This window comes from Cupriavidus sp. GW822-FHT06G04 (assembly GCF_058799075.1).
The window spans coordinates 1-53,965 of the sequence record NZ_JBXALD010000020.1; the positions used below are offsets into that span (position 1 = coordinate 1).

Sequence of the window (53,965 nt, forward strand, 5' to 3'; positions counted from 1 at the left end):
AGCGTGATTCGCTAGATCTTCTGCTGTCAGGGACTTTCACCCTCTACTCCTTGCCGGTTAGCCGGCGCACACTGTATATATATACAGATATGAAGCCATCAACCCTCACCGGTCACCGAGAAAACGGACAACAAATGTCGCTGCTGGCTGAGCCTCTTCCCGTGGGGCAAGCGGCAACTCGGGCAGTTATTGGCGACGCACAGAGCCACGTGCCTGCTGCGCCGATGGGCGGTGGCTCCCAATTGGATCCAGCGTCGATTCATCCGTCTCTTTGGGGTCGCCTCAGAAAACGGAAAATAAAGCACGCTAAGCCGGTTGCAGCGGTCGTAGCGGCCTGAACTTGCCCGCGCCGATCTTGGCGCTGCTGCGCCAGAGGTAATCGCCGGTGAGGTTGATGTGCTCCCAACCGAGCGGCGACAGGTACTGCAACAGCGCGTCATCAACGGCATGGCCGTTGCCACGCAGCGCGTGCGCAGCCCGTTCCAGATAGACCGTGTTCCACAACACGACGGCAGCCGTTACCAGATTGAGGCCGCTAGCCCGGTAGCGCTGCTGCTCGAAACTGCGGTCGCGGATTTCACCCAGGCGGTTGAAAAACACTGCCCTGGCCAGCGCATTGCGCGCCTCGCCCTTGTTCAGGCCGGCATGCACGCGGCGGCGCAGTTCCACGCTTTGCAGCCAGTCCAGGATGAACAGCGTGCGCTCGATGCGGCCCAGCTCGCGGAGCGCCACGGCCAGGCCGTTCTGGCGTGGGTAGCTGCCGAGCTTTCGGAGCATCAGGGAGGCCGTCACCGTGCCCTGCTTGATCGAGGTGGCCAGCCGCAGGATTTCGTCCCAATGGGCGCGGACGTGCTTGATGTTGAGCGTGCCGCCGATCATGGGTTTCAGCGCGTCATAGGCGGCGTCGCCCTTCGGGATGTAGAGCTTGGTGTCGCCCAGGTCGCGGATGCGCGGCGCGAAGCGGAAGCCCAGGAGGTGCATCAGGGCGAAGACGTGATCGGTGAAGCCCGCCGTGTCGGTGTAATGCTCCTCGATCCGCAAGTCGGACTCGTGGTACAGCAGGCCGTCGAGCACGTAGGTCGAATCGCGCACGCCGACGTTCACGACCTTGGTGTGAAATGGCGCGTACTGGTCAGAAATGTGGGTGTAGAACGTCCGCCCTGGGCTGCTCCCGTATTTCGGGTTGATGTGGCCGGTGCTCTCGGCCTTGCTGCCGGTGCGGAAGTTCTGGCCGTCCGACGATGAGGTGGTGCCGTCGCCCCAGTGCTCGGCGAAGGGATGGCGGAACTGTGCGTTGACCAGATCGGCCAGCGCCGCCCCGTAGGTTTCGTCGCGGATGTGCCAGGCTTGCAGCCAAGCCAGCTTGGCGTAGGTCGTGCCGGGGCAAGACTCCGCCATCTTGGTCAGGCCCAGGTTGATCGCGTCGGCGAGGATCGTGGTCAGCAACAGGTTCTTGTCTTTGGCCGGGTCGCCCGATTTCAGATGCGCGAAATGCCGAGTGAAGCCCGTCCATTCGTCCACCTCCAGCAGCAGTTCGGTGATCTTGACGTGCGGCAGGATCATTGCCGTCTGGTCGATCAGCGCTTGGGCGGTGTCGGGTACCGCCGCGTCGAGCGGCGTGATCTTCAAGCCTGACTCGGTGATGATGGCGTCCGGCAGCTCGTTGGCCGTCGCCATACGGTTGACGGTGGCAAGCTGTGTTTCCAGCAGCGTCAGCCGGTCGTTCAGGTACCGGTTGCAGTCGGTGGCCACGGCCAGCGGCAATTCGCTGGCCTGCTTGAGGCTGGCGAATTTCGCGGGCGGCACCAGGTAGTCCTCGAAGTCCTTGAACTGGCGCGACCCCTGCACCCAGATGTCGCCGGAACGCAACGCGTTCTTCATCTCCGACAGCGCGCACAGTTCGTAGTAGCGCCGGTCGATGCCGGTGTCGGTCATGACCAGCTTCTGCCAGCGCGGCTTGATGAACTCGGTCGGCGCGTCGGCGGGCACCTTGCGGGCGTTGTCGCTGTTCATGCCGCGCAGCACCTCGATGGCGTCGAGCACGTCCTTCGCGGCGGGAGCGGCCCGCAGCTTGAGCACGGCAAGGAATTCCGGCGCGTAGCGGCGCAGCGTGGCGTAGCTTTCGCCGATGCGGTGCAGGAAATCGAAGTCCTCGGGCTGCGCAAGCTTCTGCGCTTCGGTGACGCTCTCGGCGAAGGCATCCCAGGACATGACGGCCTCGATGGCGGCGAACGGATCGCGGCCCGCCTGCTTGGCCTCGATCAGCGCCTGGCCGATGCGGCCGAACAGCCGCACCTTGGCGTTGATCGCCTTGCCGGACGCCTGGAATTGCTGCTGATGCTTGTTCTTGGCGGCGTTGAACAGCTTGCCCAGGATGCGGTCGTGCAGGTCGATGATTTCGTCGGTGACGGTGGCCATGCCCTCGATGGCAAGCGCCACCAGGGTGGCATAGCGTCGCTGCGCCTCGAACTTGGCCAGGTCGGCGGGCGTCATCTGGCCACCCTCACGGGCGATCTTGAGCAGGCGGTTCTGGTGCACCGACCGCTCGATGCCAGAAGGCAGGTCGAGCGCCTGCCACGCTTTGAGGCGTTCGATGTGTTCCAGCATGTGCCGCGAATTCGGTTTGACGGGCGATTGGCGCAGCCAGGCCAGCCAGGTCGTTTTGCCGTTGTCCCGACGCTTGAGCAGATCGTCGAGGCGGCGGCGATGCGCGTCCGACAGCGGTTCGGCCAAGGCATCGTAGATGCGCCGGTTGGCGCGGGTGATTGCTTCGGCGCTCGCCCGCTCGACGGCGTTGAGGGCAGGCAGAATGACCGACTGCTGCCGCAGGTGCTCGATCAAGGTGCTGGCCAGCACGATGCCCTTGTCGGTCTGCAAGGCCATCTCGGTCAGCAACTGGACGGCCTGCCGGTAGTGGCCCATGGTAAAGGGCTGGAAGCCGAACACCGTTTGCAGTTCGACCAGGTGCTCGCGCCGGGTCTGCTCCCGCTGCCCGTATTCGTCCCAGCTTTCGACGCTGACCTTGAGCTGGTCGGCGACCAGTTTCAACAAGGGCGGAAACGGCGGCTCATCGACGCCCAGGATGACACCAGGAAAGCGCAGGTAACAGAGCTGCACGGCGAAGCCCAGCCGGTTGGCCGGGCCGCGCCGCTGCCGGATGATGGAGAGGTCGGTTTCGCTGAACGTGTAGTGACGGATCAACTCATCCTTGGTGTCCGGCAACGCCAGCAGGCTTTCGCGCTCGGCGGCGGACAGGATTGAACGACGTGGCATATTTACTGATCCGTTCTCAAGTATTGATACAGGGTTTCGCGACTGATTCCGAATTCACGAGCCAGCTTGGTCTTTTGCTCGCCAGCCTCGACACGTTGGCGCAGTTCGGCAATACGCTCAGACGACAGGGATTTCTTCCTGCCACGGTAGGCCCCGCGCTGCTTGGCGAGCGCGATGCCCTCGCGCTGCCGCTCGCGGATCAAGGCGCGTTCGAACTCGGCGAACGCGCCCATTACCGACAGCATCAGGTTCGCCATCGGCGAGTCCTCGCCGGTGAAGGTCAAATGCTCCTTAAGGAACTCGATGCGTACGCCGCGCTGGGTGAGGCCCTGCACCAGGCGGCGCAGGTCGTCGAGGTTGCGCGCCAGACGATCCATGCTGTGCACCACGACCGTGTCGCCTTCGCGCACGAAGGCGAGCAGCCGTTCCAGTTCGGGCCGCCGTGTGTCCTTGCCCGACGCCTTGTCGGTGAACACTTTATCCACCTGGATCTGTTCGAGCTGCCGTTCTGGGTTCTGGTCGAAGCTGCTGACGCGGACGTAACCGATGCGCTTGCGCTTCGAAGCGTTGATAACACTCCAACCCGCAGAAGTGCTCGACGTATTCCGCGCCTTCCGGGGTGAAGGCGGCATCGAGCGGGATTTCCTTGCAGCACACGCAGCAACTGGTGGTGGTCGAGTCACTTGCATTCATGGTGGCACCCCTCCATTGACTGACGAAGACGGCGAATGCCGCCGCCGGCATTGGCTTCGCGAACAGGAAGCCTTGTCCTGTGTCGCAGTCCGCTTGTCGCAATAGATCAAGACTCGCCGATGTTTCCACGCCTTCAGCCACCACATCCATGCCCAGCCCGTGCGCAAGCTGAATCACGGTGTGCACGATGGTTTGGTCGCGGCGGTCGTTGGCGAGCCCGGCGACAAACGATTGGTCGATCTTGAGCGTGCTGATTGGGCAGCACTTCAGATGTTGCAGACAGGAATACCCCGTCCCGAAGTCATCGGCGGCGAAGCGCACACCGATCTGCCGCAAGGCGTCCAGGGCGGGGAAGATCGCCGGATCACCAAACGCGACCGATTCGGTCAGCTCGATTTCGAGATACTCGGCGGGCAACTCGGCATCAGCCAGCACGCCCTTTACCCACCCGTCGAAGTCCGGTCCCACTTGGCTCGCCGAAACATTGACGGCCAGCCGGAACGGTCGCCATGCCAGCATTCGCCAGTCACGCATCTGGCGGCAGGCTTCGCCCAGCACCCAAGCGCCGATTTCAGGCATCAGGCCGGACGATTCGACCACGGGCAGGAACTGGCCCGGTGGCAATAGTCCAAGCGTCGGATGACGCCAGCGCAACAGGGCTTCCGCGCCGACAATCCCACCACTGCGCAGATCGACGACGGGCTGGTAGTGCAGTTCAAGCTGCCCGCGCTCGACCGCTTGGGCCAGTTCCGGCGTCGTCCATCCATCCGGCCGGAAAGCGCTCATTCTCTTTCCCTGAATGCCCGCAACGCCCGCGACAGGGACAGAAGGAACAGGCCGGTCAAACCGAGCGCCGCGATGACCCAATGCTCGCCGAGGAAAGCACCGGCGGTTGTGCCGGCCAGCACGACAGCGAGGATGGGCAGGTGGCAGGGGCAAGTCAGCACAGCCAGTCCGCCCCACAGGTAGCCGGTGATCGGTTTGTGCGTCTCGGACGGCAAGCGCTCGGGGTTGTTCATGGCAGACTCTCCGCGTGCTGTGCCGGCTCGGTCGGCAGGGTGGCCAACTGCACTTCCAGATCGGCCAACGCTTCGCGCCGACGCTCGACGAACTGACGCAGCAGGGCAAGCTGCGCGGCCGCTTCGTCGCCGTCCGCCGCATCCAGCGCCCGGCACAGCCGCGCCAGCGCGTCGAGGCCGATGCCCGCCTCGAAGGCCGCCCGCACGAAGCACAGCCGTTGCAAGGCGGCGTCATCGAACAAGCCGTAGCCGCCTGGTGTGCACGCCACCGGGCGCAGCAATCCGCGCAGCAGGTAGTCGCGCACGATATGCACGCTCACCCCGGCATCAAGAGCCAGCCGGGACACCGTGTAGGCGTTCATTGAACACCTCCTTTTTCTCACCCGGCGCAGCAGGAAAGCTGCTTCACATCCTTGTTGAAGGTCTGCGCCGCGAGCTTCAACCCCTCGACCATCGTCAGGTAGGGGAACAACTGGTCGGCCAGTTCCTGCACCGTCATGCGGTTGCGAATGGCCAGAGCCGCCGTCTGGATCAGTTCACCCGCTTCCGGCGCGACCGCTTGTACGCCGATCAGCCGATGGCTGCCTTCCTCGATAACCAACTTGATGAAGCCGCGTGTGTCGAAGTTGGCGAGCGCACGCGGCACGTTGTCCAAGGTCAAGGTGCGGCTGTCGGTCTCGATCCCGTCGTGGTGGGCTTCCGCCTCGCTGTAGCCCACGGTCGCCACTTGCGGATCGGTGAACACCACGGCCGGCATTGCGGTCAGGTCGAGCGCCGCATCGCCGCCGGTCATGTTGATCGCGGCACGGGTGCCGGCCGCTGCCGCCACATAGACGAACTGCGGCTGGTCGGTGCAGTCGCCGGCCGCGTAGATGTTCGGGTTGCTCGTGCGCATGCCTTGGTCGATGACGATGGCACCTTGCGCATTGACAGTGACCCCCGCTGCGTCCAGCGCGAGGCTGCGCGTGTTCGGTGTCCGACCGGTGGCAACCAGCAGTTTGTCGGCGCGCAATTCACCGTGCGTGGTGGTCAGCACGAATTCACCGTCCATATGGGCGACCTGGCTGGCTTGCGTGTGCTCCAGCACCTCGATGCCCTCGGCACGGAAAGCGGCTGTCACCGCCTCGCCGATGGCCGGGTCTTCACGGAAGAACAAGGTATTGCGCGCCAGGACCGTGACCTTGCTGCCCAGCCGGGCAAAGGCTTGCGCCAGCTCCAGCGCCACCACCGACGAGCCGATTACGGCAAGGCGTTCGGGAATGGTGTCGCTCGCCAGGGCCTCGGTGGAAGTCCAGTAGGGTGACTCTTTCAAGCCCGGAATCGGCGGGACCGCCGGGCTGGCACCCGCGGCGACCAGGCAGCGGTCGAACATCACGACGCGCTCGCCACCCTCGTTCAAACGGACGGTAAGGCTCTGGTCGTCCTTGAAGCGCGCCTCACCGTGCACAACGGTGATGGCCGGATTACCGCCCAGGATGCCTTCGTACTTGGCGTGCCGCAGTTCGTCGACGCGGGCCTGCTGCTGGGCCAGCAGCTTACTGCGGTCAATCGTAGGCACAGTTGCCGCAATACCGCCATCGAACGGGCTTTCCCGGCGCAGATGGGCGATGTGGGCGGCGCGGATCATGATCTTGGACGGCACACAGCCGACATTGACGCAGGTGCCGCCGATGGTGCCGCGCTCGATCAGCGTGACCTGCGCGCCTTGCTCGACGGCCTTCAGCGCCGCCGCCATCGCGGCTCCACCGCTGCCAATGACCGCTACCTGCACCGGGGGCTCGTTGCCACTGTGCTTTTCGGCGGCGGCCATCCATCCCCGCACCTTGTCGAGCAGTCCGACGCGGTTGTCCGCCAGTGGCGCATCGGCTAGCGTTGCCTTGTAGCCCAGTCCGGCCACGGCGGCAGTCAGCGCGTCCGGCGATGTGCCCGGCACGATGGCGAGTTGCGCTGTGCCCTTCGGATAGGACACCAGCGCCGACTGCACGCCTGGCACTTTTTCCAGCGCTTCCTTGACGTGCGCCGCGCACGAGTCGCAAGTCATGCCGGTGATTTTTAGATGGGTCATGCAACAGATCCTTTATCGTTTGTGGCGCCAGACAATGACGTCCGTTGTGCTGCGGTGCCGTTTTCAGTGACTCACTGCTTGACGCTGGACGGATAGCCCGCGTCTGCGGTTGCCTTGGTCAGCTTCTGCACGCTGGTCTTGGCATCGTCGAAGGTGACGACCGCTTGGCGTGTCTCGAAAGTCACGTCAACTTTGCTGACGCCTTCGACCTTGGAAATCGCCTTCTTGACAGTGATCGGGCAGGCGGAGCAGGTCATGCCCGGTACGGACAGCGTGACGGTCTGGGTGGCGGCCCAGACGGGGGCAACAACGGCGGCGAGGGCGAGGGAGGCAAACAGTTTCTTCATGGTGAACTCCGATCAGTAGAAAAATGGCATGACGTAGGGAAATCCGAGCGCGACCAGAACCAGCGCGGCCACGATCCAGAAAATGAGCTTGTAAGTAGCTCGCACTTGGGGAATCGCGCAGACCTCACCCGGTTTGCAGGCCGCTGCCTGCCGGTAGATGCGCCGCCAGGCGAAGAACAACGCCACCAGCGCCACGCCGATAAAGATGGGGCGATAGGGATCCAACACCGCCAAGTTGCCGATCCAAGCGCCGCTGAACCCCAAGGCGATCAGAACCAACGGCCCGAGGCAGCAAGCCGAGGCGAGGATGGCGGCAAGCCCTCCAGTGAAGAGCGCGCCGCGCCCGGTTTTTGGTTCAGACATGCGCTTGTCCTTTCGAATTGAAATTGGATAGCGTAACCTTACTTCCGTACTCATGTACGGAGTCAAGCGATATGGAAAACAATTTGGAGAACCTGACCATTGGCGTTTTCGCCAAGGCGGCCGGGGTCAATGTGGAGACCATCCGTTTCTATCAGCGCAAGGGCTTGTTGCTGGAGCCTGACAAGCCCTATGGCAGCATCCGCCGCTATGGCGAGGCGGATGTAACGCGGGTGCGCTTCGTGAAATCAGCCCAGCGGCTGGGCTTCAGCCTGGATGAGATCGCCGAGCTGCTGCGGCTGGAGGATGGCACCCATTGCGAGGAAGCCAGCAGTCTGGCCGAGCACAAGCTCAAGGACGTGCGCGAGAAAATGGCTGACCTGGCGCGCATGGAGGCCGTGCTGTCTGAGTTGGTGTGCGCCTGCCATGCGCGAAGGGGGAACGTTTCCTGCCCGCTGATCGCGTCACTACAGGGTGGAGCAAGCTTGGCAGGTTCGGCTATGCCTTAGCGTGCTTTATTTTCCGTTTTCTGAGACGACCCCTAGAGGCAAAAGAGCAGCACCGGAAGCCAGTCAACCTGGACGGATGACTGGCTCCCCTCACACTTGTGCAAGTGTCAAACTGGCATGGGCGTCAACCTGTCAGAGCCCGTGAGCGCCGTCGGTGAAGACGTCTCGCGCCCCAATACGTGCTCCGTCGGTGAAAACGTCACGCTTGTCGATGCGCGCGCCGCCGGCGTACACGTCGCTGGCTGAGGCTCCGGCGCGTGCGCCGTCCGTGAAGGGATCGCGAGGGCGATGGACCTGCCCCTCGGCGGGAGCGGCCACGGCAGTGCCTGCGAGGATCGAGAGTGCGGCGGTAAGAATGGCAGTGTGAAGCTTCTTCATGGAAAGTTCTCCGGAGTCATGTTGGCGAGTCTGTCTCGCTCACCGTGTGCACAGTCTATCGGCCCGACACGATCAGTCGAATGACTCGAATATTACGAACCGGTCATCTGAGGGAAATGCGTCCAAAGCAGGCGAATTCTGTACGGCACAACGGTGTCAAGATCATTGCAACTTGGTCATTTGAAACGTTGATAAATTGATCGCTTATCCTCGCAATGACGCGGAGTGGGGTAGGCTAGTCTGCCCTCTTCCGAATGCGTTGGAGAGGCGAGATGGAAACCGCATTTATCCAGAATGCTGCGCGTAGCGCGGAAAACGCTCATGAACTGGCGCTCAGGCTGCGCACTCGCCGGCTGGAGTTTCTGGCAGCCAATATCGCCAACGCGGATACCCCGAACTACAAGGCGCGGGACATCGACTTTGGCGCCGAATTGGAACGGGCGATGGCAAGCGGCAATGCGTTTGTGGGCATGGCGACGACTTCGCGGCGGCATTTGGAGTCCCGTCCGTCAGCGGCGGAGGAGGCATTGCTCTACCGGGTGCCGATGCAGTCCGGCATCGATGGCAATACGGTCGAGATGGACGTCGAGCGCGTGGCATTTGCGGAGAATGCGGTGCGTATGCGGTTTTCCATTCAGAAGACGGCGGGTGAATACAAGGACATGCTCAAGCTCTACCAGGATATGCGTCCCTAGGCGGTATCCACGGATACTCACTAGTAGGAGTAGAAACTCAAAGCATGGCAACTCTTGCGGGCCCACGTTTGATGGGTAGTCGGTGGCAGGAATGTCTGGTACAAACGGCCCGCGAAGGATGTCGTGCTGCGCCGGATTTGCGTGCGGTGCTTCCTTGGCGCGTTCGATCTTGGATCGGAAAGGTTAGTGTCGGAATGGAGAAACGTCGTCAGAAGCGATTGCGCGCCCACATCAAGGAGTTTGTCCTTCCGCCAATTACCGATGGGCTCGTGCTAGGGCGCGCCTCGCCAATTGGACACGTTGCGGTCGGGCGAGCACTCAGTTTGCTGTCAACCACGGCCTTCGAGCATATAGAAATCGACGACGACGTGATTTCTGACATCCTCATTCGAAAGGCGATTCTCAGAAAGATCCCCGCCGCAGAGCTCAAGACGTTCATCCTGGATGAGATCAAACCGGCCATGGGAGCCGAGGAAATCCTTCACCTGGCGCTGGAAGTCGAGTTGTTCGTGGATCAAAAGCTGGGATAAGGCTTGCAGATGGACACATTGCTTGTTTCGGAGTGCCTCGACCTGACGGCACGCCGCGTTGCGCTCGACCAGCGATATCGGGATCTGGTCGGGGTCAATCAGACATCGACGAACGTCTTCTCGGTCTTCGATGACGACGGCACGTTTCTCGGTGTCGTGACGGACCGGCAGGCGACGCTTTTTCCAGCACGGATTTTCGCGGATCTGATCGCACGACGTCCACCCGAGCCCGTGCAGGGGCATGCCAGCGCGATCCAGTTGCTCAAGCGCATGCGTAAGGAAGCTTGTGAGCACCTACCCGTCTTCGATGCGCAAGGGCGATACATCGGCATTGTCTCCATGGCGTCCTTGCTGGCCGAGTTCGTTTGTCGCAGTGACATCAATCGTCGTGAACGCGAGGCGCTGGTTAGCCAATTGCGTACTGAGCTGGAAAACCGCAAGATATCGGCCAATGTGCTCGAGTCAACTAGTGACGCGGTGCTGGTAACGGACGCTCGCTTGCGCATCCAGTACATCAATCGTGCCTTCACAGCCGCGACGGGCTATCCCGGCGCGGATATTGTCGGGCGGCCGGCCGGATTCTTACGGTCTGGCCGGCATGGACGGGGCTTCTACGCGGAGATATTTGCAACCCTGCGCGATGGCGGACGCTGGGAAGGGGAGGTCTGGCTATTGCGGGCGGACGGCTCGATCGCGCCCGACTGGGTAACGATCAAGACGGTTCACGACGAGCATGGCGAAGTGTTCAGTTTCGTGGCGATGTTCGCGGACATCATGCAGCGCGAAAGCCTGCGCGCCCAGTACATGCACCTTGCCTACTACGACAGCCTGACCGGTCTGCCAAATCGACGCTTGTTCCAGGACCGGCTTGGCCATGCGATCGAACGTTCGGCGAACAAGGGTACGGAATTTTCCCTGCTTTTCCTTGACCTCAACCGGTTCAAGGACGTGAACGATACACTGGGCCACTCGTTTGGCGATCGGCTACTCGAGGTGGTCGGGGAGCGCTTCAAGCGACTGGTGAAGGAAGCGGATTTTGTCGGCCGTATCGGCGGCGATGAATTCACATTCATTCTGCACGACACCGCGGATCCTGCTCAGGTCGAGTCGATCGCGCGGCGGATCTTCGATGAACTGGCCAAGCCGATTGTCCTGAACGGTACGCAAAGCTACGTCTCCGCGAGCATTGGGGTCAGCCGATTTCCCGCCGATGGCACGACCGCAGAAGCGCTGATCATGAATGCCGATGCGGCGATGTACCGCGCCAAGGAGGATGGCATCGGCGCTTGTCATTTTTTTTCTCGCGGCCTGCATACGAAGGTGCTCAAGCGCCTCGACATCTCCAACGCGCTGCACCGCGCGCTCGAGGCCAACGAATTTTCGCTGGCCTGGCAACCCCAGGTGTCGCTCACCACGGGCAAGGTCATCGGTGCGGAAGTCTTGCTCCGCTGGATGCGAGATGGCAGCGTTCCCGTCTCGCCGGCCGAATTCATTCCGGTAGCCGAAGAGACCGGGGTAATCGGCGCGATCGGGGATTGGGTATTGCGCGAATCCTGTCGATACGTCGCGAAGCTCGAGGCACTGGCGATCGATCCGGAATTCAGGGTGGCGGTGAACTTCTCGCCCTTGCAACTGAGTTGGCACAGGCAGGAGCCTGTGCTGCAGACTATCGCGCAGTTTGGCGTTGATTGTCGGCGCTTCAAGATTGAGCTGACGGAGAACGCGTTGTTCGTGCACGAGGAAGGGCTGCTAGAATTTGTGCGGGAGCTGGGCGCCGCGGGCGTCGGAATTGCCATCGACGATTTCGGGACTGGATACAGCAATCTGTCCAGTCTGAAGCACTTACCGGTCACCGAACTCAAGATTGATCGCGCCTTTATCCATGACATGCAAGGCTCGCACAGCGACAGGCAAATCGTGCAGGCCATGATTAGCATGGCGCATATGCTTGGGCTGCGCGTCGTGGCCGAAGGGGTCGAGTACGTTTGGCAAGTGTCGGTGTTGCGGGAGTTTGGCTGCGAGGTGGGGCAAGGCTACCTGTTCAGCCGGCCGATCGACTTTGACGCGCTGGTCAAGCTACTCGATGCGCCCGCCGTCGACGTACAGGCGATGCTTGCCGACGGCTAGGCGATCTTTGGCGTCCCGACGGTCGGCACGACCGCGCGGATGGCTCGTGGCGGGGACTCCCGCACTGCGCTCGATCTCCGGGCGATGTGGCGAGATTTAGATGTGCCGTAATCTCGCCAGCATGACTGTGCCGGCCGCCATGGTGATGGTGGCGAATGCGAAGCCGAGGACAGGTGATAGCGCCGACCAGATGAGACCGACGCCGGCGCTCGAGATGAACTTCGCCGTGCCGTTCGTGGTGCCGAGCGCGCCGATGCTCATGGCCAAGGTGTCAGCCGACACCATCTCGGCGATCACCGTCGGCTCCAGGGCTTCCTGGACGGCCGTGTACAGGCCCGCAAGCAGGAAGACGGCCGCGAGCAGTGCGAGGGTGTTGACGTGGAGCCAGAACGTGATGGCCATGAGCAGGCCGGTCATCGCGCCTAGCGCATAGCCAAGCACGAGAATGCGCAGCGCACCGACGCGATCCGCCAGCATGCCGACTGGAAATGACGCCGCCGATTGCACGACGTTTCGCCAGACGTAGAGGCCACCGGCGATTTGCGCGGCCTGCACGATGCCGAGTGCGGGGGTCAGCAATTTCGTGGCGCCGAGGATCAACAGGCTGTGGGAGAAATCACCCATGCCAAACAACCCGACGGCGCCGAGATAGCGCTTGAATTTTGGCGGAAGGCCGCGCAAGGCCCGGAAAAATCGCAGCCCGGGATTTGGGGAAAATGCCGGATCCTTGACGAAGCCGAGGAAAGCCAGGACGGCCAGAACCCCCGGGATGACACTTAGCCATAGGACCAGACGGAACGGACCGATGGGGTCGTTCCACCCATGATGGCTTTGGGCCCAGCCAAGCAATGCGACACCAAGCAGCGGTCCGACTACTGCGCCAATCGTATCCATAGCCCGATGAAACCCGAAGGCACGGCCTCGCGCGCGCGGCGGGATTGCCTGGATGACAATCGCGTCGCGAAGCGGGCCGCGCAGCCCTTTTCCGAACCAGGAAATGATTCGCCCCACAAGTAGCATTGGCCACGCCGTGGCCAATGCGATTGCGATCTGACCCGCAGGCGTCAGGGCGTAGCCGACCAGCACCAGAAGCTTTCGATGTCCGAGCTTGTCGGCGACGTAACCCGAAATCATCTTGGTAAAGCTCGCCACCGCATCGGCCAGGCCTTCGATAAGTCCCAGAACCGCCGCCGGGATCCCGAGTATTGCCAGGAAGCCGGGCAGGATGACGGTGGTGGTCTCGTAGCAGAAATCGCCTAGTGCACTCGTGAGCCCGGCACCGACAACGGTGCGATTCAGCCATTCTCGCTGCAGCGGCACGGGGGCTGCCGGGGGCTTGTCATTCGACAGCGGTGCGGTGTCCTTTGAATCTGTCATGCTGTCTCGCGATCGGGCGCATTGCCCACGACGATCGAAACCAAAGTTGGCCAAGGCCGGGCTGACGAAAACGCTGAGCGCACTGGTCTGGCGCGGCGCTGTCCAGGAAATCCCTAAAGTCTGCAATCACAAGTCGCCACAGGCGCGGTGTGGATTGTCGGCGTCGAATCCATGACATCGTTCGCATCTGTTGGAAAAAGGCCGCGCCGCCGTGCATGTTGTCCGATGTTGCCGCAGATAGCAACGGGTGCGGCGCCTGGTAATTTCCCCGTCATGTTTGCGACAGGTCATCTCCATAAAATCGAATGTCAGCCTTCTGACCGCGCGCATGGATGTGTGAGTCGGATACGCGTCCAGACGACTTCGCCAGCACGCCGCCGCATCGCGCGTGGGCTCAACGCCAGCCTGGGTGAGTACGAGGATTCTGCAAAGCGATGGAGGGCCCCTTGCGGGAGGGCCTCCGATTTCAATCTGAGGCCGGCGATGCGATCGTGCGTGAGATGTGGCAATGCATTGTCCACGCAGGGGTGGCATTGCTGGTCCTGCGACTGGCAGCCGCCGTCGACATCAGGCATTGTGTGCCTCGCACCCGAACTGATCGGGGATCACGATGGGAATCAAGCGTCGCTGTTGCGGGAATTTGCGCACGTTGAAGACCGGAACTTCTGGTTTGCATATCGCCGCCGACTGATCATCGAGGCCTTGTCTCGGTGGTTCCCGCAGATTGAGTCATTCTTGGATCTGAGCTGCGGTGCGGGAAAATTCCTGGATGATTTCCGGACATGCTATCCGGCCGCCACGCTGGTCGCGGCCGACCGTTGCGTGGATGCACTACGCGAGGTGCGCCGGGAATATGGCTTTTCCTGTTTGCAGATGGATCCTATGCACCTGCCGTTCGCGGACGCCTTTGACGTCATCGGGGCGTTCGACGTCCTGCAGCATGCCGCGTCAGACGGGATAGTGCTTGACCAGTTGCGTAAGGCTTGTCGCCAGGGTGGCGGTATTGTCGTGACCGTACCGCATCAACGAACGCGACGACTGCGCGGCAATGCCCCGAGGGCGCCAGAAGCGCGCTACACGCTTCCCGCACTGATTCGCAAGGTCAATGCCGCAGGTTTCACTGTCGTACACAGCCAGACATTCTGCACGTTGGCATTGCCGCTTATGACGCTGAGCATGAGCAAGCAAAGGACGCGTCCGTTCCCCATGGCGGTTGGCGACCATCGACGCCGTGGTCCCATCCTGAATGACATGTTTGGCGGACTCTGCATGATCGAGAGGCAATTGGAGAAGGGCGGCGTGCGGTTCGCCAATGGCGATGGTGCGCTGATCGTCGCCGTGCGCCGATTCGCTTGAGGATGGCGTTCACTGAGTACGCACGAGAGGCGGCCTGCCACACAGGGCGATTGGAAACTTGAACCGATATTACGTCTTCGATTTGCCGCATGGCGTGCTGTCCTCGCTATTGCTGGTTGCCGTGCTCTGCATCATTGCGTTCCTGGCATTTGTCATCTATCTGAATCGCACCTATGGTCGCGGGCGCCCGCGGCTGCCGCGCCGGGGCCGGCCCCGAAAGAGCCCTCGCTCTGGCCGTCGGAAATAACGGCGGCCTACCCGCGTTCGTACAACTTGGCGTCGCCGCTGTTGGGCCGCAGCACTGTCCGCAAGGTCATTTGCGCAAGCGCCCTGGTTTGGGACTCTTGCTGCGGTGCTTGCGAGGCGGCGGTTGGCTGCGATGCAGGTGCCGGGCTAGCAGGACAATCAAGCTGAGGATGGTCACCAGCCCGACCAGAATTACCGCGACGACCGCGGGCGGCAGATGCAGGATGGGAGGCGGACGCATACGGGGATTTTCGGGCCTGGTGTGCTAGCTGTCCAGAAGGTGGGTCGCGGCGATTTGCCGACGGAGGGTGCCCTACGTGTTGCGGGAGCTCACCAGCGCGGTGTCTTGATATTGTGGCGGCACCTCGAGCAAACGCCCGGGAAGTGCCGTAGGGCGGGTGCCCTCTCATGGATGCGCGCCGCACTGGTGAACGTTCCCAATGCACTGAAGACTGGCCTGGCGGCCCCCGGGACTCGCCAGGCACAGTTGCTACACGGCCCGCTCCAGTTCTGCCTGCTTGGCGGTGGTGGAGGGCGAGGGCAACAAGCGCCGGCGCAGCAACAGATATACGGCGGGCACGACGAACATCGATAGCAGCGGCGCTGTCACCATGCCACCCACCATTGGCGCAGCAATCCGTTGCATGACCTCAGACCCTGTGCCATGTGACCACATGATCGGAATCAGGCCCGCCAGGATGACCGCCACCGTCATCGCCTTCGGCCGGACGCGCAATACCGCACCCTCCTGGATGGCGTCGAGCAACGCATCTAGCGTATCTTCACCGCGCGCCAACCGGTCGTGCCACGCGTGCTTGAGATACAGCAGCATGATGACGCCGAACTCTGCGGCCACACCCGCAAGCGCGATGAACCCAACTATCCCAGCCACAGAGAGGTTGTAGCGCAACAGATACAGCAGCCAGAAGCCGCCTATTAGGGCCAAGGGGAGCGTGCCCATGATCAGCATGGCTTCATCCAGCCGGCCGAAAACTAGATAGAGCAGTACGAAGATGATCAGCAAGGTAAAGGGGACGACGACCTTGAGTTTGGCCGTAGCACGCTCCAGATACTCGAACTGGCCTGACCAACTGAGGGCATACCCGGCGGGCATTGGTACGGCCTTCGCCACGGCGGCCTGCATGTCACGCACGGTGGACCGAAGATCTCTGCCGCGAATGTCAACATATACCCAACCGGAAAGACGTGCGTTCTCACTGCGCAACATCGGTGGGCCCTGCATGACAGTAATGCGGGCCACATCGGCCAGCGCAATCTGTAAGCCGCTGTCGGTCACAATTGGCAGGCGCCGCAGTGCATCGATGGAGTCCCGATCGTCGCGCGGATACCGAACGTTGATGGGGAATCGTGCGAGTCCATCGACCACCTCACCAACGGTTTCACCCCCGATGGCCGAGGAAACAATCGATTGGACGTCCTCGATGTTCAGACCGTAGCGGCCTGCTGCCGCGCGGTCGATGTCGACATCGATGTAGCGCCCGCCCGTGAGCCGTTCGGCCAGCGCAGATGTCACGCCGGGGACTGTCTTGACGGCCTCTTCAATACGTGTGGCGAGTCTGTCGATCTCCTTGAGGTCCGTGCCGGCGACCTTGATACCCACGGGACTCTTGATGCCGGTCGCGAGCATGTCAATGCGATTGCGGATCGGCGGTACCCAGATATTGGACAGGCCCGGTACCTTGACAATGCGGTCCAATTCTTCGACCAGCTTGTCGGTTGTCATGCCGGGACGCCACTGATCCTTCGGCTTAAAGCGAATGGTCGTCTCGAACATCTCAATCGGCGCGGGGTCCGTCGCACTGTCGGCGCGGCCGGCTTTGCCAAACACGGACGCCACTTCAGGGACCGTCTTGATCAGCCGGTCGGTCTGTTGCAGCAACTGCGACGCCTTGCCGGCCGCAAGCCCTGGCAGAGCGGAGGGCATGTAGAGCAGATCGCCTTCGTCCAGCGGTGGCATGAATTCCCCGCCAGTGCGCATGATGGGCCAGGCGGTCGCAACCAGGAGCACGCCCGCCAGCGCCACGGTGGTCTTGGGGTACCTGAGCACCTTGTTGAGCAGCGGGTGATAAGCGCGGATCAGCAGGCGGTTGAGAGGATTGGCTTGCTCGGAAGGGATCTTGCCACGAATCATATAGCCCATTAGCACGGGGATCAATGTGACGGAGAGACCCGCCGCCGCCGCCATGGAGTAGGTTTTGGTGAACGCCAATGGCGAGAACAACCTGCCCTCCTGTGCCTCCAGGGTAAAGACTGGAATGAACGACAGGGTGATGATCAGCAATGAGACGAACAGGGCAGGACCGACCTCTGCGGCCGACTCACCGATAAGGCGCCATCGCTCTTGCGCCTCAAGTTCTTGCTGTGGATGCTTGACGTGCCAGTGTTCCAGGTGCTTATGGGCGTTCTCGATCATGACGACCGCGGCGTCGACCATCGCGCCGACTGCGATTGCAATACCCCCCAGTGACATGATGTTGGCGTTCACGCCCTGATAGCGCATGACAAGGAATGCCGCCAGCACGCCAAGCGGCAACGAGATGATGGCGACCAGTGCCGAGCGCAAGTGAAAGAGAAAGAGCAGGCAGACCACTGCGACGACCGCAAACTCCTCCAGCAGCTTGGTGGTGAGGTTGTCGACTGCGCGACTGATCAGCGCCGACCGGTCGTAGACGGTGACGACCTCGACGCCGTCAGGCAGGCTTTTCTGCAAGGTCTGCAGTTTGGCCTTGACGGCGTTGATCGTCTCCAGCGCGTTCTTCCCCGATCGCAGGATAATGACCCCGCCCGCGACTTCGCCTTGGCCGTTGAGCTCCGCGATGCCGCGGCGCATCTCTGGGCCCAGTTGAATCACGGCGACATCGCCCAGTCTGACCGGAATACCGGCGTCGCTCGTCACGATCGGCACCTGCCGAAAGTCATCCAGCGTCTTCAGGTACCCGGTAGCGCGCACCATGTATTCGGCTTCACCCAGTTCCAATACTGAGCCCCCGGTTTCCTGATTGGCCCCCTTGAGTGCGGCCAGCACCTTCCCTTGTGACAGGTTGTAGGCGCGAAGCCGGTCGGGCAACAGCACAATTTGGAACTGCTTGACCATCCCGCCCAACGAGGCAACCTCTGCGACATTGGGCAAGGACTTGAGCTCAAATCGCAAGAACCAGTCCTGAAGGGCGCGCAGCTGTGACAGGTCATGCTGTCCGCTCTTGTCCACGAGCGCGTACTCATAGACCCAACCCACGCCGGTAGCGTCGGGACCAAGCGCAGGCTTGGCGGCGGCCGGCAGCCGGGACTGGACCTGGTTCAAGTACTCAAGAACGCGTGAACGGGCCCAGTACAGGTCGGTGCCGTCCTCGAACAATACGTAGACATAGGAGTCGCCGAAGAACGAGTATCCGCGCACGGTCTTCGCGCCGGGCACCGACAGCATCGTGGTGGTCAGCGGATAGGTGACCTGGTTCTCCACAATCTGGGGAGCCTGCCCAGGGAATGGGGTGCGAATGATGACCTGCACGTCGGAGAGGTCGGGCAGGGCATCCAGTGGCGTACTTCGCACGGCCCAAAGCCCCCACGCGGTCAGCATCACCGTGGCAAGAAGGACCAGGAAGCGGTTGCGGATGGACGCAAGGATCAGACTGGCGATCATGGCTTGGCTCCCGCGGTCTGGACTTGCGGCGCGACGGTGACGAGCGTCGCCATGCCGTGGGGATCCAACCGGAAGCTGAACGCGACGCGATCGCCCGCTTTCAGTCCCTGCGGAAGGCCGGCAGGTGGCGCGGCAAACTCCATTGTCATGGCGCCCCACTGGGCTGACGGGATGGCCTCGTGAGCGATGATCAGGCTGCGCTCGCCGATGGACTGGATGCGCCCTACTGCACGATGCTCGGGGCCAGCGGCCGACGCCTCGGAGGCGGCGCTGTCAACCGGGGGGCCGGAAGTAGTTTCCTGCATGCGTGCGACGGTCCCGCGCAGGCTCGCTTCTGAATCAATGAGGAACTGTCCGGAAACCACGACTTGCTGGCCCGCCTTCAGGCCCTCGAGGATCTCGCTCTGGCCACCGGCGGTTGCGCCCGCCTTGACTTCTACCGGATCAAATCCACCTTCGCCTTTGGCCACCATGGCAATGGTGCGCGCTCCGGTCCGGATTAGTGCCTCGCTGGGCACGAGCAGCCGTTCTGTTGCGCCCGCCGGCACCATGCGTACCGACACGAACATGCCCGGCAACAGTTTCCTGTCCTTGTTCTGCAGTTCGATCCGTACCTTGATCGTGCGCGTACCGGCGCTGACGTCCGGCAAGATCGTGTCCACCTTGCCGGGCAGCGCCAGATTCGGCAGCGCCGTGGTGCTTGCCATTACCGCCTGGCCAGGCCGCAGGGCAGCCGCCTGGCTTTCAGGCACTTCGGCGAGCACCCACACCGTTGCCAGGCTGGCGATGCGAAAGAGCGTCATGCCAGGGGGAACGGTCATGCCGTCCCGAGCGCCGACCTCAGTGACAATGCCGTCGACCGCGCTATTGACCGTGAGCCGCGGTTGGAGCTTGCCGCTTGCCTGCACTACGCGGATCTGGCCGTCTGTCATGCCTACCTGCCGCATGCGCGCCACCGCGGCGTCGCGCAGTTCGGGCTGCGGGTTACCCGGCATGCGCGCGACGGCCAGGTACTCTTCCTGCGCCGCCACCCAGTCTGGCGAATAGACCTGGGCGAGCGCCTGGCCTTTGCGGACCGTTTCCATGGTGGTCCGCACGTAAGTGTGTTCGACGAACCCGGTGGTTCGCGCCTGAATGACTTCGATGCCGCGCTCGTTGATGGCGACATTGCCGGGGACCTGCAGGGCCATCTCCAGCCGGCCGAGCTTTACTTCCGCGGTCCGGACGCCGAGGTTCTGCGTCACGCGGCCGTCGATGCGCACCGCGGCGCCGTCGGCATTTTCCTCTTCATACACCGGTATCAGCGGCATATCCATGTAAGGGGATTTGCCCGGCTTGTCAAAGCGCTGCCCCGGTACCATCGGGTCGCGCCAGTAGAGAATCCGTTTGCCGGTCTTGAGCTCGGCGCCCGCGGCCGGATCATGGCCGTCGTGGGGCCCATTGACCGTTGCGGATCCGGAAGCTTGCTGATGACGTTGCTGTTGTCCAAGGTAATATGCGCCACCCAGGCCCGCCGCAACGGCGAGACTCATCGCGACGCGCGCGATTGCGGTCGTTTTCATGGTTGATCCCCTTGCGTGGATGCCGGCATTGCTTCAGTCGCAAGCGGCATCAGGAAATTGAGCTCGGCCCACAGCCGGGCCGTCGCGGCCTCCAACTTCAGGCGTTCCAGCGAGAGATTGAGCGCTTTGCGGCTCGCGTCGGCGACTGCGGAGAGCGTGCCGGCACCGGCGCGATACGCCGTCAGTGCTGCTTCTGTCTGCGTTCTGGCCAGCGGCACCGTGACGTCGCGATAACGTTCCAGCCGCGACTGGTTCAGGCCGAGTTCGGCTCGCTTGCCGCGCAGTTGGCCCTGTAGCCCACGTCGAACCGCTTCGGCTTGGGCTCGCGCTGCATCGGCCTGTGAGAGCTTCGCGGCGAGCTCACGATCTTGCCGGTTCTTCCGATCCCAGGGCAAAGGCAGGGATAGGTTGACCGAAACCATGTTCGAGTACGCTGGGCCGCGCTGGCTGTACATCAACTCCACGCTGACGTCCGGAATCCTGTTTTCCCGCGCCACGCTGCCCTCGGCCTCCGCGACGCCGACCTGGGCCTCGGCGGTGGCCACATCGGGCAACTGGGACACGACGCTGCCATCGAGATTGGCGAGCCACGCGGGTATCGCAAGCGTCGGACTGTCACCCAGGGGGCGCACGGCGGCGTCACCGACCCAGCGCTGCAGCATTGCTCTGGCTGTCGACACAGCGGCGCGCGCCTCGTCCTCCCGGTCGCGCAATTGCTGCAACTCAAGTTCAGCGGTCAGGATATCGGTCCGGGGGCCGCGGTTGCCACGATAGGCAGCGCGGGCAGCGTCGATCATCAGCCCGATGGACTGCGCCTGTTCCGCCAGCACGACGGTTGCCCGCTCGGCATAGAGCCGATCGAGCCACGCCTGTGCCGCGCCACGCTGTACGGCGGCGAGCGCGGCCGTGCGTTGCGCCTGCGCCGACGAGGCCTCGGCCTCGAAGCGTCGTGCGCGCGCTTCACGCTTGGCTGATCGCGTCAGTTCCTGCATCACGCTGATCGAGCGCATCGTCATCGATTCCGTGCCGATTGAGAAGCGATCCCGTCCATCGGCGGGCACGTTGTTGACGCCAACCTTGAGAACCGGGTCCGGCAGTTGCCTGCCCGCAACCGCCATTTCCAAGGCGGATTGGATTGCTGCGCGCGACGTCTCAGCGTCCGAGGCATGCGCCGAGGCGAGCACCACGGCTTCCTGCAACGACAGGGGTGCGGCCGATTGCGCCCATCCGGGATGGGCGGCCGCGATGAGCGAGAGGGCGAGCGACCACCGCCGCCCGCGCGCTAGGGGAAAACGCAAAAACATAAAGCCTCCACAAAGCAACGACTCCCTTGGTCTTGACGACTCAGGGCACGATAGCGGACGTTGCTTCGCGGGCTAAATGCGGAAACAGCAATGGAGGATCGCGAGCGGGCGGGGAGGCGGTCGTGGGACGGGGTTGCCCGTGGCCAGCCGATACCCGCCAAGGATCGGTGTCAGGTCAGGTGTGGCTACCGGGCTAACCGAGGCCGCCTGGAATACGGGCAGTTGCGGGCTCGCATGATCGGCAGATTTGCTGTCCTGGTGGCAATGCGCCTGGCACAGGCCTGCATGCGAATGGCCCCGCTTGATTGCCATGTCCGGACAGGATTCCGCCATCCCGGTCATGCTCGCCGTCAGGCTCAGCGCATACCGGCTGCCCTCACAGGCGTAGGCGGCCGCTGCCAGTTGAACTGTCAGGAACGAAATCAACAGGAATGCGGCAATCCAGTGCCGGCGATAGGAGGCGTGCATGAGCCGGGAATCAAGTGGGCGAATCCTAGCAGCCTTGATTTTACTTCCGGCAATAAGTCTGCAGTGGGTTGTCCTGGATCAAAGACGCTCACGAAGTGCGGCACTTGACCATCGGTCGGAAAAGCCGACGATGGTCGTGCGCAAGGGATTCGGTCCGTCTGGGCGCCGTGCGCCCCGCCTGATTCTGGTGCATGGCGGCCCTGTCATGTGTGAGTCATTTTGCTGACAGGCCGGCTCTCTAGAATACGCTGAGACGAAATTCCGCCTTTCTGTGCCGTCGAATGAGACGCTTGCTGTCCCGCCTCCTGCTGTGGTTCATGATCCTCGCATTGCCGCTGCAGGCGATGGGAGCGCCCGTACACGGCGGTTGCCCAGCGCATGACCGGTTGCGCAATGATGCGGCAATGGGCCTCGAGATCGACGTGGAGGAAACAGTCACCAACCCGGACAAGCCGTGCCACCACAATACACAGCACAGCGCTTCGCGGGGAAAACTGGATCCTGATGCGGACGGTCACACGTGCGACGCTTGCATTGCCATGAGCCAGGCCCCCGGATGGTTCTCGGGCTTCTGGCTGCGGCAGCCGGAATCGTTCGAGGTGGCGGGCAGGACGGCCGCGCTCCTCGCCAGTTTCATTCCAGACGTGCTTCTTCGTCCACCCTCCACTCCTGTGTGAATTGGGGCTTCACCCCGATCGCAGTCCCGCCCTCATCGGATTGCGACGCCTTGCTGCCTAGTACCTAGGTATCTCAATTCACTTGCCACGTCATCGCGTTGACGCGTTGCCGTGGGACAACCTCGCCCGTGCGTCGGCAAGCCAACGCGTGGAGCAGGAACCTCGAACGGGAGACGACCATGCGCGCATGCATTCAGTGCAGAGCCCCTATCAAGCACGAAATCTGGAGTTGCGCCGCGTGCGGCTGGCAACCGATGAGTCAGGATGGATTGGTCTGCATGGCGCCGGCCATGCTGGCCGACCATGATGGCTATCACGAACCTCTCTTCGAGGAGTACGAAAAGCTCGAAGCCACACACTTTTGGTTCGTTCATCGGCGGCGGCTGATTCTTGACGTCCTGCAGAGCCATTTCCCGACACTCAGGTCCTTCATGGACATCGGGTGCGGGACCGCCGAGAACCTCAAGGCCATCGAGCAGCGCTTTCCGCATGCGCGCATTTGCGGTGGGGAGGCGTCGCTGCAGGCACTGGCCTCGGCCCGCAACAAGTCCAACGCCCAGTTCATCCAGATGGACGCCCGCGCGCTGCCCTTTACCGCTGCCTTTGATGTGATCGGGGCGTTCGATGTGATCGAACACGTCGACGACGATAAGCGTGTCTTGGCAGAGATGTACCGGGCTTGTCGCGCTGGCGGCGGCCTCATCCTTACCGTGCCCCAGCATCCTAGCCTGTGGAGCCATCTTGACGATGCGGCGAAGCACAAGCGACGCTACACATACAGTGAGTTGCTTGGCAAGGTGCGGGCCGCCGGATTCCAGCCCGTCTACGCCACCTCCTTCATGTCGCTGCTTCTGCCGGCGATGGCGCTCTCGAGATTGCAGCAAAGGCTCAAGCCGCCCAAGGACGCTGTGGACGACGGCTTCCGAATTGGCACGACGCTTAACCGCATTTTCGGCGGCATCTGTGCCGCCGAGCGACAGTTGATTCTTGCCGGTCTGAGGTTTTCGCTAGGCGGCTCCCTACTTGTCGCCGCGAGGAAGCCTTCGTGAAGTCTCGCGTTCTCTGGTTTTCGCTCATTGTCATTGCCATCTTGCTATGGTTCGCGACCCTTTCGATCCGGCCGCTCTACGAGCCGGATGAGGGGCGTTACGCCGAAGTTGCCCGGGAGATGTTCGTCTCGGGCGACTGGGCGACCCCTCGGCTGAACGGCGTCAAGTTCTTTGACAAGCCGCCACTTCAGTATTGGGCGACCGCGGCGGCGTTTGCGGTGTTTGGCGTCAGTGAATGGAGCGCGAGACTCTGGAGTTCGTTGATCGGGGCCAGTGCCATCCTGGTCGCCGGTTGGTCGGCGACGGCACTCTTCGGGCGGCGAGTGGGGCTCACCTCCACCCTGGTGCTGGCCGGCTCGCCGCTATGGATACTAGGCTCCAACCTGACCACGACAGATATCGGCGTCGCCGCACTGCTAGGCAACGCCATCCTTGTGTATGCGGTGGCGGCAAGGAATGCCGATAGACGCCTCTATCCGCTCGTCTGGGGCCTGTTGGGACTGGCCTTCCTTGCCAAAGGATTGATTGCGATCGTGCTGCCCGCCGCGACCATTGTGGTCTACGCCGTGCTCACCAGGCAGTTCGGACTGTTCAGACGTCGCGACTTCTGGATATGGGGGCTGTTCGCGTGCGTCCTCGCGCTCCCGTGGATCGTCACAGTGTCGGTTCGCAATCCGGAATTTCTCAATTATTTCTTCGTCCACGAACACCTTGCGCGCTTCACTTCCTCCGTTCATGCCCGTAACAAGCCTGCTTGGTTCTTCGCCGCGGTGCTGGTCGCGGGAATGCTGCCGTGGGCCGGCGTCATCCCCGCCACAGTCTGGCAGCGCTACCGACCTGCGAGGCGTTCGGGGACATTTGACCCGCGTTTATTCCTGTTGGTGTGGACGCTGATTGTGCTTGTCTTCTTCTCTGTCTCGCGATCGAAGCTGCCCCTGTATATCCTGCCGGCATTTCCGCCGCTCGCCGTGCTCGTTGGTGACGCCATCCTGCGCGTGCGCACGAGATGGGTAGTGGTCGGATGCTCGCTGATGGTCATACTCGGCATCCTGATCGCGGGACTGCAATGGATCCCCGAGCTATCGGACAAGGTGCTCAGGCGCGGGATCTCGGATCTTCGTCATTTCTCCTTCTGGAGCACGCTAACCATCGGCGCCCTGGTGGTTGGCGGGCTGGTTGCCGGTGCCCTTGCCCTGTCAGGTCGACGTGGCATTGCCGTTGCAGTGGCAGCTCTTGCATCGATTGGCAGCCTTCAGCTGGGGCTCGTGGCATCCATGGCCTTCGAATCCCTGTCGATCAAGCCGATTGGCCTAGCCGTCAAGGCATTGCGCCGCGCCGATACCGAACTGTTCAACGTCGGGCAGATCGATAGGGGCCTGGCGTTCTACTCCGGAATGCTTCCCCAGGTGGTGGTTGCCAGGGACGAGCTGGATCTTGGCTATTCTGTCGAGCCCCAGCGGTGGATCGATAGCTACGCGACATTCCTGCCGCGCTGGGGCGAGCCCGGACACAAGCTCGCCGTTATGCGCGAGGCAACCTATGCGCAACTGTCCCCAGACCTGGGGCCTGAGAGTCTGGTGGTGGCGCGTAGGGGCACGACGGTGCTCTTGGAGAAGCGATGACAGTGTCGTCCAAATTTCTCCGCTACCTGGTCACCGGCGCGACCGCGACCGGCGTGCATTACCTCGTGCTGATCCTGCTTGTTAGGCAGGGGGATATTGCATTGTTGGGTTCGATTGTCGGCAGCGTGGCGGGGCTCCTGACGAATTATTTCCTGAGCAGTCGGTGGGTGTTCGTGCGCGCGTCGGATGCTTCGTCGCGCTTTGCGAGATTCCTAGCAGTCTCGGTGCTCGCCTTCGGGCTTAACGCTGCGTTCATGTGGATCGGACTGCGGGCGGGGCTTCACTACCTTCTCGCACAGGTCCTGTCCACGTTTCTCCTCATGCTCATCAACTACACATTGCATGCCAATTGGACGTTCCTGAACAGGGAGTCACGATGAGTTCGGATAAGCGGTTGCAGGGAACAGTATCGGTGGTCGTTCCCATTTTCAATGAGGAGCAGGTCTTGCCCCTGTTCCATGCGCGTCTCGGCGCCGTCCTGGGAACCCTTCCCTATACGTCGGAAGTTATCTACGTGGACGATGGAAGCCGGGATCGGACCCTCGATGTGCTCAGGACAATACGGGGCGCCGATGAGAAAGTCGGCATCATCGAATTGAGCCGGAATTTCGGCAAGGAAGCCGCATTGACCGCGGGATTGGATGTCGCGTGCGGCGACGCCGTCGTCGTCATCGACGCCGATCTGCAGGATCCGCCGGAACTGATCCCCACCCTGATTAACAAGTGGGAGCAAGGTTTCGATGTCGTCTACGCGACCCGGCGGACCCGGGAGGGCGAATCCTTCCTGAAGAAAGCCACGGCCCACTGCTTCTATCGCCTGATGGGGAAGGTGAGTGACATCGACATCCCCGCCGACACCGGCGATTTTCGTCTGATGAGCCAGCGCGCGGTCGCGGCCATCGGCCAGCTCCGCGAACAGAACCGTTTCATGAAAGGTCTGTACGCGTGGATTGGGTACCGACAGACCTCTATCCTCTACGACCGGGATGCGCGCGCTTCGGGAAAAACGAAGTTCAACTACCGCCGCTTGTTGAAGCTCGCGATCGATGGCGTCACGGGATTCTCGACAATTCCTCTGCGGATCGCCACGTCGGTCGGCTTGATCGTCGCTGTCCCGGCGTTTTGGATGGCGCTCTATACCGTTGGCAAAACGCTGCTATTCGGCGATCCGGTGCGAGGCTATCCGTCCCTGATGACCGTCGTGTTGATGCTTGGCGGACTGCAACTCTTCTTCCTGGGCATCCTTGGCGAATATGTGGGCCGTCTGTTCAACGAAGCCAAGCGCCGGCCGCTCTATCTCGTTGCGGGCTATACCCCCGCTAGAGAGATGGATGAGGAGGGTATCCCATTCCGAAGGGTCTCGGATGCAACGAGGTCTATGGATGTTGTCGTCAGGGCTGTGCGGCGTGCGGATTCGGTGGAACATTCTCCCGCGCCCCTTGACATTGCATCGTCGGAAGTAAGAAAGAATTGGACGTGATGCGGAGATGATATAGGTACGCATCGGTATAGGAATTCAAAAAATACTGAGATCAAGGCATAGTGGTAAACGATAAATTTATAGATGGTCGTTGTCATTTAACAACCAAAAATGTTCAAGTAATCGCCCTGCAAGGTATGCGTAATATTCAATCTAATATTCTCCCGATCACTGCAGGGCCTACCTTTGAAGGAGAAATGTGAAATGAAGATTCGATGTGGAGTCGTGGCTGCGACAGCCAGTTTGATTGCGGGCACGGCGTTCGCGCAGTCCAACGTGACGCTTTACGGTGTCGCGGATGCGGGTATTGAGTACCTCAGCAACGCGCCTTCTGCTAGCAATGGATCGAACTTGGTCCGCATGAGTTCCGGCAATATGTCGACGTCGCGCTGGGGTCTACGCGGTAGCGAGGATCTCGGCGGCGGTCTCAAGGCTGTGTTCGAACTCGAAAGCGGCTTCTCGCTGGATACGGCTGTGCTGAGCAGCAGCCCTCGACTGTTTGACCGGGCCGCCCTGGTTGGCCTGGGCAGCAAGTATGGTCTGGTGACCCTGGGTCGCCAAACCACGCCGATCTACGACGTGGGCCTGCAACTCGACCCCATGGGCTTCGCACCGCGCTATTCGCTGTATCGCAGCGATGACATTATTGCCGGTCGCGCCGACAATGCGGTCAAGTATCGTGGAACGTTCGGTGGCCTGACCGCCACCGCCTTGTACAGCTTCAGCCGCACAGGTGGGGGCGAGATCCCCGGAAATTTCAAAGTCGATCGTAACATCGGCATCTCGCTGATGTACGAGACCGGCGGTCTCGCCGTTGGCGCGGTCTATGACGAGTTCCGCGGCTCGACTGTGGCAACGGACGAACGAAAGGACCGTCGCGCGTTGGTGGGTGCGAGTTATGCATTCGGTCCCGCGAAGGCCTTCCTGGGGTATCGCTGGTTCAATGGTAACGCCGGCACGCTGGCTGCCAGCGGGGCTAACCTGTACTGGGCCGGTCTGCGCTACAGCATGACGCCGGCGCTGAGCCTGACGGGCGCTGCCTACTACACGGATACGCGCAACTCCAGTGCCGATCCGCTCATGTTCGTGGCGTCGGCCGACTATGCCTTCTCGAAGCGCACGGACGTCTATATGAACGTGGCCTATGCGAGGAACAAGAATGGCTCGCAGCTCGGCCTGAACGGCTACAACTCGCTTTCGGGTGCACCTACCAGTGTCGCGCCGGGCAAGAACCAGGTTGGCGCGGTCATCGGCGTACGTCACAAGTTCTAATCGAATTCTTCAAGATCGACACTCCCTTGCTAACAACAAGAGAGCTTGAGGCCACCATATCGGTGGTCCTTTTTTTGTACACATTCATAGAGACATTGCCGTATTCCGGAAATTATTGACGGTATAGAATTTAAAAACGTCTTGACGAATATGTCATGCCATCGTGGCGGTCGGGATTCATAACCTTCTGAACTGCTACTACTATCCGCTCTACAGCCAACTGCTGGTAACGGCAACAACACGAGTTACCTTCCTGCGGCGGGCATCACGCTGAAGGCGATGTATCAGCACCGCTTGTGAATGCGCGGCAAGGTCTCCTTGCCTTGTCATCCGTCGGATCCACTATTGCGGGCCGGATAGCCGGGATGCCGCGGTGAGGCGGCTGGTCGCTGATGTGTCCGTAGCGCCGCAGGAGCACGAGGCAGTGTGGCTGGAGTCGCGAAGCATCTCAATGACAGACAGCCCGGATGTCAGGCTTGGCCGGTCACCTCTTGCCATCTCAGCTAGAGATGACATAACGAAGCACAGCCCCGGTGATTCGGTTACCACGGCGCGGCTACAGCGGGGCGCCATCAGAAGACGACAGGTATCTTCCCGCGTTCGCGCCATCGCTGCACGTCTTCACCGTGTGGGGCGCCACGTGGCTGCACGCCTCGGATCTGCTCGGCAGCACAGCCACGCTCAAGCTGTATGGTGAGGCCGGGGCGGCCTGCGCCATGGCATGCGAGGCCAACAAGGCCCCGGCAGCGGCCATTAGTATGCATCGTCGGATCATCATGGTTTTCTTTGCCGCGCTTATGCACGGCTTCTCCAGCCTGCGAACACTGTAGTTTCCCGTGCCTCACGCAAGCATGATGCGCGCGTTACGATCCTGTTAAGCTCAGGCGCGGCAATGTGCCCCTGGGCCTATCGGCTTGCAGCTCGATGCCGGTAGCGGCTTGGTGGCGAGCGCTAGGATGCGGCCAATCGCGGATTTCCTTTGACGTTGCTTCGCGGTGCAGGCGCGCTCAATTCAGGAAGATCACGCCATCCGCGAAAAGCGCAAGCTCAGCATGCTATCGGCGGATGGTCTGGGCGAGGCGGTCCGCTGTCCGATTGCTCGATAGTCCGAGGCGTCGCGTGATTTCGTCACGCCGCAGCCCCTGGAGGAGGGCGCGTCGGCAGTACGTGTTGCGTAGAATCCGCGGGCTCATATCCACCACGTCGAAGCCGATGGCATCGAAGGCCTCGCGTACGATCTTCCCAAGACTCATGTACGTGATGGGGGTGCCGGTGCGCTTTAGGGTGAACAGCAGGTCGCCATAGACGGGTGCCTTGCGGCGGATGGCCAGCCATGCTGACAACGGCGCGACGGAAAAGGACTCAAGGTCGATGGTGCGAGGCAATTTCTGGGATTTCGCCGGCACATGCAAATAGAGGGGCGCCGCGTCGGGGAGCAGGTCTTGCACGCGGGTCATTCTACCCTCGCCGGCAGTGACACCCGTGCCGAGAAAAAATGCAACGATCGCGCGGCATCGCAGTTGCGTGGGGTTGTCGCCGCTTAGTGGTTGTACGAATTCCTGCAGGCGTGCATCCACTTCCTCGGAGAGGTAGAGGCACTCGGGATCGTCCTGAAGCCATTGGTCGGCCAACATCAGCTCCGCAACAGGGTTGGCTGCACGCAGGTCAACGAGGACCAGGTGGCGGCACAACCTGTCCAACAGTTTGAGAAAGCGCAACCGGGCGGCCGTGTCGGCGGCCCCTGCCGGTCACAGCTCGTAGCTCGGCGTTCGTAGCGATACCTGTCGATAGGTCGATGCTGTGCCAGTCCCCAGTCCCCAGTCCCCAGTCGTCTGGAGGATCGTTTCGCAAAAAAAAGAGCGGTTGCCCAGATCGAAGCAACCGCTAAGGGTTCCACCGGGGGAACGGCAGATTTCAAGGATATCGGACCCAGCGATGCGAAGACGAGGGCCAGTGGAGGAGTGGGCCGATATCGTGTCCTGTGTTCGTACAAGTCAGACGCCGCGAGGCTGGCATCTTCGCTGCATTCCTGGATGGGCTATTTCGCGATGTCTTCTCCCACGCGATGCTCAATCGTTGCACCACCGCCGTACACATCGAAGTCCGCGGCTTTGGCGCCGTCCGTGTACGGATCCCTCGGTCGATGAATCTGTCCACGCTCAGCATTGCGCGCGGTTTCTGCAATGGCGCTGCCGATACCGATGATCGAGACCATGAGAGCGAACAGGGCCGCAGTGGTGCGTTTCATGAGTTGCCTCCTGTTGAGTTCTATTCAATATGATCCGGTCCCCCTTTGGACAAGGATCGTCTGCGCGTGTGCCGGAACGCAATGGGCACGACGGTCGGGGGCGCGATACGCCCTAGCAATTCGACAATGTCAGTCTAGTCCGGCCAACCGAACCTACAGATGACCCTCCCATTACAACTGCAGAAAGCTTTGGGGTGAACTAGGTCTCGTTGCGAGGAGCTGCAAATCGGCGGCGATCTTCAGCGATTACCCATTTCGCGAGCGCGGAGTCGGACAACTGTGTCGCACACAGGCCGTACCACTGGCGAATGGCATCCGCCCAGATTCTTCTCTCGGCGGCTAGCGACGCGAGGTAGAACTGGAGCTCCGCCGGCAATCGGGCAGGATGCCCGTCTTTGCTGCCGATCGTCAATTCATCCAGAGCTCGCTGCAGGCCTTCGCGTCTGTGCGCCCACCACGCGTCTTTGCCGCGCTCCGCCAGCAAACACTGCAAATGGGCTCGCAGGGCGACGACCTTGGACCAGGTGACGACAGGCAGTTCGTCGTTGCTGCTACGTAGCCAGCTCGACAGCGCGTCGACGTCAGGTTCTCCCGCACTTCCGAGGAGGCCTGGCATGTATGAAGCCATCGGCGAGACGGCGTCCTGGAGCAGTTCACGGCTAACGGCCGATGGCAGGGACCGCAGCCACTCGATAAGAGCGTAAGGCGGTGACAGGGAAATTGGGGTGGGGCAAGCCATAAGCATGTTGAAGCAGCAAAAAAAGGTTCTCGTCCTTCGGTCTGAGATGGGCATCGCATCGGTGCCACTAGCCCGTCGGAACAGGTCACGATGCATCGTGACGCGAGGCTTTGGCGTAAGCGTCTGGAAGGCTAACGCAACGCTGACAATCTCGGTTGCGCTATTCGCGGAGCTTTCCGAGTTGTAACGGGTGGGTAAGGTGTTCGTATGGGCTGGATGGCTAACATCGTTGGCAAGGGTTAGGCCCGAAACTTATAAGGAGAACATCATGACATCTCAAAAGCCCTCGATCGCGTCGTTCATGCTCGGCGTCGCCGCACTTCTCGCAACCTCCGTTGCATGGAGCGCTGACAAACTCGAATCCACCAACCCAGCCGGGTGGTCACAGCAGGCCCAGATTCAAGTGGCTGCACAGCATGATCATGGCGCCAGAGCCGGTCTCTCTTCGTTGTCCGCTATCAAGCCCGGTCCGGAGGCTTCCCTGTTCGGCAGCGAGGCGCCGGCGGGAAGCACCTCGCGCGTCGTCGACGTTGCGCCGGGCCTGAAGTATGTGAATGTCGATTCGGGCGAGACCGTAACGTTCAAGAGTGGGGCGAGCGAGATCACTTTCGCTTTTGCGCAGTTGGACCGTAACAAGGCCGTTGCCCTCAACGTGCTCTTCCCGGAATTGCCTGGTGGCCAGGGCGTCTGGGTGTACATCGAGCAGAGCGAACTCTACATCGGCGGTTGACCCGGCGACAGTGCCAACAGCGCACCTGTCTGTTTTGTCATGTTCCGGTCAGGCTGGGGTCGGCAACCGTCACGTAAGCTGTATATCAACGGTTCGCTGAACCCAACCTCTTGGAGATTGCGATGAAAACGCTGAAGAAGAGTGTCCTGCTGGTGCTGGCAGTCGCCACGCTTGGTGGAACGGCAGGAGTCGCGAACGCCGGGGTAACTTCCCCGCGCGATCCCTATACTGATGGCGGCCACTCGATGGGGGGGCGCGATCCGTTCACGGATGGTGCGCATTCGATGGGCACGCGTGACCCGTTCACCGACGGCGGACATTCCATCGGAACCCGCGATACGTTCTCTGACGGCGCTTGATCGTCAAGGTCCTGGCTGAGACGGCACGCGCCCATGGCGCACCGAATAAGGCTCGGTGTCGTCCATGGGCGTTGTGCATTCTGGAGCCCCGCCGGCCGTGAAGCGCGAACTACAAGGATTTGGCGATCGCCTCGATCGGCTTGATGCCCATGCCAAAGCGTGCGATGTTCTCCCGATGCTCGCGAAGGCTGGAGTATGGGACGTATCGCATGTTGAGTTCCGCGACACGGCTGAATGCCGGCCGGCTGAGTTGCGCACGGACTTCCGCTTCGCGGTTATCTGGCGCCACGAGGAATAGATGTTTGGTGGCGGATTGACTGGTGCCCAGGGCAAGATCCAGCAGCCGCACGATGCCGGAGTAGATCGATGTCGAATGCTCGACCTCGAACGCGGCGGCCACCTCAAGGGTTGCGGGATCCAGCCAGACCGCGTCGATCAGCGGGACCGTCTCACCGCCCGAGACGAGCAGCGTCGCCGGTAAGGCGGACAAACACCCAAGACTAAGGGGCTCGCCATTGTATTCGCGCCCCCGGTCGTTGGTCGCGATCCAAACCGCGTAGCCGAGCGACTTCCCGAGATCTCTTAGCCAGCCTTGGACTTCGGTATGCGTGGCATCTTCAAGTTTGTCTGCCTGGATCTGCTTGGCGAGTGCGGACGCCTGTTCCCTGACCTTGGCCAGATCGTCTTCCCACGCGCTGACCTCGCCGGGCAGATCGTTGCATGGCGGAGCGGGATAACGCCCTGTGCCGACGTCAAATAACAGGCCGGCCAGCGCGCCAAGATCATTGGAAAGGACATCACGATAGCGATGATTGAGCGCCAGGATGCGATCGCGCATCGCAAGGTAGTGATCCCACTTGCCCAGCTTGACTGCCGCACCGGTCAGGGCGTTGTAGCCGTTCACGATCGCTGTATTGAACGGTGGAAGCAGGGTGGGGTGGATAAAATAGAGCAGGTTGGCGACGGCGGGGCCGAGGCCTTTGATCCCCACGCCGCTCAGTCGCTGGATCGCGGTGAGCATCTCTGCTTCGGTATCGCAACAATTGCACGTGTGAAGCAACCTTGCGAACGCACGCTGGTTGTCGGCGTTCTCGTAAATATCGGGAATGCGCAGTTTCGGCTTCCAGAGAAACGCGTGATCGGCACCCTTGAAGATCTGCCGCTGTTCGGCAACCGAAGCGACAACGGTCTCCAGCGACGATCCTCGGTACGCATTGCCAAAGGTGCCTGCGTGAATTTCCTCGACGACGGCGCCGATCCCGCGCCGGATGGATCTGAAATTCTTGAGGCGTTTAGGCCAGAGGAACCAGGTTTGATAGGTGCCGCTTGGATCGGATTTCCAGCGTTCGATGAGGGTTCGGGTGGTGTCTGTCATGGCGTCACTTTTTTGCCGGGCAGTGTATCACCGCGGACCCGGAATACTGTGCGCCAAAACGATCGCAAGCGAACTTGACCTTCCCATGGCGGGAAGGATTATGGTGTATCGAGTTAGCGTTGTCGGGTCGTGGCTTGGCTAATTGTCTGAAAGGTGACGTCATGGATTCCCACGTAGTACAGGATGCTGGGTCGAAGACCGGGTTCAACCGGCGTGCGATTGCGGGGCTTGCTCTTGGGGCCGTGTCGATCGTCGCGCTCGCTTTCGCTGCCTCGGACTGGAAGCGGCTTGCATCGATGTTGCCTTTTGGGCTAGTGTTGCTGTGCCCGTTGATGCATTTCCATCACGCCGGGCGTCACCGGAATTCATCCTCGGCGAGAGGTAACGAGGCAAACGAACAGCGCGTCGGAATACAGGAGTCGCACAATGAATGACCGTAGCCCGCTCCCGCCACACGAGCACTCTGCGCACGGCGGAGCGTCGCCAGGCGATCATGACGCGCATCATGACCATTCGCATGCCGGGCATAGCTCGCAATGCGATGGCAATCGCGCGTCCGAGGCCGACTTGAAAGATCCGGTGTGTGGAATGGCCGTATCGACGGAGTCAAAATTCCGAGCCGAACACGATGGCAAGCAGTATTACTTTTGCAGCAACTCCTGCCATCAGAAGTTTCTGCAGGAGCCGGCGAAGTATGTGGGGGTGAAGACCTCTGATACCACGGAACCGGTTGCCGCGCCGGAAGGGACCATCTACACGTGCCCAATGCACCCGGAGATTCGTCGGGATCGTCCCGGGAACTGCCCGAAGTGCGGGATGGCGCTGGAGCCGCTGTTGCCGGATATCGAGGACGGCGAAAATCCAGAGCTGACGGATTTTCGACGCCGCTTCTGGTGGACGCTGCCGCTGACCGCAGTCGTCTTTGTACTCGCGATGTTCGGGTCTCGGCTGGGCTTGATGTCACCCGACATGCAAAGCTGGATGGAGTTTGTTCTGGCGACGCCGGTCGTCCTGTGGGCGGGCTGGCCATTTTTCGAACGCTGCCTGCAATCGTTCGTCAATCGCAGTCCGAACATGTGGACCCTGATTGGGCTGGGAACTGGTGCTGCCTATATCTATAGCGTGGTGGCGACGATTGCGCCGGGCGTTTTCCCGCCCGCGTTCGCCGCGCATGGGCGTATTGGCGTGTATTTTGAGGCCGCCGCGGTCATCATCTCGCTCACCCTGCTCGGGCAGCTTCTTGAGCTCAAGGCGCGCTCGCAGACCTCCGCCGCAATCAAATCTCTGCTCGGCCTGGCACCAAAAACTGCCCGCCGCATTGGCACCGACGGACAAGAGGAGGATGTGGCCCTGACCCACGTTCACGTGGGAGACCTGTTGCGGGTCCGGCCCGGCGAAAAAGTACCCGTGGACGGCGTCGTCACGGAAGGTAGCAGCTCCATCGACGAATCGATGATTACGGGCGAGCCGATGCCGGTTTCAAAGCGCGCGGGTGACCACGTCATTGGCGCGACGATCAACACTTCGGGCAGCCTGATCATTCGGTCGGAGAAGGTCGGTGCGCAGACCATGTTGTCCCAGATCGTCCAGATGGTTGCCCAGGCACAGCGGTCGAAGGCGCCGATGCAGCGCATGGCGGATCGCGTTGCTGGGGTATTCGTGCTCGCAGTCATTGGTGTGGCGGCGGCCACGTTTCTCGCGTGGGGACTCTTCGGCCCCGAGCCGAGTTGGGTATTTGGCCTGATCAACGCGGTCGCCGTGCTGATTATCGCGTGCCCATGCGCGCTTGGATTGGCCACGCCGATGTCCATCATGGTCGCAAGCGGTAAGGGTGCTGCGAACGGCGTGCTATTTCGGGATGCGGCGGCGATCGAAAACCTTCGCAAGGTTACCGCACTGATTGTGGACAAGACCGGTACATTGACCGAGGGCCGACCCGCCTTTGCGCGATCTGTGGGGATCAACGGCTATGGCGACGAAGAGGTGCTGTGGCTCGCCGCAAGTCTTGACCAAGGGAGCGAGCATCCGCTAGCCGCCGCGCTGGTTTCCGCCGCACGGGATGCAGGGTTGACCCTGGAGAAGGCAGAAAATTTTGAATCAAGCACAGGGATTGGCGTTCGAGGCAAAGTGGGGGGGGAAAGGCTGGCCATTGGCAACACGGCGCTCATGGAGGAGGAGCGTGTCCAGGTTGAGCCGTTGCGTGCGCAAGCCGAGGACCTGCGCGCACAGGGAGCGAGCGTCATGTATCTGTCCGTTGACGGCACGCTGGCTGGGCTACTTGCCGTGTCGGACCCTATCAAGCACTCGACACCAGAAGCGTTGCAGAGTCTGCGGGACGAGGGTATCCGCGTGATCATGGCCACCGGTGATGGCCTCGCCACAGCGAAAGCGGTGGCCACCAATCTGAACATTGACGAGTTCCGTGGGGAAGTGAAGCCCGCCGACAAGCTTGCGTTGGTGACGCAACTGCAGGACGCTGGCGACGTGGTGGCCATGGCGGGTGACGGGATCAATGACGCACCTGCACTGGCCAAGGCCGATGTGGGTATCGCCATGGGCACCGGGACCGATGTTGCAATGAACAGCGCCCAGGTTACCCTGGTCAAGGGCGATTTGCGCGGCATCGCCCGGGCCCGAAACCTCTCGGAAGCGACGATCCGTAACATGAAGCAAAACCTGGCATTTGCCTTTGTCTATAACGCGCTTGGCGTGCCCTTGGCCGCTGGCGTCCTGTACCCGTTTACCGGGTTGCTGCTGTCCCCCATGATTGCGGCGCTCGCGATGAGCCTGAGTTCCGCATCGGTGATTTCCAACGCGCTGAGGCTCAGGCGGACGGCTGTCTGACGCGAGCCGATCGTTGTTGCAAGTTCTGTACAAGGAATATTTTAATGAAATACCTGTTTGCCGCTGCCATCCTGGCAGGAAGTGCCGCGTCGTATGCCGCGGCGCCTGCCATGACGGTCTATAAGGATCCTAACTGCGGTTGTTGCGAAGAGTGGGTGAAGCACATCAATCAAGCCGGCTTCCCCCCCAAGGTGATCAACTCGACGGATGTGACCTCGGTAAAGACGCGGCTTGGGGTGCCGGCCTCATTCAGTTCCTGCCACACCGCCGTGCTGGAAACTAGCGGCCAGGTCATTGAGGGGCATGTGCCGGCCTCCGCTATCCAGAAACTGGTGGCCAATCGCGCAGTCAAGGGCGTCGCAGTGCCTGGCATGCCGACCAACGCACCGGGCATGGGCAAGCTGAACGGCGGCCTGGTCACGGTGGATTTCCAGGGCAAGCCCTTCTCCCAAGATTAAAGAAATCAGAGCTGGCGGCACCAATGCCGCCAGACAATGCTGCATGGAAGAATCCAACAAGCCGCGCTGGAGGATCATCGGCCTCCTGGGGTTAGGTACCGTCGCCGCGACGGTCATCGCGCTGCAGGCCAAACGCTATCTGGAGACACCGCAAATCCCCGATCGGGCACGGAGTGGGCGTGAATTGCGCATCGACACATCGGATTTACAGCGGGTGGAGCGAGGCAGGCAGCTATATGCGCAGGCATGTGCGGCGTGCCACGGTGCCAAACTGGAAGGGCAGCCGAACTGGCGCGATAGGCTGCCAAGTGGGCGGCTGCCGGCCCCACCACACGACGCGTCAGGCCATACCTGGCACCATGCGGACGCGATACTGTTCTCGCTCACGAAGAATGGATTGGTACCAGGCGTCTCTGCGCCGAGCAATTATGTCAGCGACATGCCGGCCTTCAAGTCGTCGATGTCAGACGAGGACATCGTTGCAGTACTGGCCTACATCAAAAGCACCTGGCCAGAGAAGATGCAGGCCGCCCAGCGCGAGGCGACCAACGAGTACATCGGTCGCTAGCCTGTCGAGAAACAAGAACGGCCTCCATGCCTGTCGTCATCACAGGTTGGAGGCCATCGGTCAGTTTGGCGGGAGTGGTTAGTCGCGTGCCGCGCTATTTTCTCACAACGACCTTGCCGACCATACCGGCTTCGAAGTGGCCGGGCACCAGGCAGGCGAAATCGACCGTTCCAGGCTTTTCAAACCGCCAGACGAGAGTTCCCTGTGCGCCCGGTGCGAGCGTGAGCTTGTTCGGGGCAGCGTGCTTTTCGCCGGCCATCTCCCGCATCATTTTTGCATGCTCTTTCAGTTCGGCCGTCGTGCCGATCACCATCTCGTGCTCGATCATCCCGGCATTGCGTACCTGAAACCGGATGGTGTCACCCGCTTTCACCGGGATCGCGTCGGGCGAGAATCGCATGGTGTCGTTCATCGTGACGTCCACCGTACGCGTGGCCTTGGCACTAACGCCAGGTTGTCCTGCGACCGATGCAGCCGGTTTGCGCGTGGCCGAGCTGTCATTGCTCGGGGCGGCTGTCGCCAGCGACGGTACAAAGGCCACAGCGATGAGAGAAAGCGCGAGTGTCTTCATGGCGAACCTCGGTGGTGGGATGTTAGGGATGGGCCGAGTCGGATCGACTCAGCCTCTGAATTGGACGGGTCTTACATTTGCATGGGGGAAAGAATGCCGAGCGATGCAACCAGAATCAGGATCAGCGTCGCGGCGCCGGTCTCGATCGTCAGGCTGCGTTGCAGCGTGCGTACGGCGACCACGTGATCCCCGGTGCGAACCGCATGTTCAAGCTGCGGGCTGAGATGGAAACGGTTGGCCGCTGCGAGCAGCAGCATGATGCCGAAGAGTGCTAGCTTGAATAGCAGCAGGCCACCGTACGACGCCAGGCTCAGTTCCGGCAGTTGCAACCCAATAATCATCCAGTAGTTGACGACGCCGGTGACCACCAGGGTGGCAACCACCATCGTGCCGACCTGGGCGAATCCATTGGACGTCCGGCTCAGTAGCGCCACCTTGTTGGGGGTTGCGGCCGTGCGGGACAACACAACGAAGGCAATCAGGGCACCGAACCATGCGCCGGCTGCGATCAGGTGTGCGATGTCTGATGCAAGGTGGATATAGCCCTTCACGCCGTCGTCCATCGCGCCGTGCCCTCCCCACGCCAAGGTTGCCAGCGCGAACGCGGCACCGCCTGTTATGGCGCTGAACTGGGACAGCGGCCGATTACGCAGGAAGAGCGCGGCGAGCAGACACAGGAACAGGGCAACCACACGAACAATCCAGGCCGTACCGAACGCGGTCCCGGTCACAATCATCTCGAAAACGTGGCCTTGAAGTTCCGTGTACGAAGCGGCGCCCGTCATGCCCTTCGCCATGACGGCGATGTTCACGAACGACAGGACGATACCGAGCGTTGCGGCCACCTTGCAAAGAGTTGCAAAGGAGGCACCGATCGGTGACCGCCGCTCCTCCTGGCGCAATGCATACAAGGCGAACAGCGGAAGGCCAAACAGCGCTGCGAGATCTAGATAGAGTGCGAAACGCACTGCGACAGTTGCCCAGTCCATTGCAGCTTACTTGACGGTGAAGGTGATATTGCCGTTGATCGGATGGGTGTCGGACGACACAGCGCGCCATTCCACACGATAGTTGCCGGGGCTGAGCGGCTGCGTAGGCGTGACCACCATGGTCTTGGGATCGTCGCCGCCGGCGACCTTTGCTGCGATCTTCATCGGCGAGTGGTCAGCCATGCCCGGCATGCCGGTCATCAGCAGATTTGCGCCTGAGAACTGCGTCGAAAGATTCTCCGAGAACTTCAGTTCGATCTTTTGGGGAGCGGCGACTTCCGCCTTGTCAGCGGGTGTCGATGTGAGCAGCTTCGGGTGCGCAAAGGCCACGGAGCTGACGAGCAATGCGGCAGCCGCGAGGGTCGCACGAATAGTGAGGCGTGATGCTTGCATGAAAAACTCCAATTGCTGGTGGGGTGAGAAAGGATAAAGACGATCAGAACCACATGCGAATACCCGCGACGAAGCGCGTCTCGCCGCTGCGACCGCCGGAGGCTCGGACCATGTTTGCGGTATTGCCAAAGCTTTGCGAGCGTTCGATACCGATGTACGGCGCAAACTGCCGGCTAAATTCATAGCGCAATCGCACTCCGACAGCGCCGCTGGAAAGGCCACTGCCGATACCGATTTCGGGGTCGTTCTTGCCGTACAGGCTGGCTTCCAACCTGGGCTGCAAGATCAGCCTCTGGGTCAGCAGCAAATCATACTCACCGGAAAGGCGCAGCGCGGTTCGTCCCTCGGTGCCGACATAGCCGGTTGCCTCGACTTCGAACCAGTAAGGCGCCAACCCTTGCACACCGAACGCAAGCCAGTTGCGTGCAGGGCGCCCATAGCCGGCGTCGTTCCGGACACCCAGTTGGGTGTCCCAATACGTGGCAATGGCGTGTCCCCACAACAGTTCGGTGCGGGCTTCGGGAACCTTGCCCTTTTCCACCTCGCCTTCTGCCTTGATCACGAACTTGTTGAACGCATTCCCAATCCACGCCTGCGCTTCGTAGGATGCCGCATTGCTTTCGTTGCCTTTGGTCCATTCAAGGCGATCAACGAGAACGGACGCGAAGATATGTTCGTCCGCCATATGCAGCGACCGGCTGGGGCCAATCGCGTATTGGCCGACGCCGAGCTTTGCGCCGTCGGAATAAGCATCTGGATCTCTGGCGTCCGGCGGAGCGCTTCCACCCTGCATCTGCATGGCGCCATGATCCATGCCCTGCATTGAGCCCTGGTCCATGCCTTGCATTTTGCTGTGGTCCATGCCCTGCATTGAGCCCTGGTCCATGCCTTGCATCTTGCTGTGGTCCATGCCCTGCATCGAGCCCTGGTCCATGCCCTGCATCGAGCCCTGGTCCATGCCCTGCATCTTGCTGTGGTCCATGCCCTGCATCGAGCCCTGGTCCATGCCTTGCATCTTGCTGTGGTCCATGCCCTGCATTGAGCCCTGGTCCATGCCTTGCATCTTGCTGTGGTCCATGCCCTGCATCGAGCCCTGGTCCATGCCCTGCATCTTGCTGTGGTCCATGCCCTGCATTGAGCCTTGTCCTGCGCTCGGCGTTGAGCCCTGCTTCTTCGCGGTTGGGGCTGTCGCCTTCTGGGGGCGTGAATCCGGCGTTGCTTCGTTTGCCGGCGCACCATCGTTGTTTGAACTGTTGGGCGAATGCGAGTGCTGTGCCCACGCGGCGCTCATTCCTGCAGTGAGCAGGGCGGCGACTGCAATTCGTGTGTACTTGTACATGGGATCTGGTAGTCGGTTGAAGAGAGTCGGATCAGGCCACAAGTACTTCGCGGAACATCCCGGCATCCATGTGCAACATAAGGTGGCAGTGCCATGCCCAGCGGCCCAATGCGTCGGCGGTTACCAGGAAGCTGATCCGCTGCGCAGGTTGGACCGGAATGGTATGTCGCCGGGCCTGGAACGAACCGTCAGGCGACTCGAGCTCACTCCACATGCCGTGCAGGTGCATCGGGTGAGTCATCATCGTGTCGTTGTGCAGAATCACGCGCAGTCGTTCACCGTACTTGAAACGGACCGGTGTGGATTTGCCGTACTCAACACCATCGATTGACCAGGAGTAGCGTTCCATGTTGCCGGTGAGGTGCAGTTCAACTTCCCGAGCAGGACCGCGCTTGTCGAGGGGGCCGCCAATGGTATGTTGATCGGCCAGCGTCAGAACGCGGCGGCCGTTGTTACGCAGACCGATGCCAGGGTCGTCGAGATTCGTTCTGGCCATGTCCACGCGCATGTCCGTGTTCGCGCCATATTCGGTCTTGGCGTGCCGAGCCTTCGTGCTGGGGACCTTGAGCGAAGCATCCATGGCCATGCCGCCCATCGCGTGCTGGCTATGGTCCATGGTCATGGCCCCATGGTTCATGCCAGCCATGCTGCCTTGGTTCATGCCGCCCATGTCCATCTTGCTGTGGTCCATGCCACCCATGCCACCCATGCCACCCATCATGTCGCTCATGGTGAGCCACTCGGGCTTGTCCACGGCCGGCACCTGGGCGTTGAGTCCTGCGCGCACCGCGAGTGTGCCGCGGGCGTAGCCAGTGCGATCCATGGATTGGGAGAAGATCGTATAGGCGTCGTCTCGCGGTTCCACCAGCACGTCGTAGGTCTCGCCGGGACCAAAGCGGAACTCGTCAACGCTTACGGGTTCCAGGTTCTGGCCGTCGACTTGAATGACCTTGAGCTTCAGGCCGGGAATACGTACGTCATAGAACGTATTCCCGGACCCATTGATGAACCGCAGGCGTACCTTCTCACCGGGCTTGAACAAGCCAGTCCAATTGCCAGCGGGGGTAACGCCATTGGTCAGATAGGTCAGTGTGGCACCGGAAAGATCCGCCAGGTCGGTCGGATTCATCCGCATCTCGTTCCACATCTTGCGCTTCTCGAAAGCGCTCTTCACACCGTCGTTTGAAACGTCGCGGAAAAAATCGAAGACGGTGGGCTTGATGTAGTTGTAGTAGTCGCTCTGAACCTTCAGTTTCGACAGGACTCGCATGGGGTCCTCGTCGGTCCAGTCCGAGAGCAGAATGGTGTAGTCCCTGTCGGCTCGCACACCGTCCACGCCGGTGGCCGGATCAATCACGATGCCGCCATACACACCGGTCATTTCCTGGAAGCCGGAATGCGAGTGATACCAGTAGCTGCCGGTTTGTTCGACCTTGAACTGGTAGGTAAATGTCTCGCCGGGGGCGATACCGGCAAAGCTGATTCCCGGTACGCCGTCCATCTGGAACGGCAGGATGATGCCGTGCCAGTGGATTGACGTGTGCTCGTGCAAGCGGTTCGTGACGCGGATCGTCACGGTGTCGCCTTGCCGCCAGCGCAACGTCGGACCGGGAAGCATCCCATTGATAGTTGTCGCCACCCGCGGCGTACCGGTAAAGTTGACAACCGATTCGGCGATGACAAGGTCAAACTCCGTCCCCGTCAATACCGGGGCGGTGCCGGATGAAGCGCTTTCGGGGAGTCCCGATGATTGTGCCCACGCAGTTCCGCCCAAAGCACTCAGCCCCGCCATTACCCCGCCGGCGGCCAAACCTTGTACGAAACGGCGGCGTGGCAGGTTGGGCAGCAAGATGCCAGACAGTCGATCACGTCGCATGAAAATAGTCCTTTTCGCTTGAATGGCCGCTTCGGTTTTTGCGGCAGGTCAAAGAGTAGCGAGATGCTGGCTACCGACGACTTACCTGAACATTACATTCCGGACAGGTTGGGGTCACCTCGGTGCGTACTGGGTAGACTACGCCGAAGATAAAAATTTGTATTAACAAAACCCGGCCGATCGCGTTGGGAGGAGGTTGGGTAATGAAACTGCTGGTAGTGGAAGATGAAGTCAAGACGGGGGAGTATCTCCGGCAGGGCCTGACCGAGGCGGGGTTCGTGGTCGACCTGGTCGCCAATGGACTCGATGGTCAACACTTTGCGGTCAATGAAACCTACGATCTCATCATCCTCGATGTCATGCTGCCCGACGTCGACGGATGGCATATTCTGCATGCCATCCGCGCGTCAGGGAACGCGGTCCCGGTCTTGTTTCTGACGGCGCGAGACAGTGTTGCCGATCGCGTGCGAGGCCTCGAGCTCGGCGCGGATGACTATCTGGTCAAGCCATTTGCCTTTTCGGAGCTGCTTGCCAGGGTCAGGACGCTGCTGCGTCGAGGCGCGGTGCAACTAGCGATGGACCGGATTCAAGTGGCCGATCTGATTCTGGATCTGAGCCGGCGGCGAGCGTCTCGCGGTGGGCGACGCATCACGCTGACCAGTAAGGAATTCGCCTTGCTCGAGTTGTTTGCGCGTCGAAGGGGGGAGGTGCTTCCCCGATCCCTCATTGCCTCCCAGGTGTGGGACATGAACTTCGATAGCGATAGTAACGTGATCGACGTGGCGATCCGGCGCCTGCGGGCAAAAATCGATGACGGCTTTGAAGTAAAGCTGATCCAGACTGTGCGCGGCATGGGATACGTCCTCGAGGCACCTGAGGATCCTCTATGAGGCACCGTCTGTCCCTGACTGTTCGGCTGACCATCCTGTTCTCGCTTTCCTCCGCAGTGGTCCTGCTCGGACTTGGCGTGCTTATCTGGCTGGCGATGGACCGGCACTTCGCCAACGAAGATTTTGTGGTGCTGGGGGACAACATCCGTCTGATTGAACGCGTCGCGGATGAAACTCCTGTGGAACGTCTGCCTGCGCGCCTGCAGGAGTTGGTGGAGCACCATCCCGGCTTTGTCGCACGGGTGCAGACCGCGCAAGGCAAGACGATTTTTGCCACGCGGGATTTCGATTTCAGGCCGGCGGAGAGCGCTACGAACGAGGGGCCGAACTCCGAAGGCACCTTCGTGTGGCAGCAGGAAACCAAGCACTACCGCGGCATGCGAGCGGAGGTGCCCGTTTTAGGCTCGGATGTGGGCGCCTTGAAAGTGGTCGTCGGAATGGACACGGAGATTCATGCACACTTTATGCATGCCTTCCGCCGGTCCTTGGCTTTCTATACAACGCTCGCTGCTTTCGCTAGCGGCTTGCTGGGCTGGTGGGCTGCGCGCCGCGGTCTGGCGCCACTGCGCATGATGGCATCGCGCGCTAAAGATGTGACGGCGAACCGATTGGATGCGCGCATGCCGGTGGCCGCGGTGCCAGTCGAGATGGCGGATCTCGCGGCGACATTGAACGCGATGCTCGAGCGTCTGCAGAACGATTTTCAACGGTTGTCGGAATTTTCGTCAGATCTGGCGCACGAGTTGCGCACCCCGATTACCAACCTCATGACGCAGACACATGTCGTTCTGTCCCAGCCGCGTGACGCCGCAAAGTATCGCGATGTGCTGACCTCAAACGCCGAGGAATTGCAGCGTCTTGGACGGATGGTCTCGGATATGCTGTATCTGGCAAAAATGGAGCACGGCATCACGCTGCCCAATGAGGAGTCGATCGATATTGCCGATGAAGTGCTGGCACTCTTCGACTTCTACGACGCGCTGGCCGAGGACAAGGGGGTCAACCTGCAACTGCAGGGGAACGCCAAATTAGCGGGCGACCGTCTGATGATGCGTCGGGCGCTCAGCAACCTCTTATCCAATGCGCTGCGTTACACCGCGGAGGGTCGTCAGATCCTGGTGTCTGTACGGGAGCACGGAACTGATGCCATGATCGTGGTGGAGAATGAGGGCGAGGAAATCCGGCCGGATCTGCTTCCTTACATTTTTGATCGGTTTTTTCGGGCAGATAAGTCCAGGACGCGACTGGATTCGGACAGTGTCGGACTGGGACTGTCGATCACCAAGGCGATCGTGGTTGCGCATGGCGGAAAAATTGCCGCGGACTGTTCCGGCGGAAAAACCCGTTTCACCATGACGTTCCCGCATGGTCGCCTCGGACTGACCTGAGGCCCGCGCAAGGGCCTCGCGCACAGCAGCGCTGCCTGGGGTGGGCTGCCGTGCTGGTCAGCTTGCGCCGCGAGGCGGAAGCAAGTGACCCGATGGGCTTTCAAATCTTACTGCAGTGGAGGCAAGCGTTGCGTCGAATTAGATATGGAATCGTTGGGCTGGCGAGCTTATCGGGGCTTGTCGCTCACGCACACATCATCCCCATCCCGGACGTGCAACCTGCCGCGGCCGCCTATCTGGCGCCGGGCGCGTCGGGAAAGACATGGCCGGCGACGGAGTGGGTCGTGGAGGTGGACCGTCTCGACGGCCAGCCTGCGAGCCGTGCCGTCCGGACCGGTGAGTCGGTTTCGCTCAGCTTGCGAAACCTGGGTGAAAAAAGCATCGACGTCGCTGTCGTGCTATCGCAGAGCGAAGCCATGACGCCAATGGCGAATAGTCAGCCCGTGACGATTCATTTGCTTGCGGGGGAACGGCAGGAATGGAGAATGCAGGCAACGAGGCCGTTGCGGATTTTCGTTTCTGCATCCCCCGAGTGGGCGAAGTAGGGCGCGCAACGCGCCCTGGCAGCATCAGCCCCCTTCGCTGTGGCCCTTCCTGAGGGCTTCGTCGAGCCTGAAAATCTCGTTGCCCTTCATGATGATTTTCGTGCCATCCCTGGTCTCCATGACCTTGCCTTCCGGCATGTTCATGGACTTGCCGAACTTGTTCTCCATGCCCATCTTGCCGTCCTTGAAAACGTGCACCTTCGAGCCGTCCTGCAAATCGTAGGTTTTAACGACATTGCTCATATCGACCGCCGCCGCACTCAGCGATACGGCAGCAATGAAGGCTCCGACCATCAGTTTTTGTTTCATCGTTTAGATCTCCAGGTTATGGTCCTGCACTAGGGCGCATTGGGTCCACCATGTTGTGGAACAACAGGTTCAGTGGACCTTGTCTTCTTGTCATCTTCGCAACCCGCCTGTTGACTGTCCGGTGCAGATGCCGGCGTCGATCGGTCCGGCGGCTGGCTCGTCGCCTTCGGCGGCGTAACATGCTTCATCGAGTGATGCCGGGGATTGGCCGCCAACACCAATAGCTGGACCTCATCCCCGTCGTCGCGGCGTTCGGCCTTGATGCCATCAATGCCCAGTCCAGTCGGTGTCTCGGCAACCCATGCCAGTTGTATTGCCCACACCTGTCCCGGCACAAGGCAGATGGCTGCGCCAACGGACAAGAGGAGTGGCATGCCTGCTTTCATTCGCATCCTGACATTACAAGTAGCGGATGGGGCGTTCGAGAACTGTCTTTTCAATTTAATTTTATTCCCGGACCCGAGCAGCGGGCCGTATAGAGCGAAAATGTAATCCTCCCGAAAGATTGATGTTAACGAGGTAACACTGGCGGGGAAGAAATTGAAGATACAGTTTCATACGGTAATGAATACAAATCTTTTCCTGCGTTGATCGCGCCAATGCAAAGGCAAACGTCTGGAGCTTGGATTGGATATTGAAAAATTTAAGAGCATTGCATCGCTTCTGATGCGGTAATACTTGAAGCCGCTCTGAAAGAACTATGTCATGTGGCGGTTAGATTCCCGTCATTTAACGATTGGATGCGCATTCTTCGTGGATGCGCGTGGGCATTGCGGCGTGGCAGCGGATTTCACCTGTGGATTCAACCGGTCAACGCAACAGCTTGATGGAGTCGTTCAGCCGGCGTACCGAAGTTTAGTGTCTTGCGCGGGCGTTCATTGAGACGCCTCGCTACAGCATCGAACTTGATATCGGGTGCGTGCAGGCCTGCGCATTCGCAGCGGCGATGGTGGCCTCAGAAAGCCCCAGCACGCAAGGGAGATCTGTGCGCTGTGTGCCACGATTTGCGAAAGGTGCGAGAAGGAATGCAGCAAGCACGGTGCGTCGCATTGACTTGTCAGTTTTGCGGCGTCTGCAATGCGAGGGACTCAGTACGAGGAGTTAACCGGAAACTGTCGGGGGGATTACATTGAGATCCGGCGCGATCCTTAGGCCTCACTTGACGGTAGGATCTCGCTTGGCCTAGCCGACGACGCCATCGTTGGACACTAATGCGTCGCAGGGTGGCGGGAACGAAGCGTTTGGCGTGGACGTGGTGGCGAATGCGAATTACACTCATTTCCGAATGAATATCCGGGGTGCCTCCATGTTTTGCCGAGTTCTGAGCCGTTGGCCGATTGCACTGCTGCTGACGATCAGCGCGTTGTTCACGAACTTTGTCCACGCCGCGGAGGCCTTCGACGCCAAAGCCCGGCAGATTTGGCAACTCCTGGACTACGTCGCGGTTGACTACGGCGGTGCGGTGGACGATGGCAAGGTGCTCAATGGATCCGAATATGCGGAGATGCAGGAGTTTGCGGCCACAGCGGAGCGCCAACTGGGAGAGTTGCCTCAGGGTCCCGCCACTCAATCGCTACGCGAGCAGGCAGCGTCATTGCGCGAGGCAGTCGCGAACAAGGCCACAGCGGTTGCCGTGGCGCAAATCGCCCACGAACTCGCGGCCGCTGTACAGCGCGCGTACCCTTTTCCAGTGGCGCCTGCCAAAGTACCCGATCTAAGTCGGGGCGCTCAGCTGTTCCAGGCGCAGTGCGCAAGTTGCCATGGCGCGCAGGGGCGTGGTGATGGGCCGCTGGCTGCGACGCTCGATCCGAAGCCAACCGATCTGACCGATCATCTGCGCGCGCAGGAGCGAAGCCTCTTCGCGCTGCATCAAGTGCTCAGCAACGGTGTTACCGGCACCGCCATGCCAAGTTTCGGCGCGCTGCCAGACGACGACAGGTGGGCCACTGCCTTCTTTGTCGGGTCGCTGTCGTACACCGGTGATTTCGCGTGCCGAACTCTACGTCAGCGAGCCGTTTGCCGATCCGACGCTCCCTGCGTTCTCAGCGCAGATGAGACAGGTCGGGCATGATTTGCAAGACTCGACCGTTCGGTATCTTGCGACCAGATTTTCGTGGCAGGCTTAAGGAAACGTCCCTATGAATCCGGATATCTACCGCGCGCGCGAGGCCGAGGCGCAGGCCGCGCTGGACGCTGCGGCCGACTACCAACTCACAGCACACGCGACCGCGCGCGGCGCCTTGCGGGCTATTGATCTGGACGGTGCACAGGCTCTAATGGGCCAGTCTGGCGGATGGATTGCACTGGGCAACGCAGCTGCTGTCGACCTCGCTGGTAATCAGGCTGCCGCGGAATTTGCCGAGGCGCTGGCGCAGCGCGATGCGCCCGACCCCAACGACGATCCCTACGGCCGGAATTTGGGTCTGGACCGCGACGCGTGGCTGCGGGAAATGCTGCACCAGGCCGGCGGCCTTGTGGGCGGCTACCTGTAGGTAAAGGGCGCCGATGGACATACGAGTCGCCGCCCGTGGCCGACAGGATGGCAGCAATGCAGAAAATCTTCGTTGACGCGCTCGCTGCACGCCCCTTCATGCAGCTTGGCAATCGTGAGAAAACGCCCCTGTGACCGGAAGCGCCACGCCCGAGCGTGAGAACACGGGCCGATCTGGCATAATCCACGGCAAGGTTGCTTAGGTCAGGGGCGGTTGCGGGCAGTTCGACCCTGCTGGGTGCCTCATACCTGGTCTTTTATTTTCTCCTGCTGGTGGTGCTTGACTTCGTCAAGCTGCGCGGTATGACAAATATTAACTCGACATCAACTGGTGTCGGAAAGGCCGAAGGTGAAGGTATGGGCAAAAACTCTCTGGATTTCGTGAAGCTGTCTGTGTTGTCTGTGTTGGAAACGATTCACGGGCTGGGTATGAGTGCACTTGTGGCTGTAGCGCTGCCCTAAGCAACTTTGGCAAAAGCCGCCTCCGGGCGGCTTTTTTTTACGCCACCGCCTCCATGCCGATGGAACAGCAACCGTCAGGTGCCAACTCCGGCCACTTCAAAGATCTCAGCGAAGTTCTTGCGATCCCTGTCCTTGTCCTGAGTCGTCTCTGAATTGGCTTGGACTTGCGATGTGCGTCACGGACCCCGACAAGGGCAACGAAGGCATCTCCGCGATCTTTATCGATCTGGACAGCCCGGGAGTGACACTCGATACCGCCTGCGTGCCCATCACCGGCCAGTACGTGGACGCCGACATCATCCTCGACAATGTCCGCGTGCCACGCTGCAACTGCATCGGCGGCGAAGGCAACGGTTTCCGGCTTGCGATGAACCGGATCAGCCTCAACCGCCTATTGCACTGCCCGACCATGATCGGCCTGGCCCGCCAGGCGCTGCGCTTGTCCATTGACTACGCGAACACGCGCCGCCAGTTCGGCGGCCCGATCATGCGATTCCAGGCCATCCAGCACATGCTGGCGGACATGGCGTCCAGCCTGTTTGCCTGCGAGAGCATGGTGCTGGCTGCCGCGCGCCGTGCCGATGCAGGCAGTGACGTCCGCATGGAGGCGTCGATGTGCAAGCTCTTCGTCTCGGAAGCCTGCTTCCAGATCGCGGACAAGGCCGTGCAGATTCATGGCAACGTGGGTGTCACGAAGAACCATCCGGTCGAGTTCATCTTCCGCAGGCTCCGGCTATACCGCATCGTCACGGGAACCAGCGAAATCCAGCGTAACACGATCGCCAAGGAAATCCTGCAGAGGCATGGGTCTTGAATGCGCACGTGCAATCCTGATCGCGACGTCCACGCCAGCATCAAGCGGGGTCAACAGGCTGTTCGCCGAGAACCGCTTCGGCTGCGACCTCTGGATGCATGTCAACATACCGTGCGGTCATCCCACCCGAGATGCATCGCGCCGCAGGTTGCCGGAACTGCGAAGCGACCCGCGTTGCGCGTCAATCCTGCGAATCACTGGCCTCGTGGCTTGACTTGTCCAGTGCTTTCTAATATTTGCTTGCAACGTGCGTAATTGGTGCGACGGGATGCGCGGAGGGTGGCGGATTCTGTTCGGCGTCTCCCCGACTTGGTTGGGATTCAGGTACAGAGGCGTCTACGTCCGGAATGAGGGGAGTTCGGTCACGAACGTCTACCAACCAAATGGCCCCTAATGGCCGACAAGCGACCGCCTGCCGGCCGATGTAAAGGTCAGACTTCGGTTTGCTCTGCAATCTCCAAAGCGTCATCAACCTCAATGCCCAAATACCTGACGGTGCTCTCGAGCTTGGTATGACCGAGGAGCAGTTGGACGGCTCTTAAGTTCTTGGTCCGTCGGTAGATCAAAGAGACCTTCGTTCGCCGGATTGAATGCGTCCCATAAGCGGAGGTGTCCAGGCCGATCGAGGCTACCCACCGATGGACCAATCGGGCATATTGTCGGGTCGATATATGGGGCGAAGAATGCAAACGACTGGGGAAGAGAAAGTCGCCGCAGCTCAATCCCCGTGCATGTATCCAGGCCTGGAGGCATTCGCGAGTCGGGCCAGTAATCTCAAACTGCACCGGTCGATGGGTCTTTTGCTGCATGACCGTCGCACGCATGCCAACTTGTCTTCCTACGCTGACATCCTGAACGCGGAGACGGATCAGATCGCAAGCGCGCAGTTTGCTGTCGATGGCGAGGTTGAACATCGCCAAGTCTCTCGTGTTTGCGGTGAGCTGAAGGCGCGTACGGATGGCCCAGATCTCGGATAGCTTCAACGGAGGTTTCTGCCCCGTCAGTCTTCCCTTGTTCCACGGGTCGTGGTGGGTGACAGATGTTTGGGAGGTAGTCATGACTAGCTCCTAGAGTTGATGGGAGTGTTGATGTGCACGCAAAACTGACCCACTGCCGTACGTAGTTTTCATCGAAATTTGACCCACGTGTTCCAATGCCTGCTCGATGCCGAGCAGGAGAACCGGAGTGATTACGGTGAACATGTTGGCCAAAATCAGGCGGATGCACTTCCGCGACGGCGTTCCGCTCAGAGACATCGCTAGGCGCACGGGACTATCTCGAAACACCATCCGCACATGGCTGCGCAAGGAAGGCAGCGGCGAGCCAAGCTACCCGAAGCGAGTGAGCCCAAGCGTTGTGGATGCCTGGGCAGAGCAAATCAAGTTATGGCTGAGGGCCGATTTGCATCGCCCCAAGCGCGACCGCCGTACAGCCCTGCAGATTTACGAAACTTTGAGGGCTAATGGCTATGACGGAAGCTATGGACGAATCAGCGCTTTCGTTCGGAACTGGCGCAAAGCGGAAAAAGATGCGCCGTCTCGCAGCGTGTTCGTGCCAATGGCATTCGAGTATGGCGAGGCATTCCAGTTCGACTGGAGCTGCGAGTATGCGTTTGTAGCGGGGCTTCGAAGACGACTGGAAGTCGCCCATACCAAACTGGCGGCAAGTCGAGCGTTCTGGCTTGTCGCCTACCCGACGCAAAGCCATGAGATGCTGTTCGATGCGCATGCGCGCGCCTTTGCTGCATTCGGCGGGGTGCCGCGTCGCGGCATTTACGACAACATGCGTACCGCTGTCGATAAGGTCGGGCCAGGCAAAGTTCGGTCCATCAACGCCCGCTTCCATGCGATGTGCGGACACTATCTCTTCGAGCCCGAGTTTTGCAATCGCGCCGCGGGTTGGGAAAAAGGGATAGTCGAAAAGAACGTACAGGACCGCAGGCGCCAAATCTGGCACGAAGCCGCCCTCATGCGCTGGGAATCTGTTGAGGTTCTCAACGTCTGGCTGAGCCAGAGATGTGAGTCAGCTTGGCGCGAACTCCGGCATCCTGAATGGCCGGAGTTGAGCATAGCCGATGCGTTGCAAGACGAGCGTCAGAAGCTCATGCGCAACCCGAAGCCGTTCGACGGATACATCGAACAACCGGTAAGGGTATCGAGTACCAGCCTGATTCACTTCCAGCGCAATCGCTACAGCGTCCCTACTGCGCACGCCAACCACGTAGTCAGCTTACGCATCTACCCGTCGTATCTTAGTGTCGTCGCCGAGGGCGCCGAGGTGGCAAGGCATCCACGTTGCTTCGAGCGATATCAAACCTTCTACGACTGGCGCCACTACATACCTTTGGTCGCACGCAAGCCAGGTGCGCTGCGCAATGGCGCACCGTTTGCGACGATGCCGGAACCAATGATTCGCCTTCAAAAGCACCTCTTGAGGCAAGAGGGTGGCGACAGGGTCATGGTACAGGTGCTCGCCGCAGTCCCTATCCACGGCGTCGAAGCCGTACAAGTGGCAGTCGAGATAGCTTTGGAATCTGGCCGTCCTAGCGGAGAGCACGTCCTCAATGTGTTGGCCCGCCTGAAGTCCATCAAGAGACCTACCGTAGACGGCGTGAAGACATCCCTCAAGCTTCAAGAGGAGCCTGCGGCAAACGTGAGCCGCTACGAGCGGCTGAGGTCAACGCAGCGGGAGGATGGACATGTCTAACGAGACCGTCGCTCAACTGAAGGCGCTCAAGCTACACGGTATGGCGCAGAGTTGGCCGGAATTATTGGTTCAGACCCGTCATTCTGGCTTTGAACCCGAGCGAATGATGGAGCTGTTGCTGCAGGCCGAGCTAGCGGATAGACAAGTCAGGTCGATTGCCTATCAGATGGCAGTCGCCCGATTCCCCGCGCACCGAGACCTCGCCGGCTTCGACTTCAGCCAATCCAATATCGACGAGGTGCTGGTACGAGAACTTCATACGCTGAAGTTCTGTGAGTCAGCGCAAAACGTCGTATTCATCGGTGGCCCTGGAACAGGCAAGACCCATCTGGCGAGCTCGATAGGGATTGAGGCCATCCAGCAGCACACGAAACGAGTGCGCTTCTTCTCCACGGTGGAGTTGGTCAATCTCCTGGAGGCGGAGAAAGCGGCAGGCAAGCCGGGGCAGCTCGCACATCGTCTCATGTATGTGGACGCGGTCATCCTGGACGAGCTGGGCTATCTACCCTTCACCCAAACTGGCGGCGCGCTGCTGTTCCACCTGTTCTCGAAACTGTATGAGCGTACTAGCATCATCATCACGACCAATCTCAGCTTCACAGAATGGGAAAGTGTGTTTGGTGACGCAAAGATGACCACTGCGCTGTTAGACCGATTGACGCATCACTGCCACATCGTCGAAACAGGGAACGATTCGTGGCGATTCAGGCATAGCAGTGCAGCAGAAAGGAAGAAGCCCCAGACCCGGAAAAACAGCCAGAAAACGACAACTGCAGTGCCAGAATCTACACCAGAGGAGCTGTGACCATGAAGCGAGGGTGGGTCAAATTTAGATGAAAACGGCGGGTCAGTATTCGATGGACATCAACAGGGCCGCTTGCCGATGATTGGAAAGGGAAATACCAGCACGTGACGAGGCCGCTAACAGCATGGGCCAGCGAGTTTTGCCAAGTACGCGGGCAGTCCGCGCACGGCCTCTCGCGCGAGGTGCGCCGCTTCGTCTGGCCGGTCCACACGCATCTCGCTTTCGCCTCCATGTTGTTTCCCTTGGCGTTCAAGAAAACACTCGCCGATGCCGGCCGTTTCGAAATATCAGAGGGAGACTTGCAGCGTATGCGGCAGATTGACGCCTATGTGTTACATGACCCATTTGCATTCGACTTCACGATGGAAACTGAAGACAACAAGCACCCGTGGTGCGAGCTCGATACCGAGCACACCTTGCGTGCCATGATCGAGCAAAGCATGCGGGAAGTGATGGTGGGCAAAAGCCCCGGCGCCGACACCGAGGCTTGAGGGGAGAAGTGTCCCGCGCACCGTTCATTGCCGCGCGTTGCCGTTTGAAAGGGGAGCGGCATGCGCGGGACGGCGTTGACCATAAGACAACCGGTCGGTCTACTATCGAGCGGCGCCCGCACTGGCAGGCAGAACTCGCCGGGGCGCCATCGGCAAGAGTTCGGCAGCTCGACGCCGTCAAGATCGAGACGCGGGCCAGTCCCTTACATGCTGGCGACCCCCGCGATAGAGATAAAGGCCAGCCGAGCGCCCGCGCCGCCTATGCGAACAGCAGCGCGGGGGGCTGGCTACGTTGTCCGAGGCCGATTCTTCCGGGGCGAAATCGAGGTTCGCGGGATAGAGGCTTCGGCAGGCGCGATGTAGGAGGGTGCATCGATTTCTTGATAAACCCCCTATGACCGAAAGCTAGACTTGGGTAGCTGTTCCAGGGCGGTTTCAAGTGCGAAGTGCAACACCCCTCAGTTATTGAACAGGAAGCCGGTCCGTGGGATTGGCCAGAACCTGA

General features: G+C 60.8%; 53 protein-coding genes and 1 pseudogene. 28 read left to right on the plus strand and 26 right to left on the minus strand.

Features of this window, described 5'->3' with window-relative positions:
* Positions 1 to 306 precede the first annotated feature (306 nt).
* From AC1RKI_RS28700 to merT, 8 genes are all read right to left on the minus strand, one after another.
* On the minus strand, positions 307 to 3,273 hold the full coding sequence (locus tag AC1RKI_RS28700; protein WP_001138070.1) for a Tn3 family transposase: 2,967 nt from the start codon (positions 3,271 to 3,273) through the stop codon (positions 307 to 309).
* A gap of 2 nt (positions 3,274 to 3,275) precedes the next feature.
* On the minus strand, positions 3,276 to 3,845 hold the full coding sequence (locus AC1RKI_RS28705) for a recombinase family protein (protein WP_027982055.1): 570 nt from the start codon (positions 3,843 to 3,845) through the stop codon (positions 3,276 to 3,278).
* Complete coding sequence (locus tag AC1RKI_RS28710; protein ID WP_008652068.1) at positions 3,751 to 4,752, minus strand: DUF3330 domain-containing protein; 1,002 nt, start codon at positions 4,750 to 4,752, stop codon at positions 3,751 to 3,753. The genes AC1RKI_RS28705 and AC1RKI_RS28710 overlap by 95 nt, the downstream gene beginning before the upstream one ends.
* Positions 4,749 to 4,985: a broad-spectrum mercury transporter MerE gene (gene merE / locus AC1RKI_RS28715; protein ID WP_003132004.1), complete on the minus strand. Its 237-nt coding sequence runs from the start codon at positions 4,983 to 4,985 to the stop codon at positions 4,749 to 4,751. The genes AC1RKI_RS28710 and merE overlap by 4 nt, the downstream gene beginning before the upstream one ends.
* A complete protein-coding gene (gene merD, locus AC1RKI_RS28720) occupies positions 4,982 to 5,347 on the minus strand; it encodes a mercury resistance co-regulator MerD (protein ID WP_000995360.1) in 366 nt (121 codons plus the stop codon). Before merD ends, merE begins: the two co-directional genes overlap by 4 nt.
* A gap of 17 nt (positions 5,348 to 5,364) precedes the next feature.
* Positions 5,365 to 7,050, minus strand: a complete 1,686-nt coding sequence (gene merA / locus AC1RKI_RS28725; protein WP_011514825.1) for a mercury(II) reductase — start codon at positions 7,048 to 7,050, stop codon at positions 5,365 to 5,367.
* A gap of 71 nt (positions 7,051 to 7,121) precedes the next feature.
* Positions 7,122 to 7,397, minus strand: coding sequence for a mercury resistance system periplasmic binding protein MerP (gene merP, locus AC1RKI_RS28730; RefSeq protein WP_003131987.1), 276 nt, complete (start codon positions 7,395 to 7,397; stop codon positions 7,122 to 7,124).
* Positions 7,398 to 7,409: 12 nt separating this feature from the next.
* Positions 7,410 to 7,760, minus strand: coding sequence for a mercuric ion transporter MerT (gene merT / locus AC1RKI_RS28735; protein WP_006224622.1), 351 nt, complete (start codon positions 7,758 to 7,760; stop codon positions 7,410 to 7,412).
* 71 nt (positions 7,761 to 7,831) lie between these two features.
* Between merT and merR the strand changes: the two genes are divergently transcribed.
* Positions 7,832 to 8,266, plus strand: coding sequence for a mercury resistance transcriptional regulator MerR (gene merR / locus AC1RKI_RS28740; RefSeq protein ID WP_003131969.1), 435 nt, complete (start codon positions 7,832 to 7,834; stop codon positions 8,264 to 8,266).
* Between the two features lie 132 nt (positions 8,267 to 8,398).
* On the opposite strand, the gene AC1RKI_RS28745 is transcribed toward merR, so the two are convergent.
* Positions 8,399 to 8,644: a hypothetical protein gene (locus AC1RKI_RS28745; RefSeq protein ID WP_008642700.1), complete on the minus strand. Its 246-nt coding sequence runs from the start codon at positions 8,642 to 8,644 to the stop codon at positions 8,399 to 8,401.
* A 272-nt stretch (positions 8,645 to 8,916) separates the two neighbouring features.
* Here AC1RKI_RS28745 and flgB point away from each other — a divergent pair, with 272 nt between their 5' ends.
* From flgB to AC1RKI_RS28760, 3 genes are all read left to right on the plus strand, one after another.
* Positions 8,917 to 9,339, plus strand: a complete 423-nt coding sequence (flgB, locus tag AC1RKI_RS28750; RefSeq protein WP_008642701.1) for a flagellar basal body rod protein FlgB — start codon at positions 8,917 to 8,919, stop codon at positions 9,337 to 9,339.
* A gap of 194 nt (positions 9,340 to 9,533) precedes the next feature.
* Complete coding sequence (locus AC1RKI_RS28755) at positions 9,534 to 9,869, plus strand: hypothetical protein (RefSeq protein ID WP_008642702.1); 336 nt, start codon at positions 9,534 to 9,536, stop codon at positions 9,867 to 9,869.
* A 9-nt stretch (positions 9,870 to 9,878) separates the two neighbouring features.
* Positions 9,879 to 11,996 (plus strand): putative bifunctional diguanylate cyclase/phosphodiesterase, encoded by a 2,118-nt coding sequence (locus AC1RKI_RS28760; protein WP_011229389.1) that lies wholly within the window; start codon positions 9,879 to 9,881, stop codon positions 11,994 to 11,996.
* Between the two features lie 96 nt (positions 11,997 to 12,092).
* On the opposite strand, the gene AC1RKI_RS28765 is transcribed toward AC1RKI_RS28760, so the two are convergent.
* Positions 12,093 to 13,373, minus strand: coding sequence for an MFS transporter (locus AC1RKI_RS28765; protein ID WP_008642705.1), 1,281 nt, complete (start codon positions 13,371 to 13,373; stop codon positions 12,093 to 12,095).
* A gap of 513 nt (positions 13,374 to 13,886) precedes the next feature.
* On the opposite strand from AC1RKI_RS28765, the gene AC1RKI_RS28770 reads away from it, so the two are divergent.
* Positions 13,887 to 14,729 (plus strand): class I SAM-dependent methyltransferase, encoded by an 843-nt coding sequence (locus AC1RKI_RS28770; protein WP_223277385.1) that lies wholly within the window; start codon positions 13,887 to 13,889, stop codon positions 14,727 to 14,729.
* Between the two features lie 736 nt (positions 14,730 to 15,465).
* On the opposite strand, the gene AC1RKI_RS28775 is transcribed toward AC1RKI_RS28770, so the two are convergent.
* The 4 genes from AC1RKI_RS28775 to AC1RKI_RS28790 all read right to left on the minus strand — a co-directional run bounded on the left by AC1RKI_RS28775 (position 15,466) and on the right by AC1RKI_RS28790 (position 21,970).
* The gene (locus AC1RKI_RS28775; protein WP_011229391.1) at positions 15,466 to 18,636 is read right to left on the minus strand and encodes an efflux RND transporter permease subunit; all 3,171 of its coding nucleotides are present in this window, start codon (positions 18,634 to 18,636) and stop codon (positions 15,466 to 15,468) included.
* Positions 18,633 to 20,198, minus strand: coding sequence for an efflux RND transporter periplasmic adaptor subunit (locus AC1RKI_RS28780; protein WP_011229392.1), 1,566 nt, complete (start codon positions 20,196 to 20,198; stop codon positions 18,633 to 18,635). The genes AC1RKI_RS28775 and AC1RKI_RS28780 overlap by 4 nt, the downstream gene beginning before the upstream one ends.
* The gene (locus AC1RKI_RS28785; protein ID WP_008642714.1) at positions 20,195 to 21,502 is read right to left on the minus strand and encodes a TolC family protein; all 1,308 of its coding nucleotides are present in this window, start codon (positions 21,500 to 21,502) and stop codon (positions 20,195 to 20,197) included. The genes AC1RKI_RS28780 and AC1RKI_RS28785 overlap by 4 nt, the downstream gene beginning before the upstream one ends.
* A gap of 72 nt (positions 21,503 to 21,574) precedes the next feature.
* Positions 21,575 to 21,970, minus strand: a complete 396-nt coding sequence (locus AC1RKI_RS28790) for a copper/silver resistance protein SilD (RefSeq protein ID WP_008642716.1) — start codon at positions 21,968 to 21,970, stop codon at positions 21,575 to 21,577.
* Between the two features lie 281 nt (positions 21,971 to 22,251).
* Between AC1RKI_RS28790 and AC1RKI_RS28795 the strand changes: the two genes are divergently transcribed.
* The 7 genes from AC1RKI_RS28795 (at position 22,252) to AC1RKI_RS28825 (ending at position 28,900) form a co-directional block, all read left to right on the plus strand.
* Entirely contained in the window at positions 22,252 to 22,647 is a 396-nt protein-coding gene (locus AC1RKI_RS28795) for a hypothetical protein (RefSeq protein ID WP_011514840.1), read from the plus strand.
* Between the two features lie 290 nt (positions 22,648 to 22,937).
* Positions 22,938 to 23,696, plus strand: coding sequence for a class I SAM-dependent methyltransferase (locus tag AC1RKI_RS28800; protein ID WP_227461554.1), 759 nt, complete (start codon positions 22,938 to 22,940; stop codon positions 23,694 to 23,696).
* A complete protein-coding gene (locus tag AC1RKI_RS28805) occupies positions 23,693 to 25,318 on the plus strand; it encodes a glycosyltransferase family 39 protein (RefSeq protein WP_011229394.1) in 1,626 nt (541 codons plus the stop codon). Before AC1RKI_RS28800 ends, AC1RKI_RS28805 begins: the two co-directional genes overlap by 4 nt.
* On the plus strand, positions 25,315 to 25,698 hold the full coding sequence (locus AC1RKI_RS28810) for a GtrA family protein (RefSeq protein WP_011229395.1): 384 nt from the start codon (positions 25,315 to 25,317) through the stop codon (positions 25,696 to 25,698). The genes AC1RKI_RS28805 and AC1RKI_RS28810 overlap by 4 nt, the downstream gene beginning before the upstream one ends.
* Complete coding sequence (locus AC1RKI_RS28815; RefSeq protein ID WP_011229396.1) at positions 25,695 to 26,798, plus strand: glycosyltransferase family 2 protein; 1,104 nt, start codon at positions 25,695 to 25,697, stop codon at positions 26,796 to 26,798. The genes AC1RKI_RS28810 and AC1RKI_RS28815 overlap by 4 nt, the downstream gene beginning before the upstream one ends.
* A gap of 204 nt (positions 26,799 to 27,002) precedes the next feature.
* Positions 27,003 to 28,070 (plus strand): porin, encoded by a 1,068-nt coding sequence (locus tag AC1RKI_RS28820; protein WP_008642729.1) that lies wholly within the window; start codon positions 27,003 to 27,005, stop codon positions 28,068 to 28,070.
* 533 nt (positions 28,071 to 28,603) lie between these two features.
* A complete protein-coding gene (locus tag AC1RKI_RS28825) occupies positions 28,604 to 28,900 on the plus strand; it encodes a hypothetical protein (RefSeq protein ID WP_008642731.1) in 297 nt (98 codons plus the stop codon).
* A gap of 225 nt (positions 28,901 to 29,125) precedes the next feature.
* Here AC1RKI_RS28825 and AC1RKI_RS28830 read toward each other — a convergent pair whose 3' ends face one another.
* The 3 genes from AC1RKI_RS28830 to AC1RKI_RS28840 form a co-directional block, all read right to left on the minus strand.
* Positions 29,126 to 29,704, minus strand: coding sequence for a site-specific integrase (locus AC1RKI_RS28830; protein ID WP_223277383.1), 579 nt, complete (start codon positions 29,702 to 29,704; stop codon positions 29,126 to 29,128).
* Between the two features lie 404 nt (positions 29,705 to 30,108).
* Positions 30,109 to 30,318, minus strand: a complete 210-nt coding sequence (locus tag AC1RKI_RS28835; RefSeq protein ID WP_008642736.1) for a hypothetical protein — start codon at positions 30,316 to 30,318, stop codon at positions 30,109 to 30,111.
* A gap of 199 nt (positions 30,319 to 30,517) precedes the next feature.
* Positions 30,518 to 30,934, minus strand: a complete 417-nt coding sequence (locus AC1RKI_RS28840; protein ID WP_223277382.1) for a copper resistance protein CopE — start codon at positions 30,932 to 30,934, stop codon at positions 30,518 to 30,520.
* A 391-nt stretch (positions 30,935 to 31,325) separates the two neighbouring features.
* On the opposite strand from AC1RKI_RS28840, the gene AC1RKI_RS28845 reads away from it, so the two are divergent.
* On the plus strand, positions 31,326 to 31,787 hold the full coding sequence (locus AC1RKI_RS28845) for a CzcE family metal-binding protein (RefSeq protein ID WP_011229397.1): 462 nt from the start codon (positions 31,326 to 31,328) through the stop codon (positions 31,785 to 31,787).
* Positions 31,788 to 31,909: 122 nt separating this feature from the next.
* Positions 31,910 to 32,146 (plus strand): hypothetical protein, encoded by a 237-nt coding sequence (locus AC1RKI_RS28850; RefSeq protein WP_008652083.1) that lies wholly within the window; start codon positions 31,910 to 31,912, stop codon positions 32,144 to 32,146.
* Between the two features lie 109 nt (positions 32,147 to 32,255).
* Here AC1RKI_RS28850 and AC1RKI_RS28855 read toward each other — a convergent pair whose 3' ends face one another.
* Positions 32,256 to 33,521, minus strand: a complete 1,266-nt coding sequence (locus AC1RKI_RS28855) for a type II restriction enzyme NmeDI-related protein (protein ID WP_008652084.1) — start codon at positions 33,519 to 33,521, stop codon at positions 32,256 to 32,258.
* Between the two features lie 161 nt (positions 33,522 to 33,682).
* On the opposite strand from AC1RKI_RS28855, the gene AC1RKI_RS28860 reads away from it, so the two are divergent.
* The 4 genes from AC1RKI_RS28860 to AC1RKI_RS28875 are packed head-to-tail and all read left to right on the plus strand — an operon-like array spanning position 33,683 to position 37,391.
* On the plus strand, positions 33,683 to 33,955 hold the full coding sequence (locus AC1RKI_RS28860; RefSeq protein WP_008652085.1) for a DUF2933 domain-containing protein: 273 nt from the start codon (positions 33,683 to 33,685) through the stop codon (positions 33,953 to 33,955).
* The gene (locus tag AC1RKI_RS28865; RefSeq protein ID WP_011229398.1) at positions 33,948 to 36,365 is read left to right on the plus strand and encodes a heavy metal translocating P-type ATPase; all 2,418 of its coding nucleotides are present in this window, start codon (positions 33,948 to 33,950) and stop codon (positions 36,363 to 36,365) included. The genes AC1RKI_RS28860 and AC1RKI_RS28865 overlap by 8 nt, the downstream gene beginning before the upstream one ends.
* A gap of 44 nt (positions 36,366 to 36,409) precedes the next feature.
* Positions 36,410 to 36,823 carry a DUF411 domain-containing protein gene (locus tag AC1RKI_RS28870; RefSeq protein WP_011229399.1) on the plus strand — a complete coding sequence of 138 codons (414 nt, stop codon included), beginning with the start codon at positions 36,410 to 36,412 and terminating at the stop codon, positions 36,821 to 36,823.
* A 43-nt stretch (positions 36,824 to 36,866) separates the two neighbouring features.
* The gene (locus tag AC1RKI_RS28875) at positions 36,867 to 37,391 is read left to right on the plus strand and encodes a c-type cytochrome (protein WP_011229400.1); all 525 of its coding nucleotides are present in this window, start codon (positions 36,867 to 36,869) and stop codon (positions 37,389 to 37,391) included.
* 94 nt (positions 37,392 to 37,485) lie between these two features.
* Here AC1RKI_RS28875 and AC1RKI_RS28880 read toward each other — a convergent pair whose 3' ends face one another.
* The 5 genes from AC1RKI_RS28880 to AC1RKI_RS28900 form a co-directional block, all read right to left on the minus strand.
* On the minus strand, positions 37,486 to 37,962 hold the full coding sequence (locus AC1RKI_RS28880; RefSeq protein WP_011229401.1) for a cupredoxin domain-containing protein: 477 nt from the start codon (positions 37,960 to 37,962) through the stop codon (positions 37,486 to 37,488).
* A 71-nt stretch (positions 37,963 to 38,033) separates the two neighbouring features.
* A complete protein-coding gene (gene copD, locus AC1RKI_RS28885; protein ID WP_008652092.1) occupies positions 38,034 to 38,951 on the minus strand; it encodes a copper homeostasis membrane protein CopD in 918 nt (305 codons plus the stop codon).
* A 6-nt stretch (positions 38,952 to 38,957) separates the two neighbouring features.
* On the minus strand, positions 38,958 to 39,344 hold the full coding sequence (gene copC / locus AC1RKI_RS28890; protein ID WP_008652096.1) for a copper homeostasis periplasmic binding protein CopC: 387 nt from the start codon (positions 39,342 to 39,344) through the stop codon (positions 38,958 to 38,960).
* Between the two features lie 43 nt (positions 39,345 to 39,387).
* On the minus strand, positions 39,388 to 40,326 hold the full coding sequence (locus tag AC1RKI_RS28895; RefSeq protein ID WP_492919066.1) for a copper resistance protein B: 939 nt from the start codon (positions 40,324 to 40,326) through the stop codon (positions 39,388 to 39,390).
* A gap of 388 nt (positions 40,327 to 40,714) precedes the next feature.
* Entirely contained in the window at positions 40,715 to 42,559 is a 1,845-nt protein-coding gene (locus AC1RKI_RS28900) for a copper resistance system multicopper oxidase (protein WP_011229403.1), read from the minus strand.
* Positions 42,560 to 42,762: 203 nt separating this feature from the next.
* Between AC1RKI_RS28900 and AC1RKI_RS28905 the strand changes: the two genes are divergently transcribed.
* Genes AC1RKI_RS28905 through AC1RKI_RS28915 form a run of 3 tightly spaced genes read left to right on the plus strand, consistent with a single transcriptional unit; the run spans position 42,763 to position 45,382 of the window.
* Complete coding sequence (locus tag AC1RKI_RS28905) at positions 42,763 to 43,449, plus strand: heavy metal response regulator transcription factor (protein ID WP_008652575.1); 687 nt, start codon at positions 42,763 to 42,765, stop codon at positions 43,447 to 43,449.
* Entirely contained in the window at positions 43,446 to 44,837 is a 1,392-nt protein-coding gene (locus AC1RKI_RS28910; protein WP_008652574.1) for a heavy metal sensor histidine kinase, read from the plus strand. The genes AC1RKI_RS28905 and AC1RKI_RS28910 overlap by 4 nt, the downstream gene beginning before the upstream one ends.
* A gap of 50 nt (positions 44,838 to 44,887) precedes the next feature.
* Positions 44,888 to 45,382 carry a hypothetical protein gene (locus AC1RKI_RS28915; protein ID WP_011514844.1) on the plus strand — a complete coding sequence of 165 codons (495 nt, stop codon included), beginning with the start codon at positions 44,888 to 44,890 and terminating at the stop codon, positions 45,380 to 45,382.
* Positions 45,383 to 45,406: 24 nt separating this feature from the next.
* On the opposite strand, the gene copK is transcribed toward AC1RKI_RS28915, so the two are convergent.
* The gene (gene copK / locus AC1RKI_RS28920) at positions 45,407 to 45,691 is read right to left on the minus strand and encodes a periplasmic Cu(I)/Cu(II)-binding protein CopK (protein WP_008652571.1); all 285 of its coding nucleotides are present in this window, start codon (positions 45,689 to 45,691) and stop codon (positions 45,407 to 45,409) included.
* Positions 45,692 to 45,720: 29 nt separating this feature from the next.
* Positions 45,721 to 46,065 (minus strand): Cu(II)/Cu(I) resistance protein CopM, encoded by a 345-nt coding sequence (locus tag AC1RKI_RS28925; protein WP_133428603.1) that lies wholly within the window; start codon positions 46,063 to 46,065, stop codon positions 45,721 to 45,723.
* 541 nt (positions 46,066 to 46,606) lie between these two features.
* Here AC1RKI_RS28925 and AC1RKI_RS28930 point away from each other — a divergent pair.
* The 4 genes and pseudogenes from AC1RKI_RS28930 to AC1RKI_RS28945 all read left to right on the plus strand — a co-directional run.
* On the plus strand, positions 46,607 to 46,744 hold the full coding sequence (locus AC1RKI_RS28930) for a four-helix bundle copper-binding protein (RefSeq protein WP_111733881.1): 138 nt from the start codon (positions 46,607 to 46,609) through the stop codon (positions 46,742 to 46,744).
* Between the two features lie 148 nt (positions 46,745 to 46,892).
* Positions 46,893 to 47,762: a c-type cytochrome gene (locus tag AC1RKI_RS28935; RefSeq protein ID WP_008652570.1), complete on the plus strand. Its 870-nt coding sequence runs from the start codon at positions 46,893 to 46,895 to the stop codon at positions 47,760 to 47,762.
* Between the two features lie 67 nt (positions 47,763 to 47,829).
* Positions 47,830 to 48,183 (plus strand): hypothetical protein, encoded by a 354-nt coding sequence (locus tag AC1RKI_RS28940; RefSeq protein ID WP_008652569.1) that lies wholly within the window; start codon positions 47,830 to 47,832, stop codon positions 48,181 to 48,183.
* A gap of 624 nt (positions 48,184 to 48,807) precedes the next feature.
* Positions 48,808 to 49,458 (plus strand): annotated as a pseudogene (locus AC1RKI_RS28945) (acyl-CoA dehydrogenase family protein); the annotation flags it as partial.
* Between the two features lie 431 nt (positions 49,459 to 49,889).
* Here AC1RKI_RS28945 and AC1RKI_RS28950 read toward each other — a convergent pair.
* Positions 49,890 to 50,516, minus strand: a complete 627-nt coding sequence (locus AC1RKI_RS28950; protein WP_008652562.1) for a tyrosine-type recombinase/integrase — start codon at positions 50,514 to 50,516, stop codon at positions 49,890 to 49,892.
* A gap of 136 nt (positions 50,517 to 50,652) precedes the next feature.
* On the opposite strand from AC1RKI_RS28950, the gene istA reads away from it, so the two are divergent.
* From istA to AC1RKI_RS28965, 3 genes are all read left to right on the plus strand, one after another.
* Positions 50,653 to 52,164: an IS21 family transposase gene (istA, locus tag AC1RKI_RS28955; RefSeq protein WP_150982957.1), complete on the plus strand. Its 1,512-nt coding sequence runs from the start codon at positions 50,653 to 50,655 to the stop codon at positions 52,162 to 52,164.
* Positions 52,157 to 52,969 (plus strand): IS21-like element helper ATPase IstB, encoded by an 813-nt coding sequence (gene istB, locus AC1RKI_RS28960; protein WP_134275085.1) that lies wholly within the window; start codon positions 52,157 to 52,159, stop codon positions 52,967 to 52,969. The genes istA and istB overlap by 8 nt, the downstream gene beginning before the upstream one ends.
* 104 nt (positions 52,970 to 53,073) lie before the next feature.
* Positions 53,074 to 53,460 carry a hypothetical protein gene (locus tag AC1RKI_RS28965; protein WP_492798437.1) on the plus strand — a complete coding sequence of 129 codons (387 nt, stop codon included), beginning with the start codon at positions 53,074 to 53,076 and terminating at the stop codon, positions 53,458 to 53,460.
* The last annotated feature ends 505 nt before the right edge of the window (positions 53,461 to 53,965 follow it).

Bases quoted from the DNA above. Each gene is read 5' to 3' on its own strand.
- AC1RKI_RS28700 (WP_001138070.1), bottom strand. From the start codon at position 3,273: ATGCCACGTCGTTCAATCCTGTCCGCCGCCGAGCGCGAAAGCCTGCTG.
- AC1RKI_RS28710 (WP_008652068.1), bottom strand. From the start codon at position 4,752: ATGAGCGCTTTCCGGCCGGATGGATGGACGACGCCGGAACTGGCCCAA.
- merE (WP_003132004.1), bottom strand. From the start codon at position 4,985: ATGAACAACCCCGAGCGCTTGCCGTCCGAGACGCACAAACCGATCACC.
- merD (WP_000995360.1), bottom strand. From the start codon at position 5,347: ATGAACGCCTACACGGTGTCCCGGCTGGCTCTTGATGCCGGGGTGAGC.
- merA (WP_011514825.1), bottom strand. From the start codon at position 7,050: ATGACCCATCTAAAAATCACCGGCATGACTTGCGACTCGTGCGCGGCG.
- merP (WP_003131987.1), bottom strand. From the start codon at position 7,397: ATGAAGAAACTGTTTGCCTCCCTCGCCCTCGCCGCCGTTGTTGCCCCC.
- merT (WP_006224622.1), bottom strand. From the start codon at position 7,760: ATGTCTGAACCAAAAACCGGGCGCGGCGCGCTCTTCACTGGAGGGCTT.
- merR (WP_003131969.1), top strand. From the start codon at position 7,832: ATGGAAAACAATTTGGAGAACCTGACCATTGGCGTTTTCGCCAAGGCG.
- AC1RKI_RS28745 (WP_008642700.1), bottom strand. From the start codon at position 8,644: ATGAAGAAGCTTCACACTGCCATTCTTACCGCCGCACTCTCGATCCTC.
- flgB (WP_008642701.1), top strand. From the start codon at position 8,917: ATGGAAACCGCATTTATCCAGAATGCTGCGCGTAGCGCGGAAAACGCT.
- AC1RKI_RS28755 (WP_008642702.1), top strand. From the start codon at position 9,534: ATGGAGAAACGTCGTCAGAAGCGATTGCGCGCCCACATCAAGGAGTTT.
- AC1RKI_RS28760 (WP_011229389.1), top strand. From the start codon at position 9,879: ATGGACACATTGCTTGTTTCGGAGTGCCTCGACCTGACGGCACGCCGC.
- AC1RKI_RS28765 (WP_008642705.1), bottom strand. From the start codon at position 13,373: ATGACAGATTCAAAGGACACCGCACCGCTGTCGAATGACAAGCCCCCG.
- AC1RKI_RS28775 (WP_011229391.1), bottom strand. From the start codon at position 18,636: ATGATCGCCAGTCTGATCCTTGCGTCCATCCGCAACCGCTTCCTGGTC.
- AC1RKI_RS28780 (WP_011229392.1), bottom strand. From the start codon at position 20,198: ATGAAAACGACCGCAATCGCGCGCGTCGCGATGAGTCTCGCCGTTGCG.
- AC1RKI_RS28785 (WP_008642714.1), bottom strand. From the start codon at position 21,502: ATGTTTTTGCGTTTTCCCCTAGCGCGCGGGCGGCGGTGGTCGCTCGCC.
- AC1RKI_RS28790 (WP_008642716.1), bottom strand. From the start codon at position 21,970: ATGCACGCCTCCTATCGCCGGCACTGGATTGCCGCATTCCTGTTGATT.
- AC1RKI_RS28795 (WP_011514840.1), top strand. From the start codon at position 22,252: ATGAGACGCTTGCTGTCCCGCCTCCTGCTGTGGTTCATGATCCTCGCA.
- AC1RKI_RS28800 (WP_227461554.1), top strand. From the start codon at position 22,938: ATGCTGGCCGACCATGATGGCTATCACGAACCTCTCTTCGAGGAGTAC.
- AC1RKI_RS28810 (WP_011229395.1), top strand. From the start codon at position 25,315: ATGACAGTGTCGTCCAAATTTCTCCGCTACCTGGTCACCGGCGCGACC.
- AC1RKI_RS28815 (WP_011229396.1), top strand. From the start codon at position 25,695: ATGAGTTCGGATAAGCGGTTGCAGGGAACAGTATCGGTGGTCGTTCCC.
- AC1RKI_RS28820 (WP_008642729.1), top strand. From the start codon at position 27,003: ATGAAGATTCGATGTGGAGTCGTGGCTGCGACAGCCAGTTTGATTGCG.
- AC1RKI_RS28830 (WP_223277383.1), bottom strand. From the start codon at position 29,704: ATGTTGGCCGACCAATGGCTTCAGGACGATCCCGAGTGCCTCTACCTC.
- AC1RKI_RS28835 (WP_008642736.1), bottom strand. From the start codon at position 30,318: ATGAAACGCACCACTGCGGCCCTGTTCGCTCTCATGGTCTCGATCATC.
- AC1RKI_RS28840 (WP_223277382.1), bottom strand. From the start codon at position 30,934: ATGCCAGGCCTCCTCGGAAGTGCGGGAGAACCTGACGTCGACGCGCTG.
- AC1RKI_RS28845 (WP_011229397.1), top strand. From the start codon at position 31,326: ATGACATCTCAAAAGCCCTCGATCGCGTCGTTCATGCTCGGCGTCGCC.
- AC1RKI_RS28850 (WP_008652083.1), top strand. From the start codon at position 31,910: ATGAAAACGCTGAAGAAGAGTGTCCTGCTGGTGCTGGCAGTCGCCACG.
- AC1RKI_RS28855 (WP_008652084.1), bottom strand. From the start codon at position 33,521: ATGACAGACACCACCCGAACCCTCATCGAACGCTGGAAATCCGATCCA.
- AC1RKI_RS28860 (WP_008652085.1), top strand. From the start codon at position 33,683: ATGGATTCCCACGTAGTACAGGATGCTGGGTCGAAGACCGGGTTCAAC.
- AC1RKI_RS28865 (WP_011229398.1), top strand. From the start codon at position 33,948: ATGAATGACCGTAGCCCGCTCCCGCCACACGAGCACTCTGCGCACGGC.
- AC1RKI_RS28870 (WP_011229399.1), top strand. From the start codon at position 36,410: ATGAAATACCTGTTTGCCGCTGCCATCCTGGCAGGAAGTGCCGCGTCG.
- AC1RKI_RS28875 (WP_011229400.1), top strand. From the start codon at position 36,867: ATGGAAGAATCCAACAAGCCGCGCTGGAGGATCATCGGCCTCCTGGGG.
- AC1RKI_RS28880 (WP_011229401.1), bottom strand. From the start codon at position 37,962: ATGAAGACACTCGCGCTTTCTCTCATCGCTGTGGCCTTTGTACCGTCG.
- copD (WP_008652092.1), bottom strand. From the start codon at position 38,951: ATGGACTGGGCAACTGTCGCAGTGCGTTTCGCACTCTATCTAGATCTC.
- copC (WP_008652096.1), bottom strand. From the start codon at position 39,344: ATGCAAGCATCACGCCTCACTATTCGTGCGACCCTCGCGGCTGCCGCA.
- AC1RKI_RS28895 (WP_492919066.1), bottom strand. From the start codon at position 40,326: ATGGACCACAGCAAGATGCAGGGCATGGACCAGGGCTCGATGCAGGGC.
- AC1RKI_RS28900 (WP_011229403.1), bottom strand. From the start codon at position 42,559: ATGCGACGTGATCGACTGTCTGGCATCTTGCTGCCCAACCTGCCACGC.
- AC1RKI_RS28905 (WP_008652575.1), top strand. From the start codon at position 42,763: ATGAAACTGCTGGTAGTGGAAGATGAAGTCAAGACGGGGGAGTATCTC.
- AC1RKI_RS28910 (WP_008652574.1), top strand. From the start codon at position 43,446: ATGAGGCACCGTCTGTCCCTGACTGTTCGGCTGACCATCCTGTTCTCG.
- copK (WP_008652571.1), bottom strand. From the start codon at position 45,691: ATGAAACAAAAACTGATGGTCGGAGCCTTCATTGCTGCCGTATCGCTG.
- AC1RKI_RS28925 (WP_133428603.1), bottom strand. From the start codon at position 46,065: ATGCCACTCCTCTTGTCCGTTGGCGCAGCCATCTGCCTTGTGCCGGGA.
- AC1RKI_RS28940 (WP_008652569.1), top strand. From the start codon at position 47,830: ATGAATCCGGATATCTACCGCGCGCGCGAGGCCGAGGCGCAGGCCGCG.
- AC1RKI_RS28950 (WP_008652562.1), bottom strand. From the start codon at position 50,516: ATGACTACCTCCCAAACATCTGTCACCCACCACGACCCGTGGAACAAG.
- istB (WP_134275085.1), top strand. From the start codon at position 52,157: ATGTCTAACGAGACCGTCGCTCAACTGAAGGCGCTCAAGCTACACGGT.